This is a genomic window from Geothrix terrae (assembly GCF_022808775.1).
Classification (GTDB): Bacteria; Acidobacteriota; Holophagae; order Holophagales; family Holophagaceae; genus Geothrix; species Geothrix terrae.
This window is the reverse complement of record NZ_JAKZLA010000002.1, coordinates 563,992-620,564: the sequence shown is the minus strand read 5'-3', so window position 1 is coordinate 620,564 and position 56,573 is coordinate 563,992. Positions and strand designations below refer to the sequence as shown.

Here is a 56,573-nt window from a genome sequence, read left to right as displayed (position 1 = left end):
AGGGGATCAGGCTTGGAACGCCGACACCGGAGGACAGGCTGTCCCATCGAACGCCTGCGCGAGCGTACTTGCGATCCGGTTGGCCGCCTTCCCGTCGCCGTAGGGGAATCGGGGCGTTCCCATGGACGAGTAGAAGACATCATCCTTCCAGATGCGCTCCGCCAACTGCCGGAACCGCTCCGTATCGCTTCCGACGAGCAGCACACCCCCAGCCTCGATGGCCTCGGGACGTTCGGTGACCTCCCGGAACACGAGGACGGGTTTGCCCAGGGCCGGGGCCTCCTCCTGGAGGCCGCCACTGTCGGTGAGGACCAGGAAGGCCTGCTTGAGGGCCGAGACGAGGGCGGGGTAGTCGAGGGGATCCACCAAATGGACGTTGGGAACGCCTCCGAGGATCTCCCGGGCCGGTCCGGTCACGTTCGGGTTCGGATGGACGGGATAGAGGAACCGCGCCTCGGGATGGGCGCCCGCGAACGCCTTGAGGCCTTCCAGGATCCTCCGGAGGGGCTCGCCGAAGTTCTCGCGCCGGTGCAGTGTGACCAGGACAAGCCGCTCCCCGGGGCCCAAAGGCCGGGGAAGGGGATCCGGAAGGTCGGCGCGGGAGGCGACCTCGAGCAGGGCATCGATGACGGTGTTGCCGACGACATGCACCTGGGCGTCCGGCACCCCCTCGCGCAGCAGGGCCGACCTGGAGGTCTCGGTGGGGGCGAAATGCCAGCGGGTGAGGACGGCGGAGAGGCGGCGCATGCCCTCCTCGGGGAAGGGCGCGGCGAGATCGCCGCTCCGGAGACCCGCCTCCACGTGGCCGAAGGGAATGCCGGCGTAGAAGGACGCCAGGGCCGTGCAGAAGACCGTGGTGGTGTCCCCCTGGGCCAGGACCAGGTCTGGCTGGGCCTCCCGGAGGATCGCGTCGAGGGCGGGCACGAGCCTTCCCGTCAGCGAGGCCAGGGTCTGGTTGGGCTGCATGGCGTCCAGGTCCCAGTCCGCATGAAGACCGAAGGTCGCCATCATCTGATCCAGCAGGCCCCGGTGCTGGGCCGTGGCCAGGACGGACACCCGAAAGCCCTGCTCGCGCAGGGCTTTCACGACGGGTGCCATCTTGATCACTTCCGGGCGGGTGCCGAAGGCGCAAAGAACGTGCGGATTCATCACCATCGCCCCGACTAGCGCCGGGGTCTCGGCCTGCGCTCGCGGCGGGGCTCGTCGCCACCTTCGCTGGCGGGCTCTTCTTCCATGCCTTCCGGCTTGGGAATCAGGGCCTTGCGGCTGAGCTTGATCTTGCCGCTCTTCTCGTCGATGCCGATGCACTTGACCATGACTTCCTGGCCTTCGCTCAGCTCGTCGGCGGGATCCTTCACGCGGTGGTGGGCGATCTCGCTGACATGCAGGAGGCCGTCCAGGCCGGGGAGGATGGTGACGAAGGCGCCGAACTCGACGACCTTGGCCACCCTGCCGAGGTAGGTCTTGCCGACTTCGGCGGTCTGGATGAGGTCGCCGATCATCTTGAGGGCGACCTGCAGCTTCTCCTGGGTGGGACCGGCGACCTGGCAGAGGCCGTCGTCGTCGATGTTCACCTCGCAGCCGCTCACCTCGATGATGTTGCGGATGGTGGCGCCGCCCTTACCGATGACGTCGCGGATCTTCTCCTTGGGGAGCTGGATGCTGTGCATCTGCGGGGCATTGCTGGCGTAGTCGCTGCGGGGGGCGGCGAGCACCTTGCCCATGGCGTCCAGCAGGTGCAGGCGGCCGGCCTTGGCCTGGTCCAGAGCCTTGGTGAGGATCTCGGTGGTGATGCCGCCGATCTTGATGTCCATCTGGAGGGCGGTGATGCCCTTCTCGGTGCCGGCGACCTTGAAGTCCATGTCGCCGTAGTGGTCTTCCTGGCCGGCGATGTCGGACAGCACCACGAACTTGTCGCCATCGCTCACGAGGCCCATGGCCACGCCCGCCACGGGGGACTTGAGCTTGATGCCGGCGTCCATCAGGGCGAGGGTGCCGCCGCAGATGGTGGCCATGGAGGACGAGCCGTTGCTCTCGGTGATGTCACTCACCACGCGCACGGTGTAGGGGTTCTCTTCGGCGGGGGGCAGCACGGCGAAGATGGAGCGCTCGGCCAGCATGCCGTGGCCGATCTCGCGGCGGCCGGGCCCGCGGTTGGGCTTGCACTCGCCCACGCTGTAGCCGGGGAAGTTGTAGTGGAGGTAGAACTTCTTCTTGTACTCCTCCTCCAGCCCGTCGATGATCTGGATGTTGTTGATGGTGCCCAGCGTGGCGGTCACCAGGGCCTGGGTCTCGCCGCGGGTGAAGAGGCAGCTGCCGTGGGCGGAGGGAAGCACGCCGACCTCGATGTTGAGGGGGCGGATCTGGTCGAACTTGCGGCCGTCCAGGCGCACGCCCTGCTTGAGGATGGCGTTGCGGAAGAGGGTCTCCTTCAGCTCGTCAAAGCAGGCGACCACGTCCTTCTTGAGCTCAGGCTTGTCCGCCGTGAACTGGGCGACGGCTTCCTTCTTCAGGGCGTCGATGGCCTTGTAGCTCTCGATCTTCACCTTCATGGTCAGCGCGGCGAAGAGCTTCTCGGCGAAGGCGGCGGCGACTTCCTGGTAGATGGCCTCGTTGCGCTCGGCCTTGACGGCGGCGACCTTGGGCTTGCCCACCTTGGCCTGCAGATCCTTCTGCAGCTTCACGAGGGTCTTGATCTGGTCGTGGCCGAAGGCCAGGGCCTTCACCATGTCCGCTTCCAGCACTTCCTTGGCGCCGCACTCCACCATCACCAGGGCGTCGGCGGTGCCGGCCACCAGCAGGTCGATGTCGCTCTCGGCGCGCTGCTCGACGGTGGGGTTCACCACCAGCTGGCCGTTGACGCGGCCCACGCGGACGCCGCCCACGGGGTTCACGAAGGGGATCTCGCTGATGATGAGGGCCGCGGAGGCACCCACCATGGCGAGGGTCTCGGGGGCGTGCTGGCCGTCGTAGCTGAGCACCTGGGCGGTGATCATGGTGTCGCCGTTGTAGCCCTCTTCGAACAGGGGCCGCAGGGGACGGTCGATCAGGCGGCTGGTGAGGGTCTCCTTGGTGGTGGGGCGGCCCTCGCGCTTGAACCAGCCGCCGGGGATCTTGCCGGCGGCCAGCACGGGCTCGCGGTAGTCCACGGTGAGGGGGAAGAAGTCGATGCCTTCCCGGGGGGTGCCGTAGCACACGGCCACGAGGACCATGGTGTCGCCCTGGCGGACGACGACGGCGCCGTGGGCCTGCTTGGCGATGCGGCCGGTCTCGAGGCTGATGGGCGTGCCGCCCAGGTCGACCGAGACGGTCGTGGGATTGAACTTGAGTGCGTTCATGCGGTCTCCGGGCCGTGCGGCCCTTTGGGGGCCCCCCTGAGCCCGGGCACCGGCCGGGGCTCCTGCGATCGCTCCATGAAACCCGTCCGCCGGGGGCCTTGGTTGGCCTGGGGAGGTGGGCTTCCTGCAGAGGTCGCCGCCGAAGGGGAGCAGGTGGAAATCGGCAGGATCAGCATAGCATCTGCCCCGCATCGTGGGGGCCGAAGGCCGGATTCGGTTGGATAATACAATCAATTCCGGGATAGCCATGGAGGCGGAAGGGGGCCAAAATAGAAGATCAACTGATCTCGTGTTCTTCTGATCCAATAGATTTGATCCCGTGCAAACGCGTCGATTTGACTCTGCGCCAATTCGTCCCTCCCATGGCAGGGCCCCCCAATGGTTTCTCCTCTTGGCATCGCACTCCTGACCGCGCTGGGAACCGGTGTGCTGGTGCTTGTCCTGGCGCGGACGCTCGGTCCCCGGGGCTGGATGGATCTGCCTTCGCGCCGCAAGGCCCATGGCAACCCTGTTCCGAGGATCGGGGGGCTGGCGCTGCTTCTGGCGCTTCTGGTCGCCAGGGCCACGGGCGGGCTTCATCTGGGGCTTTCCTTCCTGGAGTGGTCCGTGGTGGCGGGCATGGGAGTGCTGGGGGTGATGGACGACCGGTTCAACCTCCGGGCCCGCTGGAAGGCCCTGGCGGGACTTCTGGTGGCCATCCCCCTGGCCACGGCGCACACCCTGGAGCTCCTGCGAAGCGGGCGGGACGTGACCCTGTTCGGATTCGACATCCCGGACCACGGGTTCGTGTTCTTCCCGCTGCTGATGCTCTGGTACTGGGGGATCCCCCAGGCCTTCAACCTGATCGATGGGCTCAACGGCCTCTCCCTGGGTTTTTCCTGCCTGCTGCTGGGGGCGCTCAGCCTGGGTCCCGGGGCCCTGCTCGGCGCGGGATCGGCCCCTCTCTGGGGTGCCCTCATCGCCCTGCTGCTGCTGAACTATCCCAAGGCCCGGCACTTCATGGGCGACGCGGGATCCCTGGCCCTGGGCTGCCTCTTCGCCATCCTGGTGATGGACCGGGCCCTGCCGGTCCACCGCGGACTGGGCCTCTGGCTGATGGCCTACCCCATCCTGGACGTGACGACGGTGGTGGCGATCCGCAAGTACTGTGGGCGTCCCCTCGGGCAGGCGGACCGGAGCCACCTCCATCACTGGCTGCTGGAGCGCTTCGGCGGGCGGGCCTGGCTGGTGACGCCCGTGCTGCTCGGCCTGGCGGCCCTGCCCATGACCCGCGACCTTCCCTGGCCGCACGCCAGGACCATCTCCCTCCTGGGATTCGGGGCGCTGGTCCTCCTCGCCACCCGGGTGTTCATTGATAAGGCCATCCTCAATCCGAGTTCCGCCTTCGTGCCGCGGAAGGAACCCAGGCATGCGTTCCTGAATGAACCTTCCGGCACCCACCAGCAGGCGAGCTGACGGCGTGCTAGCGTGAGGATGCGCTTCCACTGGACCTGTTTACGGGGATTTTTATGCGTACGAGGATGATTCTGGGCCTGGTCTGGGCCGGCACGGCTGTTTTCGCCCAGCTCCCTCCCGGCTTGGATCTCCAGGCGCTCAAGCAGGCGGCGGCTTCGGCGGGCGTGCAGGTTCCGGGGGTGCAGCCGGACGCGGTTCCATCCAAGGGTGTCACCGTCCCGCCCCCCGCCACCCAGGTCCAGGACCTGACGGCGGAGGAGAAGCTGGATCGGGACATCAAGGCCATGAAGGCCCGGGAGAAGGGCCCCCGCCGCTTCGCCTCCGACCTGTTCGACCAGCGCCAGCGGGGCACGGCCGCCACCGAGGGCGGCATTGCCGAGGACTATGTGCTGGGCACCGGCGACCAGCTGAATCTCAATGTGTTCGGCAGCGCCACCTTCGACCTGCCCGTGCAGGTGGATGGCCGCGGTGAGATCGTGATCCCCAAGGTGGGTACGGCCAAGGTGGGCGGTCTCACGCTGGGCCGCGCCAAGCAGGTGGTGCAGGGCGTGGTCGGCCGCAACTTCTCGCGGTCCACGGTCAACCTGCAGGTGACGCAGCTCCGCGAGGTGCGCGTCTTCGTGCTGGGTGAGGTCTACAAGCCCGGCAGTTACCTGGTGTCGAGCCTCAGCTCCCTGGTGAACGTGCTGAGCCTGGCCGGGGGTCCCACGGCCGTGGGCAGCTACCGGGACATCCGCGTCATGCGCGGCGGGAGGAAGGTGTTCGGCCTGGATCTTTATCCCCTCCGGGCCGAGGGCCTGGGCAACCCCAACGTGGCCCTGCAGAGCGGCGACACCATCTTCGTGCCCCTGGCCCAGAACCAGGTGCTGCTGGAGGGGGCTTTCCAGCGGGTGGTGGCCAGCGGGGAAGGCGCAGGGAAAAAGGATCAGCCCGGAGCGGAAGACGCGGATCTCGATCCGCTGAAGGACAGGCGCGATCGGATCCAGCGGGAAATCAAGGCCATCGAAGCCCAGCTGGCTCCGCGTCCGGAGGCCGCCAACGGGGAGGTGGCCTCGGGAGCAGAGGCGCCCGCCCAGCCCCAGGCCCAGGCCACTCAGCCAGCCCCCTCCCTCAGCCTCACAGAGCGGGCGGACCTGGAGGATCGGCTGTCCTTCCTGAAGCGCCAGTGGGTGCGGTTCAAGGAAGCGCCACCCACGGACCACCGGATCCGGATCAACCCCGAGACCAACCTTCCCTACGCGTCGGTCGAAGATGAGTGGAGCCGCCCGGATTGGCTGCGGCGATGGGAGCAGTCGGGGCGATCCCCGGCGATGCAGTTCGAGATGAAGCCGGGAGAAACCGCCGCCGACGCGCTACGTTTTGCGGGCGGATTCGCCGCCGAGGCCGGGGAGGGAACGCTCACCCTTCGGCACCGCGATGCCTCGGGGATCGTTCGAGGCCAGGAGGTGCCTGCAGGGAACGCGGATCGAGTGGGCCTGGGCCGGGGGGATGTGCTCTCGGCCCCCATGCGCCGGGAACGGACAGGTCCTGTGGTGGAACTGGCCGGATGGGTGCGGGTGCCCGGAACCTATGCCAGGACCGAGGGCCTGAAGGTGGGGGACTTGCTCCGCCGGGAATCCCAGGTGCTGCCGGACACCTACCGGGCCCGGGGAGAGATCGTCCACACCGCCCTGGACGGGACGACCCGTTTCCAGACCTTCGACGTCGACAAGGCTGTGGCGGGGGACCCTGCCCACAACCTGCTGCTCGAGGACCGCGACAGGGTTGAGCTGTTCCGGCTGGAGGATCTGCGCCTCCCGCGCCTGGTGACCGTCTCGGGCCCCGTGGCCCGGCCCGGGACCTACCGATTCCACGAGGGCATGCGCGCCTCGGATCTGATCTTCCGGGCCGGGATCCCGTCCAAATCCGCGGATCGCCTGGTCGCCGAGCTGGCGCATAGCCGGGAGGGGGAGTCCAGCGAAGTGATCCGCCTCGACTTGGCCAGGCTGCTGTCCACGGAGGGGGCCAGCCCCGTGGCGCTCCTGGACGATGCGGTCAATCCGCGGATCCGGCCCGATGACCGCTTGAGCCTCTTCGAGAAGCCCGACTACAGGGTGCATCGCGCGGTCCGGATCACCGGGCAGGTGGTCCGCCCCGGTTCATACACCCTGGATTCAGAGCACGCCAAGCTGTCCGAGGTGATCCGACGGGCCGGGGGCCTGACTTCGGAGGCCATGCCGCGCGCGGCCGTGTTCCTCCGCCGCCTGAACACCGAGGATGCCTCCCTTCAGCGCGCGGCGGAGGAATCCGGGCTGATGGCGAAGGATCCCACGGCCAAGGGCATCAACGAGATCCTCGAGCGCCTCAACGAGACCAAGCGCCAACCCCTCACGGGGCAGCTGCTGAAGAACCCCCTCCTCCACGGCCTCCTGGCCGGAAACCTCAACCGCATGGTGGTGGATTTCAGAGGGGCGCTGAAGGGGGATGCCCAAGCGGATGTGGAGCTGGAGGACGGGGACGAGATCATCGTTCCCCGAGCCACGGAGGCGGCGTACGTCGTGGGCGAGACCGCGAGCCCCTTCGCCACCTACAAGGTCGTGCAAGGGGCCAAGGTGTCCGACCTGCTCAAGCTGGCCGGCGGGACCACCCGGAATGCGGACACCTCGAACATCCGCCTGCTCAAGGCCGATGGCCGGATCCTGGATTCCTGGGTGGAGGGCCGGGCGGTCGAGCCTGGCGACACGGTCCTGGTACCCCAGCGCTTCCGCCGCGACACCAGCTGGCAGGAGAACCTCCAGGCGCTGACGCCGCTGGCCCTGATCCTGAACGCGGTCAAGTAGCCAGCCGCTGCTAGAATGAAGGGCCCCGCGACCGCGGGGCCTTTTCTTCGTGAGTGCCATGATCCTGCGCAAAGAGTACTGGTTCGAAGCGGCCCATTTCATTTACAACCACCCCGGCAAGTGCCGGAACCTGCACGGCCACAGCTACAAGCTGTTCGTGTCGCTCGAAGGCCCGGTGAACTCAGAGACGGGCATGATCATCGACTTCGACGACCTCTCGAAGGTGGTGACCGAGAAGGTCATCGCGAAGCTGGACCACCGCTTCCTCAACGACCTGATCCCCCTGTCCACGGCCGAGAATATCTCCGTATGGATCTGGGAGCAGCTCAAACCCGCCCTGCCGCAGCTCTGCCAGGTCGAGGTGTACGAGACCACCGACAACTGCGTGATCTACCGCGGAGCCTGACATGAAGCGCGCCCTCGCCCTCTCGGCCCTCGTGCTCCTCGCCGGCTGCGACGCCATCAACCCGGCCCTGCGCTACCAGGAGGCGGCGCGCCAGCTCCGCTTCTCGCTGGATCGCGTGGAACCCCAGGTGGAGCTGGCCTTTCCCCTGGAGCAGTCGCGGCTGCGCCTGCGCCTGGATGTGGGCGTGGACAACGCATCGGACATGCGCCTCCGCACCCGGCGCGTGGGCGGGAACCTGCGGCTGGCGGTCCAGGGCGGGGACCATGCCCTGGGCGCCATCGGCTTCCCGGAGGGCATGGACCTGGCCCCGAAGGGCCGGAGCACCCTGCATGCCGAGGTGGTGATGACCTACGCGGACCTCAAGAGCGCCTGGGGGCCGATCACGGCGGCTGCCGTCCGCCACGAGTCCGCCACCTGGAGCCTGGCCGGCGAGGCCCGCTTCGAGGTGATGGGCATCGAGTTCGGCGTGCCCTTCACCACCCGGAAGACCACGGGACGATGATCCACCCGATGACTCATCCGATGATTCGCCCGATGATTCGCCCGATGATCCACGGGCCCGCATGATCCGCGCCGTCGTCTTCGACCTCTGGAACACGCTGGTCTTCAGCCCGGCGGGCAGCCCGTTCCAGCGGCTGAAGGGCCTGCTGCGGCCCGAGCAGGAGCACCTGCACGCCGCCCTCATGCGGGATGGCATGATCCGGCCCTATGCGTCTGTGGAGGCCTTCCTGGAGGCCTGGCGGGAGCCCGCGGGGCTGGAGCCCGGGCAGATGGAGGCCATGGCCCAGGCCTTCCGCGAGGCGGGGGACCAGGCGGAGTGCTTCCCCGGGGCACCGGAAGTGGTGGCCTCGGTGCGTGACCTGGCTCGGGTGGCGCTGCTCTCGAACACCCAGAGCTTCGGCCTGGAGCTGCTGGATCGCCTGGGCATCTCCGAGCGCATCCGCCTGCAGCACCGGAGCGCGGACCTGGGCGCGCTCAAGCCCGAGGCCGCGGCCTACGAAGCCGTGCAGCGGCGGCTGGGGCTCTTCCCGGGCAACCTCGCCATGGTGGGCGACAGCTGGACCGACGATGTGGAGGGCGCCCTGGCGGCGGGCTGGACGGCCATCTGGGTGAACCGCGAGGCCAAGCCCCGGCCCCACCACGATCCCGACGCGCCCCTCTACGAAGTGCGCAGCCTGGACCGCGTGCCCGAGCTCATCGAGAACCTCCAGCTGGGGATGCGCTGCCCGACGTGCCTGGGGTAGTTCCGATACTCACGAAAAGCTGTTTTCGCCACCGATTTCAGTAATTTCGTTGATAAAAGATGATCCCTCACCCGAGGCCGCATGGGTACCCCTCATGACTTCCGGCTTCGCCGGATGCGGCCTGCGGCCGGCCCGCGCGGGGATCATCCGAGGCCCAATCACCGCAATCACTGAAATCGGTGGCCAAAGGCTTTTCGCTTTTGGGGCGGCCGAACCACTTGCCGGAAACGGTCAGGCGGTGGCGCTGTCCTGGCCGGGCAGCTGCACGTCCATCACCACGGAGTGCCGCGGGGTGTCCGGGCGCTCGATCCACTGCACCCGGGCGCCGAGGAGGCGGGCCAGCTGCAGGAGGCCTTCGCGGGCCTCCTGGTGCAGGGCGCCGGACAGATCCGGATGGAGGGTCAGGCGCACGTCGGCGCCGCGCAGGCGCTCGCCCAGGCGCACCAGCTCGCGGTAGGCCTTTAGGAGTGAGGTCTCGGGGCTCTGGTGGCGGCCGGTGCCGTTGCAGGCGGGGCAGGGCTGGGTCAGCTGCCGCTCGAGAGACGGGCCTGTGCGCTTGCGGGTGAGCTCCACCAGGCCGAACTCGGAGATGCCGCCGGCCCGGGCGTGGTTGCGGTCGCGCTTCAGCTCCTCCTGGAGGCGCGCCAGCACCTCCTCCCGGTGGGTCGGGTCCACCATGTCGATGAAGTCGATGACCACGATGCCGCCCAGGTTGCGCAGGCGCAGCTGGCGCACGATCTCGGGGATGGCCTCCAGGTTGGTGAGGTAGACCGTCTCTTCCAGATCCTTCTTCCCCACGAACTTGCCCGTGTTCACGTCCACGCTGACCAGGGCTTCGGTCTGGTTCAGCACGATGGAGCCGCCGTGCTTGAGGAAGACCTTGGGCTGGCGCGCGGCCTCGATCTCCGACTCGATGCCGAAGGCCTCGAAGATGGGCAGGTCCGAGGTGAAGTGCTTCACCCGGTTGGCCCACTCGGGATGCAGCTTCTCCACGAAGGCCAGCACCTCGCGGTGGGCCTCGGGATCGTCCACCCAGAAGCTGGCCACTTCTTCGCGGAAGATGTCGCGCAGCACCTTCTGCAGCAGGCGCAGGTCGTGCCAGACCAGGCCCGGGGCGGGCACGGTCTCGGCCTTGGCCTGGATCTCCGCCCACATCTGGCGCAGGAAGGCCACGTCGCCCACCAGGTCCTCGTCCTTCTCGCCGATGGCGGCCGTGCGGACGATGAAGCCCTCGCCGGGCTGGGCATGGCTGCGGATCAGCTCGCGGAGCCGCTCACGCTCCTCGGGATCCGTGATCTTGCGGGAGATGCCGATGTGGTCGATGCCCGGCATGAAGACCAGGAACCGGCCGGGGAAGCTCAGGTGGCGGGAGAGCCGGGGCCCCTTGGAGCCGATGGGATCCTTCACCACCTGGACCAGGGTCTCCTCGCCCTCCTTGAGGGGGGGCAGGGGCGGCGGCGGAGGCGGCAGATCCTCGGCGGCCTCCTCCCCGTCCTCCTCGGCGGACAGGTCGGCGCCCAGGCGCTGGGCCATGGGGTCATCCAGGTAGAGGAAGCCGTCCTTGGCCCCGCCGATGCCCACGAAGGCACTCTGCATGCCTGGGAGCAGCTTGGCCACCCGGCCCTTGTACACATCCCCCACCTGGCTCTTGTTCATCGTCCGCTCGAGGAACAGCTCGCAGAGCTGGCCGTTCTCAAGCAGGGCGATGCGCGTCTCCAGGGGGGTCGAATTGACCACCAGGGACTTGCGGACTTCCATGGAACCAACCTTTCAGAACCGTGCAGGAGGTCGCCATGCCCCGACTGCGGGCCCCAGGGCCGTGCCAGGCCGAAGGGTAGGTCATTTCTACCATGACCCTAGGATGCCGCGCCAACCGGGGGAGGTTCCGCGGGCGATGTGAATTGTTTGAAAAACGAAGGCACAGGCCGGATCGTCAGGATTAAAAGGTGGACCAACAGGGTTTAGAATTCGGCTCTAATTCCGTTAATCCTGCCTTCCCTCCTGCTGCAGCTTTTCAGTCCGGGAAGGCGCTGGTGCAGAGGGGGGTGCGCTCCTGGCGGCGGCGCTCGGTGATGCGGTTGCGCTCGTCCACGAAGACCACCTTGGGCGCCACGGTCTCGGCTTCCTCGGCGGTCATCCAGCCGTAGGCGGCGATGATCACCAGGTCGCCCTTCTGCACCAAGTGGGCGGCGGCCCCGTTGATGCCCACCTCGCCGGACCCCGGGATCCCCGGAATCACATAGGTGGACAGACGCGACCCGTTGGTCACGTCGTAGATGTCGATCTTCTCGTTCTCCATGAAGCCGGCGGCCTCGATGAGCAGCGGATCGAGCGTGATCGACCCCACGTAGTCCAGATCGGCCCTCGTCACGGTGGCGCGATGGATCTTACCGAGCAGGAAGTGACGCAGCATGCATCCTCCGGTCCAGGCTCTCAAGGGAGTCCCGGCCAACGCATAAGGATGGACCCAGGTGTACCCTGGGTCCATCCTCGATTTTTACCTAATTCTCTTGTTCAATGGTCGGGCTGGTCAGTTGAAGAGCACCACATGGAGGTCTACGCCCAGCCGGGGCGGGGCCACCGGGGGCGGGGCCACGGGCAGGCGGAAAGCCCCTTCCAGGTCCAGGCGGGCCCGGGGGTCGCGGATCTGTCGGAGCACCCAGCGGCCTTCGATGAAGACGTAGCAGCGGGAGGGATCGCCGGGCACCAGGGCCACGTAGCGCCGGTCGTCGCCGGGGCGCCAGTAGCTGTCCATCCACCCGGGGGCCCGGTAGCGGCGCGGCCGGCCGCGGTCGTGGTCGCGGTCATCGTCGTCGTAGCGGTGGCGCTCGTATTGGCGCGCTTCCTTGTCCCGCTCCTTCCAGTACTTGCGCTCGGCTTTGTCGCGCTCCTTCCAGTACTTCCGGTCTTCGCGATCATCCCGGCGGTCGTCCCTGCGGTCATCACGGCGATCGTCACGCCGTTCTTCCCGCTCGCCGCGCCAACCCCGGTGATCGTCGGGCCGGGCCGTGGCGGGCTGCGCGGTCAGGGTAAAGACCGCCAGGAGGGCGGCGCTCATCAAGGGGCGAAACATGATGCCTCCTCGCTAGTTGAACAGGGCGACGTGGAGGTCCACACCCACCCTGGGCAGGGGCACCGGGGGAGGCGCGGCGGGCATGCGGAGGACATCGCGCACCTCGGCCTGGACGCCCACGGAGAAGCCCTTGCGTAGCTCCCAGCGGCCATCGATCAGGAACCAGGCCCGGTCGGTGTAGCGGGGATCCACGGCGATGTAGGGCCGCTCGGGGAGCCGGGAACCGAACTTCTTGGCCAGGCCCGGAGGCATGCCGCCCTTCTTGGCCAGGCCCGGAGGCACACCATCCCCCCCGCGGGCATGCCCCGGAGGGCCATCGTTGCCGTGCTTCCCATGGCCGCGCCCCTGGGGCATGGCGATGAGAGCCGCGGAAATCAGGATCGGGACGAGCATGGAACCTCCCGGAATGAGTCCCCGGACGGTTGCCTGGAGGACGCCGTCATTCTAACCCCCGACCCGGGAGAACGCCCCCATCCGTGGGAGGAGGCGCGGATAGTCCGAAAGATGGTGGCTCCTTCTGCGAAGAGAGGTTTCAGCCACTGATTGCAGCGCAATCGGGGGCAAAAAAGCCTCTCGCCAAGCAGCCCTTTCAGGCGCCCTGGCTGCCGCCGGTTCCCGCTCCGATCGCCGGGGGGGTCAGGAGGACGTTGTCGATGAGGCGGGTGCTGCCCACGTAGGCGGCCACGCAGAGGGCGGCGGAACGGTCCACGGGGGCCTGCAGGGGTTCCAGGGTCTGGGCGTCCACCAGCTCCAGGTACTGGATGGAGTCCGCCCCGGTCATGAGGGTCCTGGCGGTCTCCAGCAGCTTCGCCGGCTCCCGCTCCCCCTCCTCGTCGAAGGCGGCCTTCGCCGCCAGCAGGCCCTGGCTGAGGGTCAGCGCGCGCTTCCGGCCGTCCTCGTCGAGGTAGGTGTTGCGGCTGCTCAGGGCCAAGCCGTCCGCTTCGCGCACCGTGGGCACCACCACCACGTCCACGGGCAGGTTCAGGTCCCGGGCCATGCGGCGGATCACCGCCGTCTGCTGGAAGTCCTTCTGGCCGAAGAAGGCCAGGTCCGGCTGGACGATGCTGAAGAGCTTCGCCACCACCGTGGCCACGCCCCGGAAGTGCCCGGGCCGGTAGCGGCCGCAGAGCGTTTCCGCCAGGTGGCCGGGTTCCACATGGGTCTGGAAGCCCGTGGGGTAGATCTCCGAAACCTCCGGCATGAACAGCACCGTGGCCCCGGTTTCCAGGCAGAGGTTCTGGTCCCGCTCCAGGTCCCGGGGATAGCTGGCCAGGTCTTCACCAGGACCGAACTGCGTCGGATTCACGAAGATGGACACCACCGTGGCATCGCAGCGGGCGGCGCTCTGGCGGATGAGGGCTCCGTGTCCCTCGTGCAGGAACCCCATGGTGGGGACGAAGCCGATGCGCTTGCCCTCATCCCGCAGGGGTCTCAGGAGGGCACGGAGATCAGCGATGGAACGGACGACTCGCATGGACAAAAGCGGGATCCTTCAGAAGGCGCCTGTCAGTTTACCAAGGGCGCGATCAGGGGTGCCACTGGGTCAGAACCGGACGAACGGCTTCTGGAAGCGTATAGGATTCCCGGTCGTCGGGGAACCCTCCGGAGCGGACATCCTCGGCCCAAAGGGCCAGGGCGTCCCGCAGGTCTTGGAATCCTTCGGCATAGCGGCGCACGAATTTCGGCGAAGTGCCCGGCAGCAGGCCCAGCACATCATGGAAGACCAGCACCTGGCCCGAGCACCGGGGGCCGGCCCCGATGCCGATGGTGGGAATCTCCAGGGTTTCCGTCACCCTGGCCGCCAAATCTGCGGGGATGCCCTCCAGCACCAGGCTGAAGCAGCCCGCGTCCTGCAGCTTCTGGGCGTCCTCCAGCAGGCGGATGGCGTCGCCCTTGTGCTTGCCCTGCACCTTGAACCCGCCCATGGGGTTCACGCTCTGGGGCGTGAGGCCCAGGTGCCCCATGACGGGGATCTCTGCGTCGATGAGGGCGTGGATCATGGGCAGGCGCTTGGCCCCGCCCTCCAGCTTCACGGCCTGGGCCCCCCGCTGGAGGAATCCCCCGGCGTTCCGCAGGGTGTCTTCCACGCTGAGGTGGAAGCTCAGGTAGGGCATGTCGGCCACCAGCATGGCGGCGGGCTGGGTGCGCGCCACGGCCTCCAGGTGGTGGTTCATCATGGCCATGCTGACCGGCAGCGTGTTCTCGAAGCCCAGGCACACGTTCCCCACGCTGTCGCCCACGAGGATCAGATCCACGCCCGCCGCATCGGCGATGCGGGCGGTCGCGGCGTCGTAGGCCGTGACCATCACGAGCTTCCGTCCCGCGTGGTGCCAGGCGTGCAGCTGGGGGAGGGTGACGCGGGTGCGCGCGTCCGCGGGCAGGTGGCTCATGGGGTCTCCGCTGGAAGGTCGAAGCCGTGGACCTCCATGAGACCACCGATGGCCGGATTCGTCATTCGCCTTCGGGCACCACCGGCAGGTTCATCTGGGTGGGGGTCCAGTCCTGGAGGGGGTCGGCGCGGTCGGGGAGGATCCAGCGGAGGCCGGCGGCTTCGACGGTCTGGCGGAAGCGGTGCAGATCCTCGCGGCCGAGGAAGGCGGTGCCCTGGCTTTCGGGCAGGTGGGACCAGAGCTCCTGGAAGCTGGGGAAGGCGTCCTGGAGGCGGGCCTTGGCGCCCAGCTTCTCGCCGCGCTGGAGCAGGAGCTGGGCGCCCTCGGCGCAGGCCTCCACCACCTGGGCGGGGAACTGGAGGTCCCGGGCCGCGGCCAGCACCTCGCTCCAGGCCTCCAGCCCCTCCTCCGCCACGGCCTCGGTGGGAGGCACGGTGGAGAGCAGCAGGGCGTGAGCCCGGTGCCACTCCAGCTCCAGCCAGCGGGAGCCCGAGCCCTCCACAGGGGCCTTGAGGTTCTCGAGGATGGTCCAGCCCTGCTCCGGGGCCTCCTGGCGGGTGCGCTGGGATTCCCGGGCCAGCACCTGGGCCAGCCGGAGCTGGGCCAGCCGGTGGCGCCAGAGCATGCCGGAGGCCTCGAACTGGTCCGCGGCGGCCTTGAAGAGCCGGGCCGCATCGCGCCAGGCGCCGCGGAACCGGGCCACGTCGCCCTGGAGCAGGGTGTGGTCGCCCTGCTCCTCGGGGGCCAGCAGGAGGCGCTGGGTCCCCGACGAGCGGCCCTGGGCCTGGAACAGGGCGTGGTCCGCCGCCACGGGATCGCCCATGGCGGCGAAGGTGCGCGCGCGCCAGACCTGGATCATGGCCACCTGGGGCGCGTCGCCCAGCCGCTGGGCCTGGGCCAGGGCCCGGTCCAGGTGTGTCAGGGCCGGCCCCAGGACCTGCTGAAGGCTCCGCACGGCACCCAGGGCCAGGTGGCTCTGGCTCTGGAGGCCGAGGTCGCCTTGCAGCCGGGCGGTCTGGAGGGCCTCCTGGAGCAGGGTGATGCAGGGGCCGGCCAGGCCCTGAGCGAGTCGCACCTGGGCCAGGCCGATCTGGGCCGGCACCAGGCCGCGGAAGTCCTGCCCGTGCTCCAGCAGGCGCTGGGCGGATTCGAGGTGGCCGGCCGCGCGCTGGAACTGCCCCTGGGCGGCCAGCGCCAGGCCCAGCGCGGTGAGCAGGGCCGCCTGATCCCGGGGCTGAGCCCGGCCGCCGCCACTCTGGCCATGGGGGTGGAGGCCTTCCTCGAGGGCGCGGATGCCCTTGGTCAGGTGGCCCTGCAGCAGGTGGAGCTGGCCCAGGGCCAGGCGCAGGCGGGGCTGCTCGGGATGCAGGGGGTGGTCCTTCAGGCGGGCGGCGGCGCCCATGACCGGCTCCTGGGCCTCGCCGGGGCGGCGGAGGTGGAGCAGGAGCATGGCCCGCTTCCGCAGCACCCGGGCCTCGGCCAGGCGGACGCCCTCGTGGAAGGCGGATCGCCCCAGGGCGTCCAGGGCGCGGTCGAGGGCCTCCAGGGCAAGGTCCGTCACGGGCCGCGCCGGGGCCTCCCCATCCGCGGGAGGCCCCTGGGAGCCGGCGGCCCAGGCATCCGCCAGGTGCTCGTGCAGGCGCGCCTCGTCCCAGGGCCGGGGCTGGAGCTGGAGGGCCTGCTCCACCATCCGCTGCGCCTCCTGGGGGGCTCCGGGTGGGTGGTGATCGAGGGCCTCCAGCACGGCGGCCAAGGCCGTGGCCTCGTCGGAGGCGAGGGCCTGGAGCGTGACGGAGTGGGCCACGGGGCCGCCCTGCTCCTGGATGACCGCCAGGAGGGCGCGGGCCAGCCGCTTGAGTTCGGCCTGGGGTGTGTGGGCGAGCACCAGCTCCCGCCAGCGGGGATCGGGCATGAGGGCCTGGCCGCCCTGGAGCTGGACCAGGCGGGAGCCCAGGGCGCCCTGCTGGGCGTCCTCCAGCGCGTCGCCCGTCAGGCCCAGCAGGCGGCCGAGGGAGCCGGCGGGCACGGGCCGGTCGGCCAGGGCCAGCAGGCGCACCAGGGTGGCGGCGGCGGGGGTGAGTCGCTGGAGGCGGCCCAGGAAGACCTGCTGCACGAGGTCGGCCTGGGCCCTGAGGGCCGCGGGGCGGTCGGGCGCCAGGATCCAGCGGTCCTGGTCCCAGGTCAGGGCGCCCTCCTGCTGGGCCAGCTCCAGGACGTTCCGCAGCAGGCCCGGGTTGCCCAGGCTCTGGGCCAGCAGGTCCGTCACGTAGGCTGGGGGCAGGGCGTGGCGGCCCAGCAGGTCGTCCAGGATGGCGCGAAGGTCTTCGTCCTCCATGCGGTTGACGCCCACCAGGGCGGCGGAGGCCTCCTGCCGCAGGTCCGCGATGAGGGGCTTCAGCCCGGCGCCCTGGGCGCCCGTGGTGAGGGAGAGCAGCCAGGGCAGGTCCGAGCGGTGGACCAGCTCCCGCACCAGCGACAGCACCTCCGGCGCGGCCCGCTCCAGGTTCGACAGGTGGACGAGGCGGGGATGGATGAGGCGGGCGAAATCCAGGGCCTCGAGGGCGGCCTTCACTTCCTCGGGCTCGGGGCCAGGATCCTGGCGGTTCCGGTGGCGCCCGCCAGTGAGGAAGGCGAAGGCCGGCATCCGCAGGGACAGGGCCCGGGCGGTCTCGGGACGCTGGGCATAGAGATCCGCCTCGTTGCCGGCCAGCAGGGTCTCCAGCAGCCGGCCCAGGAACCGCCCGGCGGATTCGTCCGCCGAGGCTTCGAGGGGGTGGACCCAGATGCCCTCGCCCTCGGCCACGGCGCAGGCCCAGGCGGCCAGGTGGGCCTTGCCCACGCCCTCCTCGCCCTGGAGGAGGACGATGCGCTCCATGGGGATGGGGGCGTTGAGGCCGAGCATGAGGGACTTGAGATACGGCAGTTCCTGGCTCCGCCCCCGGAGGGGCCGGGCGATGAGTTCCGACAGGTCCCGGGTGTGGGTCCAGGGAAGGTCGTCGGACAGGGCCGGGGTGGGGACAGCCTCGGGCAGGAGACCGGCGAGCTCCGGCAGGCCCCAGGGAGCCCCGCCGAGGACGCGCGGGACCTGGGTGAGCCCGGCCCGGAAGGAGATGACCTCGGGGTGCAGGAACCGCGGGTGGAGGTCGCGCGCGAGCTCCCGCGCGAGGTGCTGCGTCAGGGCGGCGCGCTGGGCCGGGCCCCAGCCCGGCCACAGGCGGGAGAGGGGCGCTCCCAGGAGGGCCTGGAGGTGCCAGGCCTGACCGTCATCGAAGCCGAAGTGGCCGATGACGGGATCCAGGGGATCGGCGTCGAGGAAGCGGGCCAGGAAGGTGTCGCGCAGCTGATCCAGGTCGCGCTCCGCGGGCAGCGGCGACCAGATCTGCGCCAGGAAGCGCGCGCCATCCAGGTCCCGCCGCAGAAGCTGGAAGGTGCAGCCCTCGCCCTGGCCCAGGTCCATGAGCCAGGCGTAGCGGTGCGTCCCGAGGAAGCGCGTCACATCCACGGATGCGGCTTTCGCGCGGATTCGGCTGGGCGGGCGGGCATGGCCGAGAGTGTACCCCAGCGGGGCCCGTGGACTACCGGCTGAAGAAGGGATCCAGAATGACGGCGGCGGTGAGCACCAGGGCGAAGAGGTTGATGTTCATGAAGACGCGGCGGTAGAGGGGGGCGTCCTGGCCCTCTTTCAGCAGCGGCAGGGAACCGGCGATGAGCCAGGCGGCGCCCAGGCCGAGCATGACTTCCGCGGGCCAGGACACCAGCACCCGGAACAGGGGCAGCAGGCCGCAGGCCGCGGCGGTGCCGCAGGTCCAGGTGAAGGTCAGCCGCGACAGCCGGGGCCGGCCGAAGACGGACACCAGCGTGGGGAAGCCGGCCTTCTCGTAGCCCTCGGCGTGGAGGCCCACCAGCAGCCAGAAGTGGGGCACCTGCCAGATGAAGAAGACGAAGGCCAGAGCCAGGATGGAGGGATCCGCCACGCTGCCGCCGGCGGCGGTCCAGCCGATGGCCGGAGGCAGGGCCCCGATGAGCGAACCCGGCACCACGGCGAAGGCGCTCACGCGCTTCAGGGGCGTGTAGAAGCCGTTGTACCAGCCCAGGGCCAGGGCCCCGAGCAGGGCCGAGGTGAGGTTGTGGGCCGCCAGCAGGACCAGGAAGCCCGACACGGCGAGGATCACCGCCACCAGGGTGGCGCGGCCCGCGGAGATGTCGCCGTGGGGGATGGGCCGGCCCGCCGTGCGGGGCATCAGCGCGTCGTAGCGGCGCTCCTGCACCTCGTTGAGGGCGCTGGAGCCCATGGCCAGGAGCAGGATGCCGATCAGCGTGGTGACCAGGCCGGCGTCCGCGCCGCGGAGAAAGGCCACGTACCCCGCCGCCGCCGTGAACGTGGAGGCCCCGGAGATGCGCAGCTTGGTCAGCTCGAGGAAGGTCGAGACGGGACTGTGCTTGGGGACGGGAATCGCGGCCACGCTCAAATCATCGCTCCTGGTTCAGCCCTCGCCCAGCTTGGCTGGGCGGGGGCGGGGGTCCGGGGGTGTAGGGCGCAAGCCCGGTCCCCCGGACTGTCATAGGCTCTTGAGGTAGCGGACGACCTCGCTGAGCTCCTGCTCCGTCATGGGCGTCTGGGGCATGGCGGGCGGATAGCCACGCACCACCTGCTCCATGGGGTTGGTGATGGCCCGGCGCAGGTAGGTCTCGTCCACGGTGACGACGCGCATGGTGCCGGCCACGAGGACCTCCTCCTGCCGGCCGTAGAGGGCCTTGAGGGTGGGGCCGACTTTCGGCTTGCCGTCCACCGAGTGGCAGGCGAGGCAGCCCTTGGAGGTGAGGACGGCGAGGCCGGGGGGCAGGTCCTTCAGGTCGGGATGGGCCTCCGCGGCGCGGATGGCCTTGCCGGGCTCGGGGGCATCGTCGCCGCCGAAGTACCAGGCCTTGAACTCATCCTCGGGCACCACGATGACCTTGCTCAGCATGAGGCTGTGGTCCACGCCGCAGATGACCGTGCACTCGATGTCGTACGAGCCGAGCTTGGTGGCCTGGAACCAGGTGGTGTTGGTGCGGGCGGGGACGGCGTCGATCTTGAGGCGGAACGAGGGGATGAAGAAGCCGTGCACCACGTCGGCGCTGTGGACCTCCATCTTCATGGGCTTGTTGATGGGGGCGAACAGCACCTTGCTCTTCTTGCCGTTGGGGTATTCGAAGGACCAGGCCCACTGGCGCGCCGTCACGTTCACGGCCATGGCGTCACGGGGGGCCTGGCGCATGTACTCGTAGTTGGTCCACCCGTAGTAGAAGATCGAGAGGAACAGCGCCAGGGGGATGGTGGTCCACAGGATCTCGAGGCCCAGGTGGCCTTCGATCTGCTCGGCCTTCGGGTGGCGCTTCTTGCTGTAGCGCACCACGAAATAGATCATCAGCGCCGTGATGAAGATGAGGAACGCCACGGAGAGCCCGAATACGTAGAAGAAGACCGCATCGGACTTCTGGGCCGAGAGGGCGGCTTGGTTCATCCAGTCCATGGGTGCCTCAGTGGAAAGCGACGTCGGAGAAGAGCAGGGCGAAGAAGATCAGCAGCGTGCCCAGGGTCACCAGGATCACGATCTTCAGCAGGGGGCCTTCGTATTTCAGGTGCATGAAAAAGTAGAACACCAGGCCCGCTTTGAGGGGGGTCATGGTCAGCAGCCCCCAGACGGCGTAGGTCTGGCTGACATGGCTCATGCCCACCAGGCCGGCGGTGAGGATCAACAGGGCCACCCAGACCTTGATGAAGGTGCCGTAGCCCGGGTGCTCGGCCGGATGTTCGGGTTGCTCGACGGTGTTGAGATCGGCGGAATGTTCGGCGTGTTCGCTCATGGTCATGTCCTTACGCGGCCAGGTAGAACAGCGGGAGGAGGAAGATCCAGATCACGTCCACCAGGTGCCAGTAGAGGCCGCTGTTCTCCAGGTGGATGTAGCGGTCCGCGCGGATGCGATCCGTGGCCACCCACCAGAGCATGACGGAGAGGAGCGAGAGGCCGACGATGACGTGGAGGCCGTGGAGGCCGGTCATGGTGAAGTAGAGGCCGAAGAAGACCTGCTCTCCCGGCGGCAGCGTGGCCAGGTGCGGGGCGTTGGGATAGAGGCCATGGTGGAACTTCGCGGCCCATTCGAAGGACTTGATGACCAGGAAGGTCAGGCCCAGGGCCAGGGTGGTGCCCAGGAAGGCCATGGCCCGCTTCTTCTCCGCCCGCTGGATGGCCACGATGGCGAGCACCACCGTGAGGCTGCTGGTGAGCAGCACCACGGTGTTGATGACGCCCAGGGTGGCGTTCAGCTCGGCGCCGCCGTGGTGGAACTCCATGGGGTACTTGTACCGCATGTACGAATAGCCGATGAAGAGGCCGCCGAAGAGGACGATCTCCGTCACCAGGAACAGCCACATGCCGAGCCGGGCGCCGAAGTCGTCGCGGTGGACGTGCTCGCTCATTTGGACTCCTGCTCGAACTGGTAGGGGCCGTGGGTGATGGTGGGGATCGTCTCGAAGTTCTCCTGGATGGGCGGGCTGGGAAGGGTCCATTCCAGCGTCACGCCACCCCAGGGATTGTCCTCAGCCTTCGGGCCCTTGAAGAGGGCGTAGAGCAGGGTCCCGAAGTAGGTCAGCAGGCCCAGCACGAGGAACCAGCTGCCCACCGTGGCCACCACGTGCATGGTGTGGAACTGGGGCAGGTGGACGTAGTAGCGGCGGGGCATGCCCATCATGCCGAGGATCAGCATGCCGAAGTAGAGCATGTTGAAGCCGATGAAGATGGGGAACCAGGAAATGTAGATGGCCGTCTTGGAGTACATCTTCCCGAACATCTTGGGGAACCAGTAGAGCAGGGCCGCGAAGAACCCCATGCCGGTGCCGCCGAACATCACGTAGTGGAAGTGGCCCACGATGAAGTAGGTGTCGTGGATGTGGACATTGATGGCCAGCGCGCCCTGCATGACGCCCGTGAGGCCGCCGATGGCGAAGAGGAAGATGAAGGTGAGCGCGAACAGCAGCGGGGGCTGGAAGTCGATGGAGCCTTTGTAGAGCGTGCTCACCCAGTTGAAGACCTTGATGGCGCTGGGTACCGCCACGATCATCGTCAGCAGCGAAAAGAGCATGGTGGCCAGGTTGCTCATGCCGGAGGTGAACATGTGGTGGGCCCACACCAGGCTGCCCACGCCGGCGATGGCCATGCTGGAGAACGCGATGGCCTTGTAGCCGAAGATGGTGCGCTTGGCGAAGGTGGGGATGATTTCGGTGATGGCGCCCATGGCCGGCAGGATCATGATGTAGACGGCCGGGTGCGAGTAGATCCAGAACAGGTGCTGGTAGAGCAGGGGATCGCCGCCCTTGGCGGGATCGAAGATGCCGATGCCGAAGAATCGCTCGAGGATCACCAGCACCAGGGTGATGGCCACGATGGGGGTGGCCAGGAGCTGGATCCAGGAGGTGGAGTACAGGGCCCAGCACATGAGGGGCATGCGGAACCACTTCATGCCCGGTGCCCGCAGGCGGTGGATGGTGGTGATGAAGTTGATGCCCGTCAGCATGGAGGAGAAGCCCAGCACGAAGGCGCCAAACACCGCCAGGCTCACGTTGGTGCCGGTCTTCAGGCTGAACGGGGCGTAGAAGGACCAGCCCGTGTCCGGGGCCCCGCCGCCGGTGAACAGGGACAGCACCGCAAGGATGGCGCCGGCCATGAAGAAGTACCAGGACGCCAGGTTCAGGCGCGGGAAGGCCACGTCCTTGGCGCCGATGAGGATGGGCAGGAAGAAGTTCCCGAAGACGGCCGGCAGGCCGGGGATCACGAACAGGAAGATCATGATCACGCCGTGGAGCGTGAACAGCGCGTTGTAGGTCCGGGCCGTGATCAGGTGCTGGAAGGTGGTCAGCTGCACCAGGCGCATGACGAAGCCGACGCCCATGGCGACCAGGAAGAAGGCGATCATCGAGAAGAGGTAGAGCAGCGCGATGCGCTTGTGATCCGTGGTGGTGAGCCAGGCCATGAGGCCCTTGCGGGAGCCCGTGTCCACCAGGTAGCTGGGCTGGGCGGTGGCGTGGGTGGTCATTCGGCCTCCTCGGACTTGGTCTTGCGGCCCCGGCGGACGAGGACGACCACGAAGATCAGGGCCGCCAGGATGGTGACGGCGGCGCTGATGGCCGTGGTGTTCAGGACGTACCTGCGCCCTGCAGGGTCATAGCTGAAGCAGAACTTCAGGAACTTGTTGATGGTGGGCTGGGCCTCGCCCCGCCCGGCCTCCTGGGCCGCCAGCTGGAGGTCGGCGGGCAGGTAGGTGACGCCGTACATGTAGCGGGTGACCTTGCCCTGGGGGCTGATGAAGATGATGGCCGCGGCATGGACGAAGTCGTCGCCCACCCGCTTGTACCGGAAGCCCACGGCGTCGGCCAGGGCGCGGCTGGCGGTGGCGGGGCCCGTCAGGAAGCGCCAGGCGGCGGGGGGGAAGGGCCGGGTGATCTCGCCGAGGTAGTTGGTGCGCTTCTGCGAGGCCATCTCGGGCGTGTCCCGCTCGTCGAAGCTGACCGTGAGGACCTGGAAGTCCTTGCCGGGGACCGCCTCCGTGCGGTTCAGCACCTCGACCACCCCGTTGAGCTGGGGCGTGCAGATGCCGGCGCAGCGGAAGTAGTTGAGAGTCAGGATGGTGGGCTTGTCAATGAGCTGGCGCAGCGTGACGGGCTGGCCGTCCTCCCCGGTCAGGACCAGGTCCAGGGGCAGGGTGGCGCCCAGCTTTTCGTCGATGCCCACTTCCTGGGGGGTGAAGGCGGGGGCGGCCGGGCCCTCCACAGCCGCGGGCGCCGGGGTGGACGTCGAGGCGGGCGCCGGGGCGGGCTTGGTCGTCTGGGCCCCGGCCGGGAGACACAGGAGCGCCGCGGCGAGAGTCAGGGCGGAGAAGGCGGCGGGGAGCGGGCGGAAGGTCATGGCCGGCCTTGAGGATGGGCCTCGGCGTACTCCCGGCAGAGGATGTCCACGGCACGGGAGACGGGGATGCGGTTGGGGATGACTTCACCGGCGCTGGCGAAGAGCTTCTCCATCGCGGCGGTGGCCTTCGGATCGCTGGCACCGTGGTCGAAGGCGCCCAGCGACCGCACCACGTGGACGAGAGCCATGCGGTCCCGCTTGGAGAGATCCGTGTAGGCCACCATGGAGCTGCCCTTGATGCCCTCGTTCAGGGTCTTGTAGATGTCCTCGATGCGGGTGCCGTTCTTCCAGCCCGCGTTCTGCGTGAAGTTGCGGGGCATGGGGTTGAGTCCCTTCCCCGCCGGCCCGTCGCCCTTGCCCTCGGGGCCATGGCAGGTGGCGCAGGTCTGCGCGAAGATCGCCTTGCCGCGGGCCATGAGCTCGGGGTTCGGGGTCATGACGGTCTTGGGGTCGATGGGCGGGATGACCTGCCGGGCCTGGGCCGGGTAGTCCGTGGGATCCAGCCAGCCGGTCTCGCCCTGCACGGCCTGGACGGGGGCCGCGGTGGCCTCCGTGTTGGCCTGGTAGCGCAGGCCGGGCAGCACGGTGAAGCCGAAGAAGGCGGCGATGGAGATGAAGCCGATCACCACCAGCAGCGCGGACAGCAGGCGCTTCAGCTCTTCGGGGGAGAGGTAGTCGTGGATCTTCATAGGCGGAACTCCAGGCCCTCGCGGAGGAAGGGATCGCCGACGGGCATGTCCTCGCCCTTCTGCATGGCGCCGCGGACCCAGAGGAGGATCCCGCCCAGGAAGAAGAGGGCGAAGCTGAGCTCGGGCCAGGAGAAGCGGGGGCTGGCGCCGAGGACGGGGAAGATGAGCCAGTAGATGTCGAGCACGTGCGCCCCGAGCATCAGGTAGGCCACGCGGCGCAGGCGCCGGGGGTCCTTCTTCGAGTCCCGGGTCACCAGGGCGAAGAAGGGCAGCACGAAGTGGAGGCCCGCCAGGACGAGCGTGATGAGGTGCCAGGAACCCTGGAGGCGCACCTTGTACCAGATGACCTCGTCCGGCAGGTTCGCGTACCACATGAGCATGTACTGGGCGAAGCCGATGTAGGACCAGAACACCGTGAAGGCGAAGAGGAAGCCGCCCAGGTTGTAGAGGTGGTCGCCCCGCACGCCCTCCAGCCGGCCCTGGTCCTGGAGGTGCAGGACCGCCAGGGCCGTGGCCGCCAGGCCGCTGAGGAAGGCGCCGGCGAAGACGTAGACGCCGAAGATGTCGCTGTACCACTCGGGCGTGAGGCCGGAGATCCAGTCGAAGGCCACCAGCGTCACCACCAGCGCGAAGATGGCCATGAAGGCCGGCGCGAACTTGCGGGCCTTGAAGTTGAAAGCCGGATCCCGGGTGGCGTCCTGCTTGAGCGAGCCGCCCACGAGCACCCAGAGGCCCAGGAGGCAGAGCGCCAGGGCCACGACGGTGCGCACGGAGAAGAAGGGCAGGCTCAGCCAGAAGGCCTTGCCGGCCAGCAGCGGGTGGTGGGCCGCCTCGGGCCGGGCGCCGGGATAGAGCACCGGGATGGCGGCCAGGGCGATGAGGCCCACGGGGACCGCGGGGATCAGCAGGGTGGCCAGGCGCTCGGGGATGCGCCGGATGGGCACGCTCCACTTGGCGTTGACCAGGTGCTCCAGGGCCACGATGAACAGCGAGCCCAGACCCAGGGTGAAGAGGAGCACGAACCAGAAGACCCAGTTGGCCCAGAAGCGCTCGGGGCCGGCGGCGAGGTAGCTGCCGAGGACCCCCAGGGCGCCCACGGCCACGGCGCCCCAGAGCCAGGAGACGGGGAGGTTGGAGGTGTTCTTGTTCGGGCTCATCGGGCCACCTTCAGGTCCTCGTCCTTGGCGTTCTGGGCGCGCTGGAGGGCGCGCACGTAATCCACCACGGCCCAGCGCTCCCGCTCGGAGAGGTAGGGGGCGTGGGAGGGCATGGCGTTCTTGCCGTTCACGATGGCCCAGTAGATCTTGCCGTCCGGGTAGTCCAGGAACTGCTGGGCCTGCAGGTTGGCGGGCTTGGCCCCGTAGGCCGCCGTCAGGCTGCCGACGCCATTGGCCACGGCGCCATGGCACACCTCGCAGCGGTTCTTGTAGACCTTCTTCCCGAGGGCGAAGACCTCCGGGGTGCGTGGCAGCGGGTTCACCAGCGAAGCCGCCTCCTCCTGGGTGCCCGTGGCCGTGGGCAGGTAGCCCCGGGCCACGGTGCCCGGCACCGGCTGCTGCATCCCGTGGCCGTCCTTGAAGAAGCTGGAGGCCTTCTGGGCGTTCAGGCGGGGCTGCTCCTGGATGTATTTCATGGGCGCCAGCACGGGGAACCACTTGGTGGCGAAGTACATCGCCAGCCCGGCCACGACACAGGCGGTGAAGATGCCGCCCAGGGTGCGCAGGACCCAGTCGCTGGTGAGGAAGGGGCTGCGATCCGGCGCGGGCAGGGCTTCGACCTCGATGGCGCCGGCCGCCTGGAGGGCCCGGGCGGCGGCGGCGCTGTCGAAGGCCTCGCTCTCGGCCTCCAGGGCCAGCACGTAGCGGTCCCGCGTGATGCCCTTGATGGCCTTGGACGAGAGCACCGGGTGGCCGAAGAAGGGCAGCTTGTTCAGGAGGAACAGCATCCCCAGGCCCGCGGTGAAGGTGGCGAAGAGCACCGTCACTTCGAACATGATGGGGATGAAGGCTTCCCAGGAACCAGCCGACTTGCCGCCGGTGATGATCGGGTAGTCGATGGCGCTGATCCAGTACTGGAAGCCGAAGGCCGTGATGGCGCCCAAGATGCCCATCACCAGCACCATGCCGCCCAGGGGGGAGCGGCGGAGGCCCAGGGCCTCCTCGATGCCGTGGAGGGCGTAGGGCGTGTAGGCCTCCACGGTGCCCAGCTTGCTGGCACGCACCTGGGGGATGGCCTTCATCAGGGCGTCGGGCGTCTCGAAGACGCCGAGGACGGCGTAGGACGTCTCAGGCATGGTGGTCGTCTCCCTGGTGAGAGGGCTGGGCGCCGGGCAGGATCGCCTTCACCTCGGTGGTGGCGATGACCGGGAGCACCCGGGCGAAGAGCAGGACGAGCGTGAAGAAGACCCCGAAGGTGCCCAGGAGGACGCCGAAGTCGATCATGGTCGGTTTGTAGATGCGCCACGCGGAGGGCAGGTAGTCCTGGTGCAGCGAGACCACGATGATGACGAAGCGCTCGAACCACATGCCGATGGTCACGCCCACGGCCACCAGGACCATCCAGAAGTAGCTGGCGCGGGCCTTCTTGAACCAGAGGATCTGCGGGATGAGGATGTTGCAGCTGATGGTGACCCAGCCGGCCCAGCCGTAGGTGCCCGTGATGATGTTCATGAAGGAGCGGTGGAGGTACTCGTTCATGGAATACCAGGCCGTGAAGCCCTCCATCATGTAGCTGTAGCCCATGAGGCAGCTCATGGCGAGGATGACCTTGTTCATCACGTCCAGGTGGCGCATGGTGATGAGGTTCTTGAGCTGCATGGTCTCGCGCACGACCACCAGCACCATCACCACCATGGCGAAACCGGCGAAGATGGCGCCCGCCACGAAGTAGGGCGGGAAGATGGTCATGTGCCAGCCGGGCACCACCGAGGTGGCGAAGTCGAAGCTCACCACCGAGTGCACAGAGAGCACCAGGCCGGTGGCCAGGCCCGCCAACAGCAGGTAGGCCTTCTCGTAGTGCTGCCAGTGGGAGGCGGCACCGCGCCAGCCCATGGCCAGCACGGTGTAGATGACCTTCCGGACCTTGCCGGTCGCCCGGTCGCGCATGGAGGCGATGTCGGGGATCAGGCCCAGGTACCAGAACATCGCGGACACGGAGAAGTAGGTGTTCACCGCGAAGACGTCCCACAGCAGTGGCGAGCGGAAGTTGGTCCAGAGGGCCCGCTGGTTCGGGTAGGGGAACAGCCAGTAGGCCAGCCAGGGGCGGCCGATGTGGATCAGCGGGAAGATCACGGCGCAGATGACCGCGAAGATGGTCATGGCCTCGGCGAAGCGGGCGATGGCGTTGCGCCAGCGCTTGCGGAACAGGAAGAGGATGGCCGAGATCAGCGTGCCGGCGTGGCCGATGCCCACCCAGAACACGAAGTTGATGATGTCGAAGGCCCAGAACACGGGGCTGGTGTTGCCCCAGGCGCCGATGCCCGTGACGAAGACGTAGCCGATGCAGCCGACGCCGATGAAGAGGGCCGTGAGGGTGACGGCCAGGCCGATGTACCACTGCTTCGGGGGCTTCGTCTCGGGGAAGGCCAGGACCTGGTCGTCCAGGCTGCCGGGGGTGACCACGCCCACCGTGAGGGCGGGCTCGATCAGGGCTTCCGGGATGTCGCCGGGCAGGATGGCGGCATCAGGCTTCATGGTGACCTCCCTCGACGGCGGGGTTCTTCAGATCGGCCAGGTAGGTGATGGCGGGCTTGACGCCCAGCTCCTCCAGCACGCGGTAGGCGCGGCTGGCGGCCACCAGCTGGGCGACCTTGCTCTTGGGATCCTTCAGGTCGCCGAAGACGATGGCGTCCGAGGGGCAGCCGGCCATGCAGGCGGTGGTGATCTCGCCGTCGAGGATGCTGCGGCCCTCGCCCTTGGCGCGGATCTTCACGTCGTTGATGCGCTGCACGCAGAAGGAGCACTTCTCCATGACGCCGCGGGGGCGGACCGTGACCTCGGGGTTGTTCACAAGGGTCTCGGGCTCGGTCTTGTAGGCGGTGTACTCCAGGAAGTTGAAGCGCCGCACCTTGTAGGGGCAGTTGTTGGCGCAGTAGCGGGTGCCCACGCAGCGGTTGTAGGCCATCTGGTTCAGGCCTTCCGAGCTGTGGTTGGTGGCGTTCACCGGGCACACGTTCTCGCAGGGCGCGTTGTCGCAGTGCTGGCACAGCATCGGCTGGTGGACCACCTTCGGGTTCTCCAGCTCGCCCTCGTAGTAGCGGTCGATGCGGATCCAGTGCATCTCACGGCCTCGGGCCACCTGCTCGGGCCCCACGGTGGCCACGTTGTTCTCGGACTGGCAGGCCACCATGCAGGCGGAGCAGCCGGTGCAGGCGGCCAGGTCGATGACCATGCCCCACTTGTGGTCCGGGAACTTCTGATCCTCGTAGAGGGTCACCAGCTCGGGCCCGTGGTGGTGACCCTGGGGGTCGTGGGTGAACTCGTCCATCGTGAGGGAGCGCACCAGGTCGCGGCCCTCCATGCGGTGGTGGCTCTGGGTGCGGGAGAGTTCCTTCTTCCCGCCGGCCTTGGCCAGCTTCGCGCCGCCGCGGACATGGGCGCTGGAGGGATCCAGGCCCACCAGGGGGAAGGCGTTGACGCCCATGCCCTTGGCCACGCCGCCGGTGGTGCGGCCGTAGCCCAGCGCCAGGGCCAGCACGCCCTGGGCCTGGCCGGGCTGGATCACCGCGGGCAGCTTGAGGGTGACGCCATCGACGGCGAGGGTGACCCAGTCGCCTTCCTCGAGGCCCAGGGTCTTAGCGTCCTGCACCGACACGGCCACGGGGTTGTCCCAGGTCATCTTGGTGATGGGATCCGGCGTCTCCTGCAGCCAGCTGTTGTTGGCGTGGCGGCCGTCGTGGGTGGCGAAGCCGGGGAAGAGCACCAGCTCCATCCCGTCGATCTTCGCGGCGGCCTTCTTGGCGGCCGCGGCCACGGAGGCGCCTTTGAAGGCGGGTGCCGAGGCCTTGGCCTCGCCCTTCACCAGGCCGTCGTGCAGGGCCTGCTCGAAGGACGTGCCGAAGGGCAGCTCCTTCTTCCAGCGGGCCTGCAGGTAGGCGTGGTAGCTCTCGGGCATGGAGGCGCCCAGGGCCTTCAGGACGCCCAGGAGGATGTCCTCGCCCTGGCGGGTGTCGTAGAGGGCCCCGATGGCGGGCTGCTGGAGCACGGCGGCGCCGGGCGTGGCGTAGTCGCCCCAGCTCTCCAGCCAGTGGTTCTCCGGCAGCAGCAGCTGGCACTGGGCGGCGGTCTCGTCCTCCACCTGGCCGATCCAGGCCCGGAAGGGCACCTTGGCCACGGCTTCCTTCCACTGGGCGGCCTTCGGGAAGGTGTAGGCGGGGTTCACATCCCAGAAGAGGACCGCGGCGTAGCGGCCCGAGGCCATGCCCTGGGCGGCGGTGTCGAGATCCTTCGCCGTGGCCAGGGGCTCGGCGGCGCGGACGGCCACGGCTTCGGAGTCCAGCATGGCGTTCAGCAGGTGGGCCGCCTGGTGGGCCTCGGCGGGCATCTGGGCGCCGCAGAGCACCACGGCGCTCCGGCCCGCAGCGCGGAGGTCCTTCACCAGCTTGGACCAGGTGGCTGCCGGGATTTCCGCGGGCGCGCCCGCGGAAATCCCGGATAGATCAGCGCCGGCGGGGAGCTTCGCGCCCTTGGCGGCCAGCTCCTTCGCCAGGGCGAAGGCCACGGTGGCCAGGCGCGTGGCCGCCACGGGCACGCGCATGTCCGCGTTGGTGCCCGTCAGCGTGAGGGGGCCTTCCAGCACCCAGAGGCGGTTGATGGAATCCTGGGCGCTCTTGAGCCGCCGCTGGGCGCCCCAGGCGGCCTGGGCCTCGGGATCCTCACCGTTCAGGAAGTCCGCGCCGAGCGACAGGATGACCTTGGCCTTGTCCAGCCGGGGCTGAAGGTCCACGGCCTGGCCGAAGCTGGCCTGGGCCGCCACTTCGGCGGCATCGCCCGCGGCGGGCTCATGGGCCAGGTGCTCCAGGGTGGGCAGGACGGCCTTGAGGTCCGCCAGTAGGGCCTTGCGGCTGGGCGAAACCACGGCGCCGGAAACCAGGAGGACGGGCTTGCCAGCGGCCTTGGCACCCCGGAGCGCCCCGTGGAGCTGGGCTTCCACCTCCGCCCAGCCCGCCACATGGCCGTTGGCCTTCGGGGCCCGGAGGCGGTCGGGGTCGTAGAGGCGCAGCACATCGGCCATGACGCGGGGGCTGGTCTTGCCCTTCACGCCGGGGTGCTCATCGTTGCCGGTGAGGTGGATGGGGCGGCCCTCGCGGGTCTTCACCAGCACGGGATAGACGCGGCGGCCCTCGTGGGTGGCGCTGGCGTAGTAGTTGGCCACGCCGGGCACCACCTCCACCGGGCGCTTGGTGTAGGGCACCACGGTGCCCTGGCCCTTGCGGTCGCAGGCCACGGTGGCGGCCAGCGCGGCGGCGGCGCTCACCAGGCCCAGGAAGTCGCGGCGGGAGACGCCGCTCTGGGGCGGCAGGCCATGAACGTCATCGTAGTTCGGGCCCAGGTCGAGGGATGGCGGGATGGCGCCGGGCAGGAACTCGTCGTGGGCGGCCTGCTGGGCCTCGGGCGTCTCGATGCGCTCCTCGAGGGTGCGCCAGAAGCGCGGGGTCTCGAGGGGGCCGTGTTCAGGGAGTCGTGTCTTCATGGGGTCATCCGCGGCGCTTGATGGCGTGTTCGGGGGGCGTGATGGGGATGCGGAGCGGAACCGGTTCCGGCGGCGTCTCCGGAGGGGTCTCGCGGTCCGGGCGGAAGACGAGGCCCAGGGCCTCCCGGCCCAGGAGGAGCGGGCCCGCCAGCAGGGCGGCGGCGCGGTCGAGCAGCGGCTTGCGGGTCTCGTCGGCCATCGTCGGGGCTCCTAGCGGTGGCAGGCGGCGCAGTTCTCGGCGCCCCGGGTGATCTTGGAGCCGGCGGGCAGCGCGGCGTGGGGATCCCGGTGGCAGGCCAGGCAGTTGCCCATGCGCATGCCCATCTCGCGGGTGACCACCTTCATGGTCTGCACCTCGCCGTGGCAGCTCTGGCAGGTGATGCCGGCGTTCACGTGGGGCCGGTGGTCGAAGAAGACGTGATCCGGCAGGGAATGGACCCGCTGCCAGAGGATGGGCTGGCCGGAGTTGGCGATCTGCGTCAGCTTCTGAATGGCGGGCCGGTCGGTCTTGGTCACTTTGTGGCAGCCCATGCAGAGGTCCACGCTGGGGATGCCCGCCGTCCGGGACTTGTCCACGCCGGAGTGGCAGTACTGGCACTGCATGCGGAGGGTGCCGGCGTGCAGCTCATGGGAGAAGGGGATGGGCTGCTCGGGGGCGTAGCCCTTGGCGAACCGATCCGGCTGGGTGAACCAACCCACGGCGAGCACCGTGAGGAGGACCGCCACGGCCCCGGCCGGCAGGACGAAGCGGAACGCTCGGTCGAATTGGTGCATGCACAACCCCTGGAAAGTTCGGATCCACGCAGTGGCCGGAGCCAGCGGGGACTGAAGGGACGGTTGGACGCGGGACGGATCGGAGGTGATGGCCAGAGATTCTGGCAGGTGCCGGGCGAGCCGGAAGGGACTCCTTCCGGGCCTCGGCGTCTCCGTCCAGAGAATGTCGGCCGAGCGGCGTCTGAAGTAAGACGACACTCATGTCCAGAGGACTTGGTCACACTGGGGCGACATTCGGCAAATTTGTGTCGCAAGTCACCATCATAGATCAGTGCCACAGGATTGTTTATCCCTTTTTTCTGAGACAGATCCAGCGACTAAGGGGATTATCCGGTGTTCTATTTAGAGGCCTGCGGGGGTGGCGATTTCCTCCAGGCCGCAGGCCGTCGAGACGAGGCCAGCTCCGCCTCCGCACCCGAGGCGGCGCATAACCTCCCGGAACCTCTTCTTTGTCAGGGGTTTGGGATTTTTCGTGAGGTCTGACCACCCTACCTGGGGAAGCCCATCCAGGGTTTCAGGAGTCCCAGCTGGAGGAACAGGGCGCCCATGCGCTCCACGGGCAGGCCCATCACGGTGGAGAAGCTGCCCTCGACCCCTTCGATGAACAGGGCCCCGATGCCCTGGATGGCGTACGAACCCGCTTTGTCCATGGGTTCGTGGGTGCCGATGTACCAGCGGATCTGGGCCTCGGTGAGGGGGCGGAAGACCACCTGGGCCGTGTCCACGAAGCTGTGGACCTGATCGTTCCGCTGGAGGCAGAAGCCGGTGTGCACCTGGTGGGCGCGGCCCTGGATCAGGCCCAGCATCCGCACGGCGTCCTCCACGTCCAGGGGCTTGTTGAGCGTGTGATGGTCCACGGCCACGGTGGTGTCCGCGGCCATGACCCAGCGGTCGGGGTTGCGGCCGGCCACCACCTCGGCCTTCAGCTCCGCCAGGCGCAGCACCAGGTCGCCGGGCTCCTCGTCCAGGAGGGGCGTCTCGTCCACCTCGGGCGCCTGGATCTCGAAGGGGATGCGCATGGCCTCCAGCCAGTGGCGGCGGCGGGGGCTGCTGCTGGCCAGGATCAGGGGCTTCAGGGCGGCCTCGGGGAGGCCGGGGAGGGTCTCGTTCACCGCAGGCCCCGCTGCTCGAGCTCGGCGAGGCCCACCCGCATGTGGAAGCTGTCGACGTCCTGGCCCAGGCGGAAGCCGAAGCGGGGGTAGAAGTTGGCCGCGTCGCGGGTCTCCAGGACGAAGCGCTGCACCTCGCCCGCCCAGGGGTGCCGCAGGGCCCACTTCACCAACTCCGTGGCGATGCCCTGGCCCATCAGGTCCCGGGCCGTCACCACATCGTAGAGCTTGGCCTCGTAGGCGTGGTCGGACCAGAGCCGGGTGGCGCCCACCAGGCGGCCGCCCCGGTGGCCCTCGGGCACGAGCCGGGCCGTCAGCAGGCGCGAGCAGGCCAGCAGCCGCCGCCACTGGCCGATGGTGCGGTCCGCGGTCCAGTAGACCTCTTCCGCCTGGAAGAAGATCTGGAGCTCGCGGGGGTCCACGCTCCAGGTCTCGTCGAAGAAGGCCACGGTGCCGTGCGGGGTCGAAAGCGGCTCGGGTACGAGGAGATCGCGGTCCATCAGGCCTTCCGGGCTAGGGCCTTCCAGCCTAGCAGCACCGTCACGAGCGCCAGCCCCGCCATCAGCCCCGGCAGCAGCCAGGCGGAGCGGGCCGGCGTCCGGATGGGCCGCCAGCTCAGGTCCACGGCATACGCGCCCTCTGTGAGCGGCTCGCCCCAGAGCTCGAAGCGGCCGTCCTCGCGGAAGACGCCGGACTTCCCCGTGAGCGTGGCCCGCAGCAGGGGGACGCCCAGCTCCGTGGCGCGGAGGCGGATCTGGGCTGCGTGCAGGTCCGTGGCGATGCTGCGATCGAACCAGCCGTCGTTGGTGTGGTTGCTCAGCAGGTCCGCGTGGCCCAGGTCGAAGCCCCGGCGGGTGCGCTGGGCCAGGAGGGCCTCGCTGCAGATGAGCGGATGCACGTGCAGGTCGCCGGCGGGGGTGGGCACGGCGAAGGCGCAGCCCTCCTTGAGCTCCCCGGCCTCCTGGGATACGAAGCCCATCTTCCCGTCCAGCCAGTGGCGGAAGGCCTCGGGGCCGGGCGTGCGCTCCCCGAAGGGCATGGGCTCGGTCTTCGCGAAGACGAAGGCCGGCCGGCCGGCGGCCTCGCCCCGCACCAGGTTGTAGGGACCTCCCTCGGTGCCGAAGAGCCAGGCCACGCCCCGGGACACGGCCTCGGCGGAAAGCCGCAGGTCCGGACGGCGGTCGTCCCGGCCCAGCACCGAACTCTCGGGCCAGAGCAGCAGGGTGGCCCGCCCGGGCCTCGGCCAGCCCCGGGCCTTCAGCAGCGCGTCGCTGCGCCGCCACATCTCCGCTTCCATCCCCGGCCAGCGCACGCCCGCCGGGAAGTTGGGCTGGATCATGGCCACATCGAGGGTCCATCCCCCCTCCCGCGGCAGGAGGTGCCAGGCGCCTCCCAGCAGGAGCATCAGGCCCACGGCGAAGCCCGGCCCCGCCAGGGTCCGCCGGGGGGAGGCGCCCCGGGCCAGGTGGGCGGCGGTCCAGGCCCCGGCGCCCCAGGCCAGGGCCGACAGGCCGGAGGCGCCCAGGAAGGCGGCCGAACGCGCCGGCCAGGGCAGGGAACCGAAGGCGGCGCCCCAGGTCCAGGGGTAGACATGGAAGCCCCAGGTCTCCCACCCGATCAGGAGGAAGGCGGCCGCGCAGGTGGCGGCCAGGGGCCCGATGCGGCGGAAGGCCCAGCGCGATCCCAGGGCCACCAGCCAGAGCCCCGTGGCTTCCCAGAGGCTTAGCAGGACCGTCCCCAGCAGGGCCAGGCCGAAGGGCAGTCCGCCCTTGGAGGCCAGGGTCTGGGGCACCCACTGGTAGAGGAGAAGGAGGCCGCCCAGGATCGCCACCCAGGTCCACACGGCGTGGCGTCCTTTGAACAGGCCTTCCAGCAACAGCACGGGGAAGAGCAGCGCCAGGGCCGGCTCCAGCCAGCCCCCCAGGGCGCCCGGGAAGCGGAAGGCGAGCATGAAGACGCACGCCAGCACGGCGGTTTCGAGGGGACGGAGGAGCCAGCCGCGGGTCATCGTCCTGATCCCCGGCCCAGCCTCCTCGCCGCCTCGTAGCACGCGATGCCTGCGGCCACGGCGGCGTTGAGGCTTTCCACGCCCTGGATGGGGATGGCCAGGCGCCGCACGGCCGGGGGCAGGTCCATCCCCTGCCAGCCGTGGCCTTCGCTGCCCACCCAGAGGCGCAGGGGGGCCGAAAGATCGGCCTCGGCCAGGGGCACGGCGCCGGGGCCGCCGTCCAGGGCGTACCAGCGGCCCCCGTCCGGCTCCAGGCGCGGCGCCCGGCGCAGGGGCATCAGGAAGGCGGCGCCCATGCTGCCGCGCAGGGCCCTGGGGTGGAAGGGATCCGCGCAACCCGGCCCCAGCAGGGCCTCCTGGAAGCCGAAGGCGGCGGCGCTGCGGAGGAGCGCGCCGAGGTTGCCCGGATCCTGGATGCCCCAGGCGCCGATGACGCGCTCGGCCAGGGGCCCGGCGGGCTCGGGGCCCAGGTCCATCAGCAGGGCGTGCTCCGGCGGACTGCCCGCGTCGGCCAGCTCCCGCATGAGGGCTTCGCCGAGCACCTGCGTGTCCAGGTCGAGGGCCGCCTCCAGCGGGTGCGGGACGGCCTGCTCCAGCCTCAGCCAGAGCGCCGGGCGCAGCCGGGCTCCGGCGGCGGTCCGCCGCGCCTCGGCCCAGGCCTCGATGAGCTTCGCGCCCAGCAGGAGCGTCGCCCCGCGGTGGGCGCCGCCCGGGCGGAGGCGGGCCAGGAGCTCCTTGAAGCGCGGATTGGCTTTGCTGGTGAGGGTGGGCATGGGGACCGGGTCCGGGGACATCACGGGGACGCCCCCACCCTGGGGATGGCAGCGCCGACATGAGCATCATGCCAGGGAGCCGGGCCGCCTCCTCCGAAGAAGGCCGCGCCACGCGCCGCGATGCCCTGCCGGAGGCCGCGATACCCTGCTGGGATGGACGACGACGCGATGAATCCGGCCACTAGGGGGTCAGGCACAGGCCGGGGGCTGGGCTTCCTGCTGGTGGCCATCTCGGGGATCTGCTTCGGCCTCCTGCCCATCTTCAACCGCCAGGCGGCCGCCCTGGGCCTGGGGCTCCCCACCTTCCTGGCGGTGCGCTTCCTCGTGGCCGGGGGCGCCCTCTGGCTGTGGCTGTTCCTGCGGGGCGTCCGCTTCACCCTCACGCCGGCCCAGATCGCCGGCTTCGTGGGCATGGGCGCCCTCTACGTGGTGGAGAGCGGCCTCTATTTCGCCAGCTCCCGCCGGATCCCCGTGGCCCTTACGGCCCTGCTCCTCTACCTCTACCCCGCCATGGTGGCCCTGTGGGAGGTCCTGGCCGGGCGGCACCGCCTGGCGGGCCGCGACCTGGCCGCTCTCGCCGCATCGCTGGTGGGAACGGCCCTGGCGGTGGGCGCCCCCGGCCGGGGCACGGATGTCCTGGGCCTCGTCATGGGCCTGGCCACGGCCTTCGGGTACACCGCCTACATCCTGCTGGGGGCGCGCCTCCAGAAAGGGGTGCCCTCGCTGGTCGCCAGCGCCTGGATCATGTCCAGCGCGGGGCTCATGTACCTGGTCCTGGCCCTGGGGTCGCACCGGTGGGAGCCGGCGCTGGCCCTCGGCGCCTGGAAGCCCCTGCTGGGGCTGGCCGTGGTCGGAACCCTGCTGCCCATTCCCCTGCTGCTGGCGGGCATGGCCCGGGTGGGCGCCGCCCGGGCGTCGGTCGTCAGCACCCTGGAGCCGCTGGCCGCCTGCCTGTTCGGGGCCCTCTTCCTCCACGAGATCCTGCTGCCCTGGCAGTGGGTGGGCGCGGCCCTGATCCTCGGGGCGGTGATCCTCCTCTCCGTGGAGCGGCGGCCGGACGAACCCCTGGCGGAGCGGTGATCCGGGCCAGGATCTGGGCCGGTGGTCTGTCAGGCCCCCTCCGGACGGGGTGGGAGGCGTGTTTCCCCGGAGTCGTCTGCCGGGAGGCGGGCCCCCGGAGTGCCCGGAAGCCCAGGTCCACCGTGGGATCTGGGATGGATCAAACAGCGATGTATTAGACTATCGGCTCCATCCGACCTTTCTTTCCATCCCTCTGCGCCTTTCCAGGAGCACCGATGCAACCTTTTGTCCCCTCCGACCAGAACCTGCGGGAGTTCTCCCTGCGGGCGGTGCTCATCGGCCTCGTCATGGCCGTGGTGCTGGGTTCCGCCAACGCCTACCTCGGCCTGAAGGCCGGCATGACCATCGCCGCCACCTATCCCGCGGCGGTCATCGGCATGGCCCTCATCAAACTGATGAAGGGCACCATCCTGGAAGAGAACATGGCACGAACGGTCGGAAGCATCGGCGAGTCCGTGGCCGCCGGCGCCATCTTCACCGTCCCCGCCTTCGCCATCAGCGGCATCTGGCCCAAGTTCTTCACCGCGGGGCACTACGTCACCAGCTCCCTGATCATGTTCGGCGGCGGCGTGCTGGGCATCATGTTCGTGGCCCTGCTCCGCCGCGTGATGGTGGAGGACGCCGAGCTGCCCTACCCCGAGAGCGTGGCCGCCGCTGAGATCCACAAGGCCGGCGCCCGCGGGGGCAGCGGCACCAAGTTCCTGTTCGGCGCCATGGGCATCGGCGCCGCCATCCAGGCCCTGGTGCAGATTTCGGTCTTCGCCAGCTCCTGGGAGCGGTTCGTGGCCTTCAAGACCACCACCATCAACCTCGTCGGCACCTGGAAGGCCAAGGTGGCGGGTGGCATGCTGCTCAGCTCCCCTGGCATCAGCCCCGCCTACATGGGCGTGGGCTACATCATCGGGCCCAAGCTCGGCGCCCTGAACTTCTCTGGCGGCATCATCGCCTGGGGCCTGCTGGTGCCCATCATCACCTACTTCCTGGCGCCGGGCGTCCTGCCCGAGGGGGCTTCCCAGGGCGACTGGATCGCCCTGTCCTACTCGGTGTGGAAGTTCATCGTCCGCCCCATCGCCATCGGCGGCATGCTCGTGGGTGCCGGCTACACCCTCTTCAAGATGCGCAAGAGCCTGGCCACGGGCCTCACCCGCTCGGTCTCCGACATGAAGAAGGCCGCCGCTGGCGAGCACGTGGTGGACCGCGTCAACAAGGACCTGCCCTTCACCAACGTCCTGTTCGGCCTCGGGTTCGCGGCCCTGGTGACGTTCTTCATCACCTGGCGCATCTTCCAGGTGAGCCCGCTGGTCTCCTTCGTGGCGGCCCTGGTGGTGGTGATCCTGGGCTTCTTCTTCGCGGCCATCAGCGGCTACCTGGTCGGCATCATGGGCTCGAGCAACAACCCGATCTCCGGCCTGACCCTGACGGCCCTGGTGATCACGGCCCTCGTCATGGTGCTCCTCGGCGTGAAGGGCAAGGAGGGCGTCGCCGCGGTGCTGGGCGTGGCCGCGGTGGTCTGCGTGAGCGCGGCGGTGGCCGGCGAGATGCTCCAGGACCTCAAGGCCGGGCACATCCTGGGCGGCACCCCCTGGCGCATGGAGATGGGCGACCTCATCGGCGTGGCCCTGGCCTCCGTGGTGCTGTTCATCCCCCTCATGGTGCTGCACGAGGGCGACATCTCCGCCCAGGGCACCAAGCGCATCGCCGAGCTGACTGCCCAGCACGTGCAGATGATCACGGCGCCCGACGGCCAGACCTACACCCTGGAGCAGGTGAAGCAGCTGCCCGCGGACCAGAAGAAGGCCGTGCTCTCCCTGGATGCCGGCTTCGGCTCCAAGCAGTTGGCGGCGCCCCAGGCCGGTCTCATGGCCCTGCTCAGCAAGGGCATCGTGGAAGGCAAGATGGCGTGGCCGCTGATCATCGTCGGCATGATGATGGGCCTCGCCTTCATCCTCATGCAGGTGAAGAGCCCCATGCTGGTGTCGGTGGGCATGTACCTGCCGTTGGAGACCACCTTCGCCATCTTCCTCGGCGGCCTCATCAAGGGCGCCGTGGAGATGATCGGCACCAAGCGGGGCCTCAACGAGGCCCAGAAGGTACGGGTGGAGAACAACGGCGTGCTCCTGGCCGCCGGCCTCATCGCCGGCGAGGCCCTGGTGGGCCTGCTCTTCGCGTCCTTCGCCTTCTTCGAGGTGAAGTACAAGATCTTCGCCGACCCCGGCATGTTCTGGATCAGCCTGCTGATCCTGGCCGGCATCGCCGTCTACCTGGTGAGGGTGCCCCTGGCCAATGCCGGCGAAGCCGACGAGCCCGCGCCGCCGAGTGCCAATTTCTAGGGTACTGACGTTCACCACGAAGACAGGAAGACCACGAAGGATGAGCTTTTCTTCGTGGTCTTTCCGTCTTCGTGGTTCATCTGTTCTGTCTGAAAGTGGCCGAGCATGAACCCCTTCCCCGATGAATCCTTCCTGGCCCTCGTGCCGGTCCAGGCCCTGGCCGCCGAACCCGGCGAGGGCGGCACCCTCATCCTGCTCCGTCCGAAGGTCCTCTCCCAGCGCTGGGCTTGGCTGCTGAAGCTGATGCGGAAGCCCGTCTTCCGCGTGAAGCTGGATGCGCGTGGCACCGCCTTGTGGCAGGCCTGCGATGGCACACGCACCGTGGCGCAGGTGATGGAGGCCATGGCCCAGGCCCACCCCGGCGAGCCCGATGCCGGCTTCCGGGCGGCCCTGTTCATCCGCGAGCTGGCCCGGGGCGGGTTCGTGCGTTTCGCCTAGACTGGACGCGGAGGCGTCATCCATGGCCAGGCAGTCGAAGGAGGCGGGCCAGGTTCTCACCCGCCAGCGGGCGAAGGTGAAGGAGCCCGGCCTGTGGAAGGTGCTCCTCCACAACGACGACTACACGACCCAGGAGTTCGTGGTGTGGCTGCTGAAGACGGTCTTCCGCAAGCCGGAAGCCGAAGCCACGGTGATCATGCTGGCCGTGCACAAGGCCGGCGTGGGCGTGGCGGGCGTCTACACCAGGGACGTGGCCGAGACCCGCGCCGAGCGCGGCCGCCAGCTGGCCGAGCGCGAGGGCTTCCCCCTGCTGCTCACCGTGGAGGCCGAGGATGCCTGAATCTCCTCAGATCAGTGCGGACCTGAACCAGGGCTTCCAGCGGGCCTTCGAGCTGGCCAAGGCGCGGCGCCACGAGGATGTGGCCCTGGAGCACCTGCTGCTGGCCCTGCTGGATGATCCCCACGCGGCCCGGGCGCTGAAGGGCTGTGGCGTGAAGCTGGACGCCCTTCGCCGCGACCTGGAGGCCGCCCTGGAGCGCCTGTTCGAGCCGGTGCCCGAGGGCGAGGAGGTCCAGCCCCACAGCACCCTGGGCTTCGTGCGGGTGGTGGAGCGGGCCCTGGTCCACGCCTTCAGCTCGGGCCGGAAGGAGGTCCGCGGCGGCGAGCTGCTGCCGGCCTTCCTGGAGGAGGAGGCCAGCCACGCCCGCCACCTGCTGGAGAAGCACGGCGTGAAGCGGCTGGCCCTGCTGAAGGTGCTGAGCCACGGGCCCGCGGCTTCCAAGGCCAAGGCACCGGCGAAGAAGCGGGCGGAGGAAGTGGAGGAAGATGAGGGCACCGTGGCCGAGAACCCTCTGGAGGCCTACGCCACGGACCTGGTGGCCCGGGCCGCGGCGGGGCGGCTGGATCCCCTGGTGGGCCGCGACGCCGAGATCACGCGCATGGCGCAGGTCCTCTGCCGGCGCCGCAAGAACAACCCCCTGCTGGTGGGCGAGCCCGGTGTGGGCAAGACCGCCATCGTGGAGGGCCTGGCCCGCCGCATCCACGAGAAGAAGGTGCCGGAACCCCTCAAGGCGGCCCGCATCTTCGCCCTGGACCTGGGCGCCCTGCTGGCCGGCAGCCGCTACCGGGGCGACTTCGAAGAGCGCCTCAAGGCCGTGCTGAAGGCCCTGGCCGACGAACCCGGCGCCATCCTCTTCGTGGACGAGCTGCACACCCTGGTGGGTGCGGGGGCCACCAGCGGCGGCGCCATGGATGCCGCCAACCTGCTGAAGCCCGCCCTCGCTTCGGGCGAGCTGCGCTGCATCGGCGCCACGACCTTCCAGGATCTGAAGGGTTCCCTGGATCGCGACCGCGCCCTCTCCCGGCGCTTCCAGGTGGTGGAGGTGAATGAGCCCTCCGCAGAAGATGCCCTGGGCGTTCTCCAGGGCCTGAAGTCGGCCTACGAATCGCACCACGGCGTGACCTACTCGAACGAGGCCCTGGAAGCCGCCGTGCGCCTGGCGTCCAAGCACCTCACAGACCGCAAGCTCCCGGACAGCGCCCTGGACGTGGTGGACGAGGCCGGCGCCGCCCAGAAGCTGCTGCCGAAGAAGGCGCGAGCGAAGCAGGTGGGCCCGGCCGAAGTCGAGGCCGTGGTGGCCCGCATGGCGCGGGTGCCCGTCAACTCGGTGAGTGCGGACGACCGTGAGGCCTTGCAGACCCTCGAAGCGCAGCTCCGGGCGCAGATCTTCGGCCAGGACGCCGCTTGTGAGACCGTTGCCGGCGCCATCAAGCTGGCCCGCTCTGGCCTGCGGGATCCCCTGAAGCCCATGGGCTGCTTCCTCTTCGCGGGGCCCACGGGCGTGGGCAAGACGGAGCTGGCCAAGCAACTGGCCAAGGCCCTGGGCATCGCGTTCCTGCGCTTCGACATGAGCGAGTACCAGGAGAAGCACGCCGTGGCCCGGCTCATCGGCGCACCGCCCGGGTATGTCGGCTACGAGGAGGGCGGCCTGCTCACGGACGCTGTGCGGAAGCAGCCCCATGCGGTGCTGCTGCTGGACGAGCTGGAGAAGGCCCACCCGGACCTCTTCGGCATCCTGCTCCAGGTCATGGACCATGCGTCGCTCACGGACAGCCACGGGCGCAGCGCGGACTTCCGCCACACGGTGCTGGTGATGACCACCAACGTCGGCGCCCGGGAGCTGTCGGTCCGTCAGGTGGGCTTCGCGGAGGCCGGGGCCCGGAAGACGGCCACCGGCGCCCTGGAGAAGGCCTTCAGCCCCGAGTTCCGCAACCGCCTCGACGCCCTCCTTCAGTTCGCGCCTCTGGGCCGCGCCGAGATGGAGCGCGTGGCCGACAAGCACCTGCGCGAATTGGAGACCCAGCTCACCGAGAAGGGCGTGACCCTCGCCTGCACCGCGAAGGCCCGGGCTTGGCTGGCGGAGAAGGGCTACGATCCGGCCTTCGGGGCTCGGCCCATGGCGCGGCTCATCGAGCGCGAGCTGCGCCGCCCCCTCGCCGAGGCCCTCCTGTTCGGACCCCTGGCCCAGGGCGGAAAGGCCACCGTGGACCTCCAGGACGGCCGGCTGTGCCTGTCTTTCGGCTGACGAAGGCCCTGGTCTTTCCGGATCCGGAGCTGGCGGAGGAGCCCCGTTTTTGGTCCAAATCTGGTACCAGGTCGGGGCTCCAACCCGCGTCCTGACTGGCTTGGCAAATGCGAAGGATTCCCTGGATTCGCCACAAGATCCTAAATCTCTTGGCGCGTCATAAAAGATTGCGTCGTTATTTGCTAAGTGGCGTAGCTCATTGCAAAATTAATGCATAAAATTGATCAGATTAATGTATCGTCTATGCAACAAGTTGGAGATGTCCGTGGGCACCCTAGTCGAAAACCTCTTTATGGATTCCATTTCGACAACCTTCAGGACATTCGGCCAACTCTCGGATGAGTTGGCTCAAGGCGTTTTGGAAGGCTCCGGAGTCGATCGCCACCTGATCAATCTTTTGGAGGATCCTCCTAAACCAAGCTCCCGAACACGCCCGGAAAACAGCATTGTGCTCAAGCCTCTATCAAGGCTCATCTCTGAGGTGTCCGGTGATGCCCCTGGGACCCGTGCATTTGCCCTGTCTCATTGCAAGAAAGCACCGAAGGGGAAGAAGGAGGAAGGAGGGGAAAGTCCCCTTCGTTCAAGGTGGAAAGGATCTATGGAAGATCTTGAAACCCATCTCGATCAAGTCCATTCATTCAACCTTGCCCACTTGATGCTGGAGGAGGAAGGGAGGAGAGATGAGGGGGCTGAACCCTCCCTTCGGTATTTCGACCAGAAGGAAGCGCGGAAGGTAATGAGCCTCGCCGGAGAGCTTCAGCACTCCGCATGGCAATTGGGACAGGAGCGACCCGACAAGGACCACTTGGAATTGATCATCCGTGAGAGCACGGGGAAGAAGCGAATTCCATGGGAGTGCACTCCGGTTCACCTTGCCATCACGGATTGGGAACCAACCCTACCCCTTGTTGGGAAGAGGAAAGTGCCAGAGGAAAAACTGGCGCAAGTTGAGACCAAGTCGGCAGCGAAGGGAGCCTCTGATTCTGATTCCAAGGGGAGGGCTTCAGGTCGCCCGCCCCTTCTCCTCGTGGTCAATGACAAGGATGGGAGGGCTCTCGCATCAAAGAAGCGCTTCTTCCAATTCGAGGGCAACACCAACCCGAAAGCCCAGTTATCACAGCGGGCTCTCCGTCTTGCGATGACAGTCTTAGATCAGCCGAATGCCGAATGGTTCTTGGCTCAGTCGGAGATCTCCAAAATTCCTCGGGCATTCATTGAGTCAGCAAAGCCATGGGCCATGGTCGCAGTCGTCAAGGAGGCTCAGAGGCTAAGTTCGGAGGACCCGGCGTCCTCCTCAAAGCCGAGGAGGAAGAGCATTGATCAACGCGAAGTTGAGGAGCTCGCCCAGGTCCTGATCAACCTGGAACCCGGTAAAACACCGAGGGAGTTGGCCGAGCGCCTTCAACACCTCATGCGGAACTTGGAGAAGGCCATTGAGCAGGCCGAGGCCTGGGAGAGGGCGAATGAACGCGATGAATCGGGGAAGATCCGCCAGCGGTGGCCGAAAAACAAACCGCGTTCAAATTGAAAGCCCGGCCTGTCCGTAGTCTACGGAGACTACGGACAGCCTTGATTTTAGTGCGGTTGGGAAGGCCAGATCCAATCCGGCTTGGACGCGAGGCCATCAAGCATATGGATACTGGCCCAACGCCCGATATATGCGGACTAAATTCCTTTCGGGGTTCAGTGGGCCAACCATCTGGTTCACACGCAGGTAGCTTGCTGAAAGATAGGTTTGACGCGGGATTCCGCAGGTCACGGCGTGCCAGGACTGTGAGGCGACGTGAATATCCAGGTAGGGGAGAGCAGGGCTTCCCCATCTCCTTGGGCAGATCGCCCAAGCAACCTGGAGGATCGAATCATGGCCATCACCCAGCCCATCAGCCCCAAGAAGGACCTGGCACCCAAAGCCCCCAACACGGCCCCGGAGAAGCGGACGCCCCTGCTGTTGGTGACCAAGCCCGGGAAGAAGGTCGAGATCTCCTACTACCTCTTCGAGGGGAGCGAGGACACAAAGGATAATCGGCTCGCCCGGATCGTGGCCACGAAGGCGGCCAACCGGGTGCTGAAGTACCCGAACGCGGAGGACATCCTGAAGGACGAACTCCAGCCGGGCTTCGTGAAGCTGGCCTGGGAGAACGGCTGGACCCTGGTGGATGTCATCAAGAAGGCCGCCGAGGAGAGTGCGGCGCTCAAACTGATCCCGAGGTGGAAGAAGGCCAAGGCTGCTCGAACGGGTCTCCATGATCGTGCGAAGGCCCGCGTGGTGAGCCTCTTTAACCCGAAGGCCCCCGCCGAGGAGATGGTGGACCTGCTCATCACCCAGCTCACCGAGCAGCGGGACGCCCTCACCCGCACCCTCATCAAGTACGAACAGGAGCTGGGTCGCCGGGAGGATGGCACCCTCCGCTTCCGACTGGAAGAGAATGTCAAACCCGAAAAGGTGAAGGTGTAGCTCGATAGGGGCGCCACCTTGGTTCCCAATAGACCTGTCCGAGCCCCCCAGCCCGACCCAAACCCCTCAGGGGCGCCCCAGAGCGCCCCTGAGCCCGTTTTGGATGGCAGCAATCCACCACCTGAGGGCCGATTCACAGGTATGAACGAGGACCGTCTGTACCGCCATCTTCTCCGGAAGGGCTCGACACCCCTGGAAGCCCTCGCGGTCATCCTCCGGGAGGAACCCCATGTCCCCTACCGAGTGGCTCTTCTCGCTCATTTACTACCCCGAAACCTTTCACGGGACAGCATCCAGAACCTCCTCACGAGATTCGACATCCACCCTCTATCCATAGCGCTCCAGTTCCAGGATCGAAGACTGGCCCTGAGGTTTCTTCAAAGAGTTGATCAGTGGGCTCAGTTCACCCGTTGGATCGGCCCAGCAGGAAGGCTGCTCATCCAAGATGACTCCGAGATTCGCCGCATTCCTCCGTACCTTGTCCTTCGCGGAGATTCTCGGATCTCTGACTGTCCCAGGCTCCTGGACCTCGGAAGGGGGCTCACCTCGGTGTTTGGCCACATCCGCGTCGAGCGGTGCGGGTCCCTACGACAACTCCCAGACGGCCTGGAAACCCATTACCTCGGAGATGTCCTGGTCATCGACTGCCCGAAATTGGTTGGCCTCGGATTGAATTCCCAGATCCGAGGCCGACTTGTAGCCCACGGGTGCCCATCATTTCGCGCCACCGCTGTACAAGGGGTCCTTAATGTGGTCTCGCCCAGGTAGAAGGCCTCACGCTGAGCAACCGCTCCGCCCGTGGGAGGAACGAGCTATGGAGCAGGCCAAGCAAGGAAACTTCACGCCATATGTGGAATTGAGCTACTCCTACCTGGTTCTGGATAGCCCACGAAGCGATCTCCTCCTTCGAGCATTCAAGGTGCTCATGCGGGACAAGGAAGTGTCCCAGGGCTTCCAGGCCTATTGCCGACATCATCAGCTGGGCGGATTGACTGGGTATGAACGGGTGAAGGCCGGGAATGACGCGATTGGTTGAGGTCAGAACCAAGGGTGGTTGGTCTGTCGCTACAACTCCAGCGCCTTCCAAAGCGACATGGATTGGAAGTGCCGGTCACGCTCCAGGGGTATTAGGGCCATCGCGCCATCGATCTTGATGGACACCCGTATATCTAACAAGCGCATGTAGGGCACGACACCCCATCGCCCTCCGGGATCCGAGGCGTGGTCTCTGGAGAACCCGATGAAGTCACCCGACTGATAGTCTGCCGCTGCGGCCCAGAAGGAGTAGGCCCCTGCGAAGAGGTGGAGGTGAACCACCTGTTCCTCAAGGCGCCTCGGATTCCTTGACGAGCTTGTTAGCCCTGGTAGGCAAAGCAGATCCGATTCCGATAGTAGGGTTTGAGACGAATTCAATCGGATCTGGGTGAGCCATAGGCCCGGATGCTGGGGCATGGGCCCTCCATGGGACCAATATCCCCAGGGGGCCGCCGCAGAGTCACGGCGGATCGTTACCGCCAGAGACCCCTACAGGTGGGAGGGGTTACTCATCGTCTGGGAGCCCCAGAGCCGCAGCAGACACGAAGCTCACACTGGAACCTTCAGGGATCGGTCTTGCCAAGTGCTTCATTACTGGAGCTAAATGCAGGTACCGGCTATCAGTTGCCCTCAGCCGCGGTGTAGGAGAAGACCTTCCGGCGCCTAAACAAAATCTTTCGAATCCAACCATGTCATCATTCTTGGTGTAGAAAAGGTCAGGAGATTGCCATAGCACGGCACCACGGAATGAGAGGTTCGAGTCTAATTCGTGTAGAATCAGTTCGTTTCTTGTCGAAAGTGTAGAAAGCTGGTGGCGATTCGAGACTTGATGGCGAGGTTGAAATGTATGTGTCTGACACTACTCTCGAGTCGGCTCTCGGAAGACTGCATGGGACTGCGGGGCACCTGCTGAAGATTTGGTTCACCCTGAAGCATATGGGCATGGCCTTTTCCGCACCCTCGATTAGGGTCGATACATCAAATTCAACTGAATCGTTGAAGCGGCTATTTTCTTGTGGGGCTGCTGACGGGCGATTTTTCATTCCATTCGCACACACCCCGCGCTATTTAACTATGAAACATGATGCGTCAAGGTCAATCATTCAGTCAACGATTCAACGGTGGGCATCTAGTGGTTCCGTGGTGACTTGTGATCCGACAGGGTTTCTTGATATCTCAAGTGCTGAGGAGGAGGGACTTCTTGTTGCCCCTGGTCGTCACTACCCCTTGGGGCTTGGCATTGGAGAGTCGGGTTTCGCCTTAAACAACGAATCACGGGTGTCGATTCCAATCATTTCTTTTGCGGTGTGGTTTGGGCGGCAGACACCAATTCCAGTCGGCCAGGATCCGGCCATCTTCCTTGTGGAAGACATGATTAGAGAGCTGGGCATTTCTCCGGTAGAGAAAGAAGTTGTTTTTGTTGATGATGATATCGTAATTGACACACAATCTGCCCCACGAACTGATGATCAGTTGTACAAGATTTGTGCTCCTTTTATAGATGGTTCAGAAAAGCCAACTGTAAAAGTCTTTAGTGAAGACTTCAGTCACTACAATAGGAGGGTGAATAGCATGGTTTCAGGATTAAATATGCCAGCTTGGATGCGATCTGCACCTGAGCAGGATGTGCGCGCTCTCATAAGCCTAGATGCAAAATCCATACTGCTTTATGGTCCCCCGAGAACAGGTAAAACTCGATTAATTGATTCAATTATTCCGAGAGCTGATGAGTCTCGTTGTACCATACAAATTCATGATGGCTGGGGATATGATCATCTTGTCGAAGGATTTAAGCCTGATGCAGATGGGAATTGGGCTTGGACTGATGGTCCACTAAAAATAGCTATCGAATCCGGAAAATCGACAATTGTTTTAGAAGAAATTAATCGCACAGCAATCTCTCAAGCCTTAGGAGAGGTATTTTCTTTAATCGAGGATAATTACCGTGGTGAAGCCAATGGGATCGTGCTTAGAAGCGGGAAGAAATTTTCGATACCCAAGGAAACATTGTTTTTGTTGACAATGAATACAATTGATAAGTCCACAGAGGACATTGATGATGCTCTTTTAGGCCGGATTGCTGCCGTGGAATTCCCGCCTCGGCCAGAGGACCTCGTAGGCATGCTCACTGAGAAGGGAATGCCAGAGGCGATTCGTAGCAAGCTTTCACAGGTCTTTGCAGAAATTTTGACCATCTATCCTTTGGGGCATGGTTATTTTGCGGCACTATCGAAAAATCCAGAAAACATGGAAATCATCCACTATTATAAGGCGAGAATTCGCCCGGTTCTTGTCAATTTCTTGGGAGATCTTAAACACCAGGAAGTAGAAAAGATTGATAACCTGATCGATGAGATGTTTGCGACATCTGTATGATTAAGGTGGCAAAAGAGGGAGAAATTACTTGGTTTTCTGGGCTTGGACCGCTCGATATGCCCGAGCCGCTGCCCAAGGGGATCTCTCTGCATATTGGACACAGAGGAATGGGAGTCGAGGTCCAGGGGCTTGTTGGGGCACTCCCCCTACGGAACGGAGACACTCTTCATATTATTCCAAAGATCAGTAAAGTTAATTTTTTGAGGTTGCTTTTTAAATCGGAAGGAATTCAGCCCGACTTGGAGCGCGAGTATGAAAGTTTTGTTTCATATTCTGTTGAAAATGAAGAAAATATAGACTCAATTGTTGCTAGACAATTAATATTATCAATTTCAGAAATATTAAAGCGAAGCCCAAAGCAGGGAAGGGTTAGGGTTAAAAAGAGTGGAACCTTTGCTATTGGCCAATTGGATGTCGTTGAAACGGCCTTGAATATTTCTTGCCATAGTCGTGACCCTATTGTGTACACGGTTAGTGAAAAAACCTCCGATATTCCCGAAAATCGAATAATCACAGAAGCAGTAATACGTGCTTTACCATTGCTTAAACAGGCGGACCTAGGTTCCCTGAGCGGGGTATATGAAAAATGGCTGAAACGATTCAACAGGAGTCAATCTATACGCTCAGATTTGGAGTATATTGAGCGGGGATTTGCTTCAGAGCTGTACGGTGGACCGCGCGATTATTATAGAAAAGCGCTGATGCTATCTAAGGTTGTTCTTGGAAATAATGGATTGGGTTATGGAGATGTTGCGACGCTTCAAGGGGACGCAATTTTAATGCAAACTGCCACTGTCTTTGAGAAGTATCTTCGTAATATTATTAGTGATAGATATATCAGAGATGGATATATTGTTGTTAAAGGTGGGCTCGGGAAAACAACACTTTATACAAATGGAAGTTTCGAGTTGGATCCCGATATTGTTGTTTACAGAAATGGCGTGCCATTATTAATCGCAGATGCAAAATACAAAGAACCAACGATCGATGATCACTATCAAATGCATGCTTATTTGACCTCAAACAACTTAAAGCGTGGACTTATTCTGGCTCCCCTTTACACGGGAGGATCTGTCGTTTCTCGGGAGTACATAACTCCACAGGGTATTCTCGTTACAACCGTATTTCTTCCGATGAGCAATCTTTCCGTTACTGAGGAATATCTAGGGACGGTTGTTGAAAGGTTTGCTTAGCGATTAGGTTCATATCGGTGGGGACTGCATTTGAAATATTTTTTTCTGCGGTAATTAGGTATTCTTTGCAGACATCTATGCCAATAAACTTCCTACCAAGAGCTCGTGCAGCCACGCCTGAGTTCCCGGCCCCGACGAATGGGTCAAGCACGACCCCGTTAGGCTCTGTCGATAACGCGATGCATCTGGCTGGGAGAGCGATTGGGAATTGGGCACCGTGACCATCCCGCCCGCTAGAGGTTGGTAGCGTCCAGACATCAGAAAGCTTATCGGTTTCCCAGCCGTTGTTTCTTCCGCCAAGCATTGCCGGAAGGGTTCGATAAACATCTTTGTTAAAAAACGGCGTTCGAATTTTTGCTAGGTGCAAAACATACTCCAGATTTTTGCTTACACGCGATTCTTGTGGTTCGGGAAGTGTGCTTGTCTTTGCCCAGGTGATGACGGCCTTAACATAAAAACCAATGCGTGCAGCGCGTTCGGCTATACGAGCTGGAATCAAGCACTGCTCACCATCTTTGAGATACGTATGCCCTGCGCTATAGCGTCGGCACTCATGATCTCCCCAGGCCTTCTTGTCCTTTCCCTGCATTGCTCTAAGCGCCTCAACAGCATTCCCGCGAATCTGAGTTCGCGTATTAAAGGAATCCATCACGTTCCACCAGATTGAGCCGTCATCGGCCAGGACATCAAATAGACCTGCTAGGACTTCTGTTGTGTGCCGGAGGAATCCTTCTGGAGTTTGTTCGTGTCCATATGGAGCGTAGTCGCCGTCGGCCCATTTCGCGAAAAAGGGTTCCTTATATATTCGTAATCCCCAGTAGGGTGTTGAGGTAACCACACAGTTAATACTCTTTTTGGGGATTTGCGCCAATCTATCTAGTGCATGTCCATGAAGAAGGATGTGGTTTAAGCCGGCAGTTGGAATAGCCTCCAGATCATGTTTTTTAGGTCGGCTAAGCAAGTAGTCAATAACCATGCTTCGTGGGACAAAGGTCTCACCATATGTATCTTGCTCAAGTAGTTCTAAAACGTCTGTTATATTAAGTTTGTTTTTATTTCCAACTACCTTACGGATAAAAGTTGGGGCCATACCTACAGCTAGAGAAACTTCTCCGATGGGGAATGTGTGATTATTGTCTAGATAAAGCTCTCTGTTTAACTTCGCCACTTTGCTTTGGGGCTTGATGTCGGGAAGCGAGGGCGTTTTTTTCATGCATTTCCCAGCAATAGGGTTGAGTTCACTGGTTAATTGATAAAAGTTGGCAATAGGTGATTTGTTACAGAATGTGGTTCTCTGCCGGATGGGATTGGGTTTGGATGAAGGGTCCTCCCGGATGCGCCACTCAAGCAATCCAGGGTCCATTATCCCCTTGGCCCAGGGGAATCCAACAGAGAATCTACCTGGTGGCGAACTCTTACCCAGCGTAAAAGCCGGTGGCACCTCTAGGACTAAAGCTCCTATCCGATAAAATGTGCTTGGGGTATATCACTCCAAATATCCCAAAAGAGCTTTATAGCGAGTCTTGCTTATTGGAATAATATCTCCGCTGTTTAAAACTGCTTTCCAACTCTCTGATTCATTTTTCTTCATGCTTACTAAACGGCCTACTGGTATAATATAGGACCTGTGAATTCGAATAAATTGGGCTGGATTAAGTAATTTTTCGATTTCGGAAATTCGTTGAAGCTTGAGAAATTCTTTGATTTTTGTTTTAATTAAAATGTATGAATCCTGAGCTTGGATGTAAATAATATCCTCAACTGGAATTTTATAAATATGATCGCGGTCCCTTATGATTATTTTTGTTAAATATTCTTTGTTTTCTGCATTTTTTCGCAACTCGGAATAATTAATAGTTGCGGTCTTTGGGTTCAATTTGATTGATATGGCTCGATCGAGCGCCGCATTCAATCGATCAAAAGTAAACGGTTTGAGCACATAATCTACAGCGCTTAATTCGAAGGCTCTCACAGCATATGTATCAAATGCTGTAACGAAAATAATTGGAACCTCGCCAGCAACTGCATCTGCGACTTCTAATCCGGATAACCTGGGCATTTGTACGTCTAAAAATACAGCGTCAAATTTATTTTGAGATATTAATTTAATAGCCTCAAATCCATTATCACATTCGATTATCGAGATGCTTTCATTTCTACGACTGATGCATTCTTTTACAATGGCTCGGCCAAGCTCCTCGTCATCTACAATTAATACTGTTAGTGCTAAATTGCTCATTAAGTAACCCCCCTCAAGGCGATTTTGGAATATAGCGTCCTACTATCATAAGACAAGGGGGAAACCGGTAGATCCTCGTGATTCGCCGGTATGTCGTCCGATCGTCAGCCCAAGGGTTCCTCGGCCCCATCAATTTGGGTCGTCCGGTAGTTTACTTTGGTCCTGGGGTTCAGTCGCCCGATCGACTCATTCAGGACGTCCGGAAGCCTCTTGGTCTGGGAATCCCGTTTGTCTGCGCACAACCCGCTCAAGACAGCGCGGAAGGGCGCTTGACCTGGGGGATGGAAGGGTAAGGCCCTCGATGGGCCTCGACGAGTAGCCAAGGTCATGAGGACTACAAATGATAATTAGATCGATTAACGCAGAGGTCATGCTGGAGAAGGTGTTATAGGCCTGTGATCATCATGTATCTACCGGTTATCCGTAGTCCCTTGGTGAAATGGTCGAAGCAAGGTATAGAGGCCATAGATCGACCTGAAGTTGATAAATTGGCACCTGTATTTGGGATAATAGTCTTTTGGGATAATAGTATTTGCCCCCTACAACGGGATCATAGTTCTCCATATTGTTCCACTATGTGGCTGTAGTGAGTGGCAAGGACTATTATCCCATTTCAAAATGGATAGGAAACCGGAACTTGGAATCGAATCTACGGGGTAAATTTCAATGATCTAATAATATGAAATGAAAATTCTCATATCCCATTGACGGAGATATGAGAAATGAATGCAACCACAGAACATGCCATTATTGTAGATGGATCGCCTATCTTATACATGATCCCAGAGCAAACCAAGGGCAGGTATCGCAGTTTATATAACGATAGTTTTATAAAACAACTGACAAAGAAAACAGTCAAGAAATATCGTCCTCGATTCGACTTCTGGAGTACTCGAGACCCAATCGTCATCGCGGACTTCGATGACAAACATCTCCCCGCCTCATTTCAATCCTGGGAGGAATTTCGGGAGCACCTTCGGGATCGATTCAAAGGTGTTGGCTTCGTTGTTCCGTCGCTTAGTGGTTACGCGAAGGTCTTCTTCAAGGTGAGGATGCCTGTTGGCTTACAGATGAATGTCAAGGTCGCTCACGCCACACTGCACGGCCTCTTAGAGGGGACCGGGTGGGAGTTCGATTCTGAGCCTGCCGCTTGCCAGTACTGCTTCATGGACGAGCCCATGTACTCCCTCTTCGCAAGGGGGCGGGTTTTCGAGGACCTGGAGCCGGTCTCTCCCTCTCAACCGGAAGTGGCGGCCAATGAGGCGAAGAAGGCCTGGACGGTGTACGAACTCCCCAAACCAGCCATTGAGGCTATCCAGGAAGCCTTCCGGCGCTCGACAATCCGCAGTCCCGCCATCAAGGAGGTCATGTGGTTCCTGGTCCGCTGGGTTTGTAGCAGCCCCAAGCGGGCCATGGAAAGCATTGGGATCGCTCAAATGGCCGTGATCGCGAGCGCGGAGGCGAGCCTGGGAGCCAAGTTTCCGCAGAAGAACGTGAGCCTGGCCCTCTCCGCTTTGAAGAACATCGGCCTCCTTGAGGTGGTCGATGCGACCTACTTCATCGGCCAGAGGAGCAAGCTATACCGAGTCAAGGGTGAGCTAGAACTTGTATGTGCAGGCCTTGTGGCCACCTTCGGGAAGAATGACCTCGAGTTGCCGGACTTTGTCGAGGATGGCACCTGGCATCACACCCTCCTGGAGGTGATCCCCTATTTCTATCGCAAGGGTAAAGATTACAAAGGTTTAAAGGATTGGTTTATGGCCCTGCCGGGGAGTGATCTGGGGGATAGGTGTGGGCAAATGAAGTCAATTTGGGAATGGTTCGAGCGCAAGTGGGGACAGGAATATCCATGCTAATAGATTTTTAAAAATTCAAAACTAATATATAAATTTGCATATTATAATAAATTATTACTCATAAATATGATGGTATCAATACGATGAAATATCCCAATCACCCAAACCAGGACCGAATTGCCCTAAGTACACTCCTCGCAGCCCTCGGCGATCCCACTCGACTAGCCATCGTGAAACAGTTAGATCACCTGGGAGAGCGAAGTTGCGGTTCCTTCGGGCTCCCAATCTCCAATAGCACCCTTACTCACCACCTCAAGGCGCTTCGAGAGGCCGGCGCAATAATGACCCGGATACAGGGGACCAAACGGTTCGTCTCACTTCGTCGAGAGGACCTGGAAATGCGCTTTCCAGGCCTCCTTCCGGCCATCCTGAACGCACCACGAAAAGCCCAAGTCCCCCAAACAGCTAGCAACCTATGACCTCGAATGCTCTTGCCCATATCGTTGACGATTGGACTGCACGGTCAGTCGTGGCCTCTCGATTCCTCATCCGGCTCTACCGAGCATTAGGAGATGAACGGCAACTCAACCATGCGGTCCAGGCCGGTGCCCCGTCTGAGGAGCGAGCCCAGCGCCTTGGGCTTTCTGACCGCCTCAAGGCCATGCGGGACATCTTCGGGGATCAGGACGAAGAGAAACTGCTCGGAGAAGCCAGGGCATGGCAGATCCTTGTGGAAGCTCAGGCTGGCATCTGTGCCTTCCATGCGATGGCGGGAGATGACCCAGGGAAGGCTAGGGGATTGCGTGGCGCCAGGACCGCCTCGACGAAAGCCCTGGACCGCGCTGTTCACGGATATCGGGTCGCTTTTCCTGATGTGATGGCCGAAGCAGGCATCAGGTCGGCACTCGAAGGCGCAGCCAGCACCTGCGTCCGAGGATTCATGGAGGACCTCGAAGGAGATGGCCCAGCTGAGGACCGCGAGGTGCTTCAGGAAAGCATCTATCGAGACATCCTGAGCGCTCTCGCCAAAGCCACCGAGTAGCCGCGATCAACCTGGGTTGATTCCCTGATTTTTGGATTCCGCAGGGTGCGAATACACGGTGCCAGCCTCAGGCTCCTGATGGGAAAAGGGGGCGGGGCAGAGCCCTTGAAGCCTGGGGTGCTGGGATGGCGGGAGAGACATCATCAAACACAACTCCGCTGGTGGGCGGGTTGCGCCTTGATCGGGATGGGATCTATCGATATCGATTTATGCGCGAGGGGAGGATCCACCAAGGCAGTACCGGGCTTAGTGATTTCATGGGTGCAACGCAGCGCCTTGGTGAAATTCGTATCAGGTTGATGTCGGAACGACGGGATCAAGGATCTCAAGCCAAACCCGCGCCGACATTTGGGGACGCCTACTACTTCTGGCTAAAGGTCATGGGACCTCGTGTGTCCTGGAAGTCCGTCCAGATGATGGAAAGCCACTGGCGGCAAACATGGCATCAGTGGCGCGATCTGCATCTAGAAGATCTTCAACCTGTCCTCGATGCCCATTACAACAAATGCCGGACCAAATACGCGCAGTCCACGATGGCCGCGCACTTCAACCGGATCAGCGCCATCCTGAAATTCTCGGGTGAGCGGGGGCTTCACCGCATCGAATTCGATCTCCCAAAGATCAAGGTCCCCCACACACCGAAACTGGTGCTGACAGAGGAACAAGTGAAAGTGTTCTTCTCTCATCTGGACCAGTTCGCAAACCTGCACCAGAGCGTGATGGTGAGAACGATGTACTACCTTGGTCTTCGGGAGCAGGAAGCCTATCGACTTCGGTGGTCCTGCTATGACGATAAGCACCAGACCTACACCATCGATCAGCAGAAAAGCGGAGAGGTCTCAGTGCTTCCAGTAATGGAGGAGATGGCTGATTGGTTTGCTCGCCTTCCACGTTTGGGTGTCTACATGTGTCCCCGGGACAAACGGGACGAGCCACATGGTTCGAAGTACACCACTCGTCCTTTCAAGCGAGCGGTCGCAGAGATGGGACTCCCCAGTACCTTTTGCCATCACCGCCTTCGAGCAACACTGGCCACGGTTCTGGTCAAGAAGGGAGTGCCGCTGGAGTTGATCCGGAAGCTGCTTCGCCATGCGAGCGTTGAAACCTGCGTGGCCTGGTACATCGAGACAGATATTCAGGACATGCGTAGTGCGCTGGCGAATCTCTCATAAACTGTTTGGCTCTCCCTCGCGATGGATGGCTACCTCGCCTCGGAAGAATCTCCGTAGGTCTATCTCCTTGATTGGCTTGAGCCGAAGGGAACACCTAAGAAGGAGATCGAAGGCTTCCTTGCTGCCAGTCGAATAGGTCTGAACGCCTGGGAGAACCTCTTGGTGGATATCGCGGAACCTCTGCTCGATCCCACCCGGGGTTCCGATCCTCCCGGCGAGTTCGAATTCGCTAAGGTCTATCCCAAGGTCTTCGAGCATCGCAAGGCGCCAGCGTAAGCGAAGAGATTGAGCGACCCGGTAGTGAGGAAGGCCAAGACGCTGTTGTAGCTCGATAGTCGATAGGTGGATGCCGACCGTGAGCCACCAGGCCGATAGGAACACGACCTTCAAGGGGGTGTGGAGGCCATCAAGAAGGGTTCCCGAGGTGGGCGAGAACTGGGCGCGGCACTTCCGGCATATCAGTCGCCGACCACGAGATGGGCGCCATGGAGGCTCCGTTGGGTAGCACTGTGGCCTTGGACAACCTACCCCTTGGGGCCATCGCAGCCTCTCTAGGTAGGCCTGACAGGCCAAGTCGTTGGGAAACCGGCGCTCGAACTGCTTGAGGCTCAAGAGCATGGCTTCATCGAACTCCGTCAGTGATAGGGACAGGAGGCGCGAGGCTACCCGCCATGATAGGTGGCACGAACAGCCTAGCCATATTTGGCATAAATATAAATAAATATTTATTTTAGATGTTCATAGACTCTGAATTCAGGTGCCCAAAGGTTAGCAAGCCCAGCGCGGGATCACCCCGCCCGCTGAAAGGGCTTGAAGATGGGCTACACCTGGATCCCCTCTGGGGCGACACCTGCGTTCCTGCAATGGCACTTGTGGATTCGGGAAGGGAGGGGCCGAAGGATCGAATACCGGCTGGACGCTGGATCACTCATCCACGATCCAATCGTTCAGGCCGCCCGCCTGAAGGAGGGATACACCCTTAGGCGCATCGGCCCTTACTTCCACCGCGACACCATCCTCGGGAAGCATTGCGAATGGTGGATGGCGAGTGCGCATCACCTGAACGCCGGGGAGGGGAGATTTGCCGCCGATGCTGGGGTGAAGATGCTTTGCGACTCTGGC

General features: G+C 64.8%; 49 protein-coding genes (1 of these 49 running past the window's edge). 20 read left to right on the top strand and 29 right to left on the bottom strand.

Annotated features, from left to right (window positions below; translation table 11 throughout):
- Window positions 1-6: 6 nt before the first annotated feature.
- Together wecB and pnp are read right to left on the bottom strand one after the other, a co-directional pair.
- Complete coding sequence (gene wecB / locus MLE42_RS05845) at window positions 7-1,149, bottom strand: non-hydrolyzing UDP-N-acetylglucosamine 2-epimerase (RefSeq protein WP_243286937.1); 1,143 nt, start codon at window positions 1,147-1,149, stop codon at window positions 7-9.
- Between the two features lie 14 nt (window positions 1,150-1,163).
- Entirely contained in the window at window positions 1,164-3,338 is a 2,175-nt protein-coding gene (gene pnp / locus MLE42_RS05840; RefSeq protein ID WP_243286936.1) for a polyribonucleotide nucleotidyltransferase, read from the bottom strand.
- A gap of 426 nt (window positions 3,339-3,764) precedes the next feature.
- Here pnp and MLE42_RS16040 point away from each other — a divergent pair, with 426 nt between their 5' ends.
- The 5 genes from MLE42_RS16040 to MLE42_RS05815 all read left to right on the top strand — a co-directional run bounded on the left by MLE42_RS16040 (window position 3,765) and on the right by MLE42_RS05815 (window position 9,262).
- The gene (locus MLE42_RS16040; protein WP_338029961.1) at window positions 3,765-4,793 is read left to right on the top strand and encodes a glycosyltransferase family 4 protein; all 1,029 of its coding nucleotides are present in this window, start codon (window positions 3,765-3,767) and stop codon (window positions 4,791-4,793) included.
- 53 nt (window positions 4,794-4,846) lie between these two features.
- Window positions 4,847-7,612, top strand: a complete 2,766-nt coding sequence (locus tag MLE42_RS05830; protein ID WP_243286935.1) for a polysaccharide biosynthesis/export family protein — start codon at window positions 4,847-4,849, stop codon at window positions 7,610-7,612.
- Between the two features lie 58 nt (window positions 7,613-7,670).
- Window positions 7,671-8,018, top strand: a complete 348-nt coding sequence (queD, locus tag MLE42_RS05825; protein WP_243286934.1) for a 6-carboxytetrahydropterin synthase QueD — start codon at window positions 7,671-7,673, stop codon at window positions 8,016-8,018.
- Window position 8,019: 1 nt separating this feature from the next.
- The gene (locus MLE42_RS05820) at window positions 8,020-8,520 is read left to right on the top strand and encodes a hypothetical protein (RefSeq protein WP_243286933.1); all 501 of its coding nucleotides are present in this window, start codon (window positions 8,020-8,022) and stop codon (window positions 8,518-8,520) included.
- Window positions 8,521-8,581: 61 nt separating this feature from the next.
- Window positions 8,582-9,262, top strand: coding sequence for an HAD family hydrolase (locus MLE42_RS05815; RefSeq protein ID WP_243286932.1), 681 nt, complete (start codon window positions 8,582-8,584; stop codon window positions 9,260-9,262).
- 231 nt (window positions 9,263-9,493) lie between these two features.
- On the opposite strand, the gene MLE42_RS05810 is transcribed toward MLE42_RS05815, so the two are convergent.
- From MLE42_RS05810 to MLE42_RS05690, 24 genes are all read right to left on the bottom strand, one after another.
- Entirely contained in the window at window positions 9,494-11,020 is a 1,527-nt protein-coding gene (locus tag MLE42_RS05810; RefSeq protein ID WP_243286931.1) for an Rne/Rng family ribonuclease, read from the bottom strand.
- A 256-nt stretch (window positions 11,021-11,276) separates the two neighbouring features.
- Window positions 11,277-11,675, bottom strand: coding sequence for an aspartate 1-decarboxylase (gene panD / locus MLE42_RS05805; RefSeq protein ID WP_243286930.1), 399 nt, complete (start codon window positions 11,673-11,675; stop codon window positions 11,277-11,279).
- 117 nt (window positions 11,676-11,792) lie between these two features.
- Window positions 11,793-12,335 (bottom strand): hypothetical protein, encoded by a 543-nt coding sequence (locus MLE42_RS05800; protein WP_243286929.1) that lies wholly within the window; start codon window positions 12,333-12,335, stop codon window positions 11,793-11,795.
- Between the two features lie 12 nt (window positions 12,336-12,347).
- Window positions 12,348-12,728: a hypothetical protein gene (locus MLE42_RS05795; protein ID WP_243286928.1), complete on the bottom strand. Its 381-nt coding sequence runs from the start codon at window positions 12,726-12,728 to the stop codon at window positions 12,348-12,350.
- Between the two features lie 196 nt (window positions 12,729-12,924).
- Window positions 12,925-13,809, bottom strand: a complete 885-nt coding sequence (panC, locus tag MLE42_RS05790) for a pantoate--beta-alanine ligase (protein WP_243286927.1) — start codon at window positions 13,807-13,809, stop codon at window positions 12,925-12,927.
- A gap of 52 nt (window positions 13,810-13,861) precedes the next feature.
- A complete protein-coding gene (panB, locus tag MLE42_RS05785) occupies window positions 13,862-14,725 on the bottom strand; it encodes a 3-methyl-2-oxobutanoate hydroxymethyltransferase (RefSeq protein ID WP_243286926.1) in 864 nt (287 codons plus the stop codon).
- A gap of 61 nt (window positions 14,726-14,786) precedes the next feature.
- Window positions 14,787-18,227, bottom strand: coding sequence for an ATP-binding protein (locus MLE42_RS05780; protein WP_243286925.1), 3,441 nt, complete (start codon window positions 18,225-18,227; stop codon window positions 14,787-14,789).
- A 73-nt stretch (window positions 18,228-18,300) separates the two neighbouring features.
- A complete protein-coding gene (locus tag MLE42_RS05775) occupies window positions 18,301-19,188 on the bottom strand; it encodes a protoheme IX farnesyltransferase (RefSeq protein WP_243286924.1) in 888 nt (295 codons plus the stop codon).
- Window positions 19,189-19,284: 96 nt separating this feature from the next.
- The gene (coxB, locus tag MLE42_RS05770) at window positions 19,285-20,238 is read right to left on the bottom strand and encodes a cytochrome c oxidase subunit II (RefSeq protein ID WP_243286923.1); all 954 of its coding nucleotides are present in this window, start codon (window positions 20,236-20,238) and stop codon (window positions 19,285-19,287) included.
- A gap of 7 nt (window positions 20,239-20,245) precedes the next feature.
- Entirely contained in the window at window positions 20,246-20,572 is a 327-nt protein-coding gene (locus tag MLE42_RS05765; RefSeq protein WP_243286922.1) for a cytochrome C oxidase subunit IV family protein, read from the bottom strand.
- A 10-nt stretch (window positions 20,573-20,582) separates the two neighbouring features.
- Window positions 20,583-21,185, bottom strand: a complete 603-nt coding sequence (locus tag MLE42_RS05760; RefSeq protein WP_243286921.1) for a cytochrome c oxidase subunit 3 family protein — start codon at window positions 21,183-21,185, stop codon at window positions 20,583-20,585.
- Window positions 21,182-22,798 (bottom strand): cytochrome c oxidase subunit I, encoded by a 1,617-nt coding sequence (locus MLE42_RS05755; RefSeq protein WP_243286920.1) that lies wholly within the window; start codon window positions 22,796-22,798, stop codon window positions 21,182-21,184. Before MLE42_RS05755 ends, MLE42_RS05760 begins: the two co-directional genes overlap by 4 nt.
- Window positions 22,795-23,667, bottom strand: coding sequence for an SCO family protein (locus tag MLE42_RS05750; RefSeq protein WP_243286919.1), 873 nt, complete (start codon window positions 23,665-23,667; stop codon window positions 22,795-22,797). Before MLE42_RS05750 ends, MLE42_RS05755 begins: the two co-directional genes overlap by 4 nt.
- A complete protein-coding gene (locus MLE42_RS05745; protein ID WP_243286918.1) occupies window positions 23,664-24,356 on the bottom strand; it encodes a c-type cytochrome in 693 nt (230 codons plus the stop codon). The genes MLE42_RS05750 and MLE42_RS05745 overlap by 4 nt, the downstream gene beginning before the upstream one ends.
- Entirely contained in the window at window positions 24,353-25,513 is a 1,161-nt protein-coding gene (locus tag MLE42_RS05740; RefSeq protein ID WP_243286917.1) for a hypothetical protein, read from the bottom strand. The genes MLE42_RS05745 and MLE42_RS05740 overlap by 4 nt, the downstream gene beginning before the upstream one ends.
- Complete coding sequence (locus MLE42_RS05735; RefSeq protein ID WP_243286916.1) at window positions 25,510-26,649, bottom strand: quinol:electron acceptor oxidoreductase subunit ActD; 1,140 nt, start codon at window positions 26,647-26,649, stop codon at window positions 25,510-25,512. The genes MLE42_RS05740 and MLE42_RS05735 overlap by 4 nt, the downstream gene beginning before the upstream one ends.
- The gene (gene nrfD, locus MLE42_RS05730) at window positions 26,642-28,048 is read right to left on the bottom strand and encodes an NrfD/PsrC family molybdoenzyme membrane anchor subunit (protein WP_243286915.1); all 1,407 of its coding nucleotides are present in this window, start codon (window positions 28,046-28,048) and stop codon (window positions 26,642-26,644) included. The genes MLE42_RS05735 and nrfD overlap by 8 nt, the downstream gene beginning before the upstream one ends.
- Entirely contained in the window at window positions 28,038-31,046 is a 3,009-nt protein-coding gene (locus MLE42_RS16035; protein WP_275975714.1) for a TAT-variant-translocated molybdopterin oxidoreductase, read from the bottom strand. Before MLE42_RS16035 ends, nrfD begins: the two co-directional genes overlap by 11 nt.
- Window positions 31,047-31,050: 4 nt before the next feature.
- A complete protein-coding gene (locus MLE42_RS05715) occupies window positions 31,051-31,245 on the bottom strand; it encodes a hypothetical protein (protein ID WP_243286914.1) in 195 nt (64 codons plus the stop codon).
- A gap of 11 nt (window positions 31,246-31,256) precedes the next feature.
- Window positions 31,257-31,820 (bottom strand): cytochrome c3 family protein, encoded by a 564-nt coding sequence (locus tag MLE42_RS05710; protein WP_243286913.1) that lies wholly within the window; start codon window positions 31,818-31,820, stop codon window positions 31,257-31,259.
- A gap of 488 nt (window positions 31,821-32,308) precedes the next feature.
- Entirely contained in the window at window positions 32,309-32,932 is a 624-nt protein-coding gene (locus MLE42_RS05705; protein WP_243286912.1) for a Maf family protein, read from the bottom strand.
- Window positions 32,929-33,429 (bottom strand): GNAT family N-acetyltransferase, encoded by a 501-nt coding sequence (locus MLE42_RS05700; RefSeq protein ID WP_243286911.1) that lies wholly within the window; start codon window positions 33,427-33,429, stop codon window positions 32,929-32,931. Before MLE42_RS05700 ends, MLE42_RS05705 begins: the two co-directional genes overlap by 4 nt.
- A complete protein-coding gene (lnt, locus tag MLE42_RS05695; RefSeq protein WP_243286910.1) occupies window positions 33,429-34,937 on the bottom strand; it encodes an apolipoprotein N-acyltransferase in 1,509 nt (502 codons plus the stop codon). The genes MLE42_RS05700 and lnt overlap by 1 nt, the downstream gene beginning before the upstream one ends.
- The gene (locus MLE42_RS05690) at window positions 34,934-35,710 is read right to left on the bottom strand and encodes a TrmH family RNA methyltransferase (RefSeq protein WP_243286909.1); all 777 of its coding nucleotides are present in this window, start codon (window positions 35,708-35,710) and stop codon (window positions 34,934-34,936) included. Before MLE42_RS05690 ends, lnt begins: the two co-directional genes overlap by 4 nt.
- 168 nt (window positions 35,711-35,878) lie before the next feature.
- Here MLE42_RS05690 and MLE42_RS05685 point away from each other — a divergent pair, with 168 nt between their 5' ends.
- The 10 genes from MLE42_RS05685 to MLE42_RS05640 all read left to right on the top strand — a co-directional run bounded on the left by MLE42_RS05685 (window position 35,879) and on the right by MLE42_RS05640 (window position 49,202).
- A complete protein-coding gene (locus MLE42_RS05685; protein WP_243286908.1) occupies window positions 35,879-36,790 on the top strand; it encodes an EamA family transporter in 912 nt (303 codons plus the stop codon).
- Between the two features lie 215 nt (window positions 36,791-37,005).
- Complete coding sequence (locus MLE42_RS05680) at window positions 37,006-39,120, top strand: OPT family oligopeptide transporter (RefSeq protein ID WP_243286907.1); 2,115 nt, start codon at window positions 37,006-37,008, stop codon at window positions 39,118-39,120.
- 105 nt (window positions 39,121-39,225) lie between these two features.
- Entirely contained in the window at window positions 39,226-39,558 is a 333-nt protein-coding gene (locus MLE42_RS05675; protein WP_243286906.1) for a PqqD family protein, read from the top strand.
- A gap of 22 nt (window positions 39,559-39,580) precedes the next feature.
- Window positions 39,581-39,898 carry an ATP-dependent Clp protease adaptor ClpS gene (locus tag MLE42_RS05670; protein ID WP_243286905.1) on the top strand — a complete coding sequence of 106 codons (318 nt, stop codon included), beginning with the start codon at window positions 39,581-39,583 and terminating at the stop codon, window positions 39,896-39,898.
- Window positions 39,891-42,143, top strand: a complete 2,253-nt coding sequence (gene clpA, locus MLE42_RS05665; protein WP_243286904.1) for an ATP-dependent Clp protease ATP-binding subunit ClpA — start codon at window positions 39,891-39,893, stop codon at window positions 42,141-42,143. Before MLE42_RS05670 ends, clpA begins: the two co-directional genes overlap by 8 nt.
- A gap of 265 nt (window positions 42,144-42,408) precedes the next feature.
- Entirely contained in the window at window positions 42,409-43,671 is a 1,263-nt protein-coding gene (locus MLE42_RS05660; RefSeq protein ID WP_243286903.1) for a DUF4129 domain-containing protein, read from the top strand.
- Between the two features lie 333 nt (window positions 43,672-44,004).
- Window positions 44,005-44,598 carry a hypothetical protein gene (locus MLE42_RS05655; protein WP_243286902.1) on the top strand — a complete coding sequence of 198 codons (594 nt, stop codon included), beginning with the start codon at window positions 44,005-44,007 and terminating at the stop codon, window positions 44,596-44,598.
- 814 nt (window positions 44,599-45,412) lie between these two features.
- Complete coding sequence (locus MLE42_RS05650; protein ID WP_243286901.1) at window positions 45,413-45,634, top strand: hypothetical protein; 222 nt, start codon at window positions 45,413-45,415, stop codon at window positions 45,632-45,634.
- Window positions 45,635-46,575: 941 nt separating this feature from the next.
- Window positions 46,576-48,009: an AAA family ATPase gene (locus tag MLE42_RS05645; protein WP_243286900.1), complete on the top strand. Its 1,434-nt coding sequence runs from the start codon at window positions 46,576-46,578 to the stop codon at window positions 48,007-48,009.
- A complete protein-coding gene (locus MLE42_RS05640) occupies window positions 48,006-49,202 on the top strand; it encodes an McrC family protein (protein WP_243286899.1) in 1,197 nt (398 codons plus the stop codon). The genes MLE42_RS05645 and MLE42_RS05640 overlap by 4 nt, the downstream gene beginning before the upstream one ends.
- Here the strand turns inward: MLE42_RS05640 and MLE42_RS05635 are convergent.
- Together MLE42_RS05635 and MLE42_RS05630 are read right to left on the bottom strand one after the other, a co-directional pair.
- Window positions 49,159-50,415 (bottom strand): DNA-methyltransferase, encoded by a 1,257-nt coding sequence (locus MLE42_RS05635; protein WP_243286898.1) that lies wholly within the window; start codon window positions 50,413-50,415, stop codon window positions 49,159-49,161. The genes MLE42_RS05640 and MLE42_RS05635 overlap by 44 nt on opposite strands.
- 273 nt (window positions 50,416-50,688) lie before the next feature.
- The gene (locus tag MLE42_RS05630) at window positions 50,689-51,441 is read right to left on the bottom strand and encodes a LytR/AlgR family response regulator transcription factor (RefSeq protein WP_243286897.1); all 753 of its coding nucleotides are present in this window, start codon (window positions 51,439-51,441) and stop codon (window positions 50,689-50,691) included.
- A gap of 722 nt (window positions 51,442-52,163) precedes the next feature.
- On the opposite strand from MLE42_RS05630, the gene MLE42_RS05625 reads away from it, so the two are divergent.
- The 4 genes from MLE42_RS05625 to MLE42_RS05615 all read left to right on the top strand — a co-directional run bounded on the left by MLE42_RS05625 (window position 52,164) and on the right by MLE42_RS05615 (window position 55,451).
- Window positions 52,164-53,297, top strand: a complete 1,134-nt coding sequence (locus tag MLE42_RS05625) for a hypothetical protein (protein ID WP_243286896.1) — start codon at window positions 52,164-52,166, stop codon at window positions 53,295-53,297.
- Between the two features lie 83 nt (window positions 53,298-53,380).
- Complete coding sequence (locus tag MLE42_RS16360; protein ID WP_420843073.1) at window positions 53,381-53,716, top strand: ArsR/SmtB family transcription factor; 336 nt, start codon at window positions 53,381-53,383, stop codon at window positions 53,714-53,716.
- Between the two features lie 182 nt (window positions 53,717-53,898).
- Window positions 53,899-54,279, top strand: coding sequence for a hypothetical protein (locus MLE42_RS05620; RefSeq protein ID WP_243286895.1), 381 nt, complete (start codon window positions 53,899-53,901; stop codon window positions 54,277-54,279).
- 125 nt (window positions 54,280-54,404) lie between these two features.
- Window positions 54,405-55,451: a tyrosine-type recombinase/integrase gene (locus tag MLE42_RS05615; protein WP_243286894.1), complete on the top strand. Its 1,047-nt coding sequence runs from the start codon at window positions 54,405-54,407 to the stop codon at window positions 55,449-55,451.
- Here the strand turns inward: MLE42_RS05615 and MLE42_RS16355 are convergent.
- A complete protein-coding gene (locus MLE42_RS16355; RefSeq protein WP_420843072.1) occupies window positions 55,446-56,069 on the bottom strand; it encodes a transposase in 624 nt (207 codons plus the stop codon). The two genes, MLE42_RS05615 and MLE42_RS16355, sit on opposite strands and share 6 nt — an antisense overlap.
- Before the next feature lie 192 nt (window positions 56,070-56,261).
- Here MLE42_RS16355 and MLE42_RS05610 point away from each other — a divergent pair, with 192 nt between their 5' ends.
- A protein-coding gene (locus tag MLE42_RS05610) for a hypothetical protein (protein WP_243286893.1) crosses the window boundary here: on the top strand, window positions 56,262-56,573 show its beginning. 912 nt of this gene lie beyond the right edge of the window; 312 of the gene's 1,224 nt are visible here — the first part of the coding sequence; the start codon lies at window positions 56,262-56,264; the stop codon falls past the right edge of the window.

What these genes read in the sequence shown, in the direction of transcription:
- MLE42_RS05680 (WP_243286907.1), top strand. Translation starts at nt 37,006, where the DNA reads ATGCAACCTTTTGTCCCCTCCGACCAGAACCTGCGGGAGTTCTCCCTG.
- MLE42_RS05690 (WP_243286909.1), bottom strand. Translation starts at nt 35,710, where the DNA reads ATGCCCACCCTCACCAGCAAAGCCAATCCGCGCTTCAAGGAGCTCCTG.
- MLE42_RS05810 (WP_243286931.1), bottom strand. Translation starts at nt 11,020, where the DNA reads ATGGAAGTCCGCAAGTCCCTGGTGGTCAATTCGACCCCCCTGGAGACG.
- MLE42_RS05755 (WP_243286920.1), bottom strand. Translation starts at nt 22,798, where the DNA reads ATGACCACCCACGCCACCGCCCAGCCCAGCTACCTGGTGGACACGGGC.
- MLE42_RS05740 (WP_243286917.1), bottom strand. Translation starts at nt 25,513, where the DNA reads ATGAGCCCGAACAAGAACACCTCCAACCTCCCCGTCTCCTGGCTCTGG.
- MLE42_RS05795 (WP_243286928.1), bottom strand. Translation starts at nt 12,728, where the DNA reads ATGCTCGTCCCGATCCTGATTTCCGCGGCTCTCATCGCCATGCCCCAG.
- MLE42_RS16355 (WP_420843072.1), bottom strand. Translation starts at nt 56,069, where the DNA reads ATGCTCTTGAGCCTCAAGCAGTTCGAGCGCCGGTTTCCCAACGACTTG.
- lnt (WP_243286910.1), bottom strand. Translation starts at nt 34,937, where the DNA reads ATGACCCGCGGCTGGCTCCTCCGTCCCCTCGAAACCGCCGTGCTGGCG.
- MLE42_RS05670 (WP_243286905.1), top strand. Translation starts at nt 39,581, where the DNA reads ATGGCCAGGCAGTCGAAGGAGGCGGGCCAGGTTCTCACCCGCCAGCGG.
- wecB (WP_243286937.1), bottom strand. Translation starts at nt 1,149, where the DNA reads ATGAATCCGCACGTTCTTTGCGCCTTCGGCACCCGCCCGGAAGTGATC.
- MLE42_RS05625 (WP_243286896.1), top strand. Translation starts at nt 52,164, where the DNA reads ATGAATGCAACCACAGAACATGCCATTATTGTAGATGGATCGCCTATC.
- MLE42_RS16035 (WP_275975714.1), bottom strand. Translation starts at nt 31,046, where the DNA reads ATGAAGACACGACTCCCTGAACACGGCCCCCTCGAGACCCCGCGCTTC.
- coxB (WP_243286923.1), bottom strand. Translation starts at nt 20,238, where the DNA reads ATGGACTGGATGAACCAAGCCGCCCTCTCGGCCCAGAAGTCCGATGCG.
- clpA (WP_243286904.1), top strand. Translation starts at nt 39,891, where the DNA reads ATGCCTGAATCTCCTCAGATCAGTGCGGACCTGAACCAGGGCTTCCAG.
- pnp (WP_243286936.1), bottom strand. Translation starts at nt 3,338, where the DNA reads ATGAACGCACTCAAGTTCAATCCCACGACCGTCTCGGTCGACCTGGGC.
- MLE42_RS05675 (WP_243286906.1), top strand. Translation starts at nt 39,226, where the DNA reads ATGAACCCCTTCCCCGATGAATCCTTCCTGGCCCTCGTGCCGGTCCAG.
- panD (WP_243286930.1), bottom strand. Translation starts at nt 11,675, where the DNA reads ATGCTGCGTCACTTCCTGCTCGGTAAGATCCATCGCGCCACCGTGACG.
- panC (WP_243286927.1), bottom strand. Translation starts at nt 13,809, where the DNA reads ATGCGAGTCGTCCGTTCCATCGCTGATCTCCGTGCCCTCCTGAGACCC.
- MLE42_RS05640 (WP_243286899.1), top strand. Translation starts at nt 48,006, where the DNA reads ATGATTAAGGTGGCAAAAGAGGGAGAAATTACTTGGTTTTCTGGGCTT.
- MLE42_RS05760 (WP_243286921.1), bottom strand. Translation starts at nt 21,185, where the DNA reads ATGAGCGAGCACGTCCACCGCGACGACTTCGGCGCCCGGCTCGGCATG.
- MLE42_RS05820 (WP_243286933.1), top strand. Translation starts at nt 8,020, where the DNA reads ATGAAGCGCGCCCTCGCCCTCTCGGCCCTCGTGCTCCTCGCCGGCTGC.
- MLE42_RS05615 (WP_243286894.1), top strand. Translation starts at nt 54,405, where the DNA reads ATGGCGGGAGAGACATCATCAAACACAACTCCGCTGGTGGGCGGGTTG.
- MLE42_RS05815 (WP_243286932.1), top strand. Translation starts at nt 8,582, where the DNA reads ATGATCCGCGCCGTCGTCTTCGACCTCTGGAACACGCTGGTCTTCAGC.
- MLE42_RS05800 (WP_243286929.1), bottom strand. Translation starts at nt 12,335, where the DNA reads ATGTTTCGCCCCTTGATGAGCGCCGCCCTCCTGGCGGTCTTTACCCTG.
- MLE42_RS05715 (WP_243286914.1), bottom strand. Translation starts at nt 31,245, where the DNA reads ATGGCCGACGAGACCCGCAAGCCGCTGCTCGACCGCGCCGCCGCCCTG.
- MLE42_RS05635 (WP_243286898.1), bottom strand. Translation starts at nt 50,415, where the DNA reads ATGAAAAAAACGCCCTCGCTTCCCGACATCAAGCCCCAAAGCAAAGTG.
- MLE42_RS05765 (WP_243286922.1), bottom strand. Translation starts at nt 20,572, where the DNA reads ATGAGCGAACACGCCGAACATTCCGCCGATCTCAACACCGTCGAGCAA.
- nrfD (WP_243286915.1), bottom strand. Translation starts at nt 28,048, where the DNA reads ATGAAGCCTGATGCCGCCATCCTGCCCGGCGACATCCCGGAAGCCCTG.
- MLE42_RS05645 (WP_243286900.1), top strand. Translation starts at nt 46,576, where the DNA reads ATGGCCTTTTCCGCACCCTCGATTAGGGTCGATACATCAAATTCAACT.
- MLE42_RS05745 (WP_243286918.1), bottom strand. Translation starts at nt 24,356, where the DNA reads ATGAAGATCCACGACTACCTCTCCCCCGAAGAGCTGAAGCGCCTGCTG.
- MLE42_RS05750 (WP_243286919.1), bottom strand. Translation starts at nt 23,667, where the DNA reads ATGACCTTCCGCCCGCTCCCCGCCGCCTTCTCCGCCCTGACTCTCGCC.
- panB (WP_243286926.1), bottom strand. Translation starts at nt 14,725, where the DNA reads ATGAGCCACCTGCCCGCGGACGCGCGCACCCGCGTCACCCTCCCCCAG.
- MLE42_RS05630 (WP_243286897.1), bottom strand. Translation starts at nt 51,441, where the DNA reads ATGAGCAATTTAGCACTAACAGTATTAATTGTAGATGACGAGGAGCTT.
- MLE42_RS05700 (WP_243286911.1), bottom strand. Translation starts at nt 33,429, where the DNA reads ATGGACCGCGATCTCCTCGTACCCGAGCCGCTTTCGACCCCGCACGGC.
- MLE42_RS05830 (WP_243286935.1), top strand. Translation starts at nt 4,847, where the DNA reads ATGCGTACGAGGATGATTCTGGGCCTGGTCTGGGCCGGCACGGCTGTT.
- MLE42_RS16360 (WP_420843073.1), top strand. Translation starts at nt 53,381, where the DNA reads ATGAAATATCCCAATCACCCAAACCAGGACCGAATTGCCCTAAGTACA.
- MLE42_RS05650 (WP_243286901.1), top strand. Translation starts at nt 45,413, where the DNA reads ATGGAGCAGGCCAAGCAAGGAAACTTCACGCCATATGTGGAATTGAGC.
- MLE42_RS05620 (WP_243286895.1), top strand. Translation starts at nt 53,899, where the DNA reads ATGCGGGACATCTTCGGGGATCAGGACGAAGAGAAACTGCTCGGAGAA.
- MLE42_RS05735 (WP_243286916.1), bottom strand. Translation starts at nt 26,649, where the DNA reads ATGCCTGAGACGTCCTACGCCGTCCTCGGCGTCTTCGAGACGCCCGAC.
- queD (WP_243286934.1), top strand. Translation starts at nt 7,671, where the DNA reads ATGATCCTGCGCAAAGAGTACTGGTTCGAAGCGGCCCATTTCATTTAC.
- MLE42_RS05710 (WP_243286913.1), bottom strand. Translation starts at nt 31,820, where the DNA reads ATGCACCAATTCGACCGAGCGTTCCGCTTCGTCCTGCCGGCCGGGGCC.
- MLE42_RS05685 (WP_243286908.1), top strand. Translation starts at nt 35,879, where the DNA reads ATGAATCCGGCCACTAGGGGGTCAGGCACAGGCCGGGGGCTGGGCTTC.
- MLE42_RS05655 (WP_243286902.1), top strand. Translation starts at nt 44,005, where the DNA reads ATGGCCATCACCCAGCCCATCAGCCCCAAGAAGGACCTGGCACCCAAA.